Source organism: Pseudomonas sp. UYEF17 (genome assembly GCF_040546125.1).
GTDB lineage: Bacteria > Pseudomonadota > Gammaproteobacteria > Pseudomonadales > Pseudomonadaceae > Aquipseudomonas > Aquipseudomonas putida_Z.
The window spans coordinates 115,343-170,985 of sequence record NZ_JBEPNE010000011.1; the positions used below are offsets into that span (position 1 = coordinate 115,343).

The 55,643-nt window shown below is 62.6% G+C and carries 42 protein-coding genes and 3 pseudogenes (1 of these 45 cut by a window edge); 19 read left to right on the plus strand and 26 right to left on the minus strand.

Features of this window, described 5'->3' with window-relative positions; genetic code table 11:
* The 4 genes from ABIB24_RS17355 to ABIB24_RS17370 form a co-directional block, all read left to right on the plus strand.
* On the plus strand, positions 1-1,769 hold the 3' portion of the coding sequence (locus ABIB24_RS17355; RefSeq protein WP_354316943.1) for a TonB-dependent siderophore receptor. It extends 667 nt beyond the left edge of the window; only the last 1,769 of its 2,436 coding nucleotides appear in the window; the start codon falls outside the window, past its left edge; the stop codon is at positions 1,767-1,769.
* Positions 1,770-1,898: 129 nt separating this feature from the next.
* The gene (locus ABIB24_RS17360) at positions 1,899-3,011 is read left to right on the plus strand and encodes a PepSY-associated TM helix domain-containing protein (RefSeq protein ID WP_137162816.1); all 1,113 of its coding nucleotides are present in this window, start codon (positions 1,899-1,901) and stop codon (positions 3,009-3,011) included.
* Positions 3,008-3,193, plus strand: coding sequence for a hypothetical protein (locus ABIB24_RS17365; protein WP_354316944.1), 186 nt, complete (start codon positions 3,008-3,010; stop codon positions 3,191-3,193). The genes ABIB24_RS17360 and ABIB24_RS17365 overlap by 4 nt, the downstream gene beginning before the upstream one ends.
* A gap of 66 nt (positions 3,194-3,259) precedes the next feature.
* Complete coding sequence (locus tag ABIB24_RS17370; RefSeq protein ID WP_354316945.1) at positions 3,260-6,079, plus strand: dermonecrotic toxin domain-containing protein; 2,820 nt, start codon at positions 3,260-3,262, stop codon at positions 6,077-6,079.
* Here ABIB24_RS17370 and ABIB24_RS17375 read toward each other — a convergent pair.
* The 8 genes from ABIB24_RS17375 to glnE form a co-directional block, all read right to left on the minus strand.
* Positions 6,040-7,482 (minus strand): lipopolysaccharide kinase InaA family protein, encoded by a 1,443-nt coding sequence (locus ABIB24_RS17375; RefSeq protein WP_274078777.1) that lies wholly within the window; start codon positions 7,480-7,482, stop codon positions 6,040-6,042. The two genes, ABIB24_RS17370 and ABIB24_RS17375, sit on opposite strands and share 40 nt — an antisense overlap.
* The gene (locus ABIB24_RS17380; protein ID WP_085600038.1) at positions 7,482-8,234 is read right to left on the minus strand and encodes a lipopolysaccharide kinase InaA family protein; all 753 of its coding nucleotides are present in this window, start codon (positions 8,232-8,234) and stop codon (positions 7,482-7,484) included. The genes ABIB24_RS17375 and ABIB24_RS17380 overlap by 1 nt, the downstream gene beginning before the upstream one ends.
* The gene (locus tag ABIB24_RS17385; protein ID WP_025337412.1) at positions 8,231-8,965 is read right to left on the minus strand and encodes a lipopolysaccharide kinase InaA family protein; all 735 of its coding nucleotides are present in this window, start codon (positions 8,963-8,965) and stop codon (positions 8,231-8,233) included. The genes ABIB24_RS17380 and ABIB24_RS17385 overlap by 4 nt, the downstream gene beginning before the upstream one ends.
* Positions 8,965-9,771, minus strand: a complete 807-nt coding sequence (rfaP, locus tag ABIB24_RS17390) for a lipopolysaccharide core heptose(I) kinase RfaP (RefSeq protein WP_137162814.1) — start codon at positions 9,769-9,771, stop codon at positions 8,965-8,967. The genes ABIB24_RS17385 and rfaP overlap by 1 nt, the downstream gene beginning before the upstream one ends.
* Complete coding sequence (locus tag ABIB24_RS17395) at positions 9,768-10,892, minus strand: glycosyltransferase family 4 protein (RefSeq protein WP_013970538.1); 1,125 nt, start codon at positions 10,890-10,892, stop codon at positions 9,768-9,770. The genes rfaP and ABIB24_RS17395 overlap by 4 nt, the downstream gene beginning before the upstream one ends.
* On the minus strand, positions 10,892-11,950 hold the full coding sequence (gene waaC / locus ABIB24_RS17400; RefSeq protein WP_286919484.1) for a lipopolysaccharide heptosyltransferase I: 1,059 nt from the start codon (positions 11,948-11,950) through the stop codon (positions 10,892-10,894). Before waaC ends, ABIB24_RS17395 begins: the two co-directional genes overlap by 1 nt.
* Positions 11,951-13,000: a lipopolysaccharide heptosyltransferase II gene (waaF, locus tag ABIB24_RS17405; protein ID WP_013970536.1), complete on the minus strand. Its 1,050-nt coding sequence runs from the start codon at positions 12,998-13,000 to the stop codon at positions 11,951-11,953.
* 224 nt (positions 13,001-13,224) lie between these two features.
* Positions 13,225-16,158, minus strand: a complete 2,934-nt coding sequence (gene glnE, locus ABIB24_RS17410; protein ID WP_085664112.1) for a bifunctional [glutamate--ammonia ligase]-adenylyl-L-tyrosine phosphorylase/[glutamate--ammonia-ligase] adenylyltransferase — start codon at positions 16,156-16,158, stop codon at positions 13,225-13,227.
* A 383-nt stretch (positions 16,159-16,541) separates the two neighbouring features.
* Between glnE and aceE the strand changes: the two genes are divergently transcribed.
* From aceE to ABIB24_RS17435, 5 genes are all read left to right on the plus strand, one after another.
* Entirely contained in the window at positions 16,542-19,187 is a 2,646-nt protein-coding gene (gene aceE, locus ABIB24_RS17415; protein ID WP_046614465.1) for a pyruvate dehydrogenase (acetyl-transferring), homodimeric type, read from the plus strand.
* A gap of 13 nt (positions 19,188-19,200) precedes the next feature.
* On the plus strand, positions 19,201-20,844 hold the full coding sequence (gene aceF, locus ABIB24_RS17420) for a dihydrolipoyllysine-residue acetyltransferase (RefSeq protein ID WP_046614466.1): 1,644 nt from the start codon (positions 19,201-19,203) through the stop codon (positions 20,842-20,844).
* Between the two features lie 341 nt (positions 20,845-21,185).
* Entirely contained in the window at positions 21,186-23,876 is a 2,691-nt protein-coding gene (locus tag ABIB24_RS17425; protein WP_025337406.1) for a putative bifunctional diguanylate cyclase/phosphodiesterase, read from the plus strand.
* 168 nt (positions 23,877-24,044) lie between these two features.
* Entirely contained in the window at positions 24,045-24,713 is a 669-nt protein-coding gene (gene msrA, locus ABIB24_RS17430) for a peptide-methionine (S)-S-oxide reductase MsrA (protein WP_003255654.1), read from the plus strand.
* 3 nt (positions 24,714-24,716) lie between these two features.
* Positions 24,717-25,340, plus strand: a complete 624-nt coding sequence (locus ABIB24_RS17435) for a glutathione S-transferase (RefSeq protein WP_015268674.1) — start codon at positions 24,717-24,719, stop codon at positions 25,338-25,340.
* A 149-nt stretch (positions 25,341-25,489) separates the two neighbouring features.
* On the opposite strand, the gene creD is transcribed toward ABIB24_RS17435, so the two are convergent.
* The 4 genes from creD to rloA2 form a co-directional block, all read right to left on the minus strand.
* The gene (creD, locus tag ABIB24_RS17440; RefSeq protein WP_354316946.1) at positions 25,490-26,818 is read right to left on the minus strand and encodes a cell envelope integrity protein CreD; all 1,329 of its coding nucleotides are present in this window, start codon (positions 26,816-26,818) and stop codon (positions 25,490-25,492) included.
* 190 nt (positions 26,819-27,008) lie between these two features.
* Complete coding sequence (creC, locus tag ABIB24_RS17445; RefSeq protein ID WP_013970529.1) at positions 27,009-28,445, minus strand: two-component system sensor histidine kinase CreC; 1,437 nt, start codon at positions 28,443-28,445, stop codon at positions 27,009-27,011.
* Positions 28,445-29,125 (minus strand): two-component system response regulator CreB, encoded by a 681-nt coding sequence (gene creB / locus ABIB24_RS17450; protein WP_137162810.1) that lies wholly within the window; start codon positions 29,123-29,125, stop codon positions 28,445-28,447. The genes creC and creB overlap by 1 nt, the downstream gene beginning before the upstream one ends.
* A 184-nt stretch (positions 29,126-29,309) precedes the next feature.
* The gene (gene rloA2 / locus ABIB24_RS17455; RefSeq protein WP_015268670.1) at positions 29,310-29,810 is read right to left on the minus strand and encodes a retropepsin-like aspartic peptidase RloA2; all 501 of its coding nucleotides are present in this window, start codon (positions 29,808-29,810) and stop codon (positions 29,310-29,312) included.
* A 182-nt stretch (positions 29,811-29,992) separates the two neighbouring features.
* Here rloA2 and yihG point away from each other — a divergent pair, with 182 nt between their 5' ends.
* From yihG to ABIB24_RS17470, 3 genes are all read left to right on the plus strand, one after another.
* Positions 29,993-30,880, plus strand: coding sequence for a 1-acylglycerol-3-phosphate O-acyltransferase, YihG family (yihG, locus tag ABIB24_RS17460; RefSeq protein WP_025337401.1), 888 nt, complete (start codon positions 29,993-29,995; stop codon positions 30,878-30,880).
* Between the two features lie 245 nt (positions 30,881-31,125).
* Entirely contained in the window at positions 31,126-32,475 is a 1,350-nt protein-coding gene (locus ABIB24_RS17465) for an APC family permease (RefSeq protein ID WP_137162809.1), read from the plus strand.
* A 250-nt stretch (positions 32,476-32,725) separates the two neighbouring features.
* Positions 32,726-33,574 (plus strand): RHS repeat-associated core domain-containing protein, encoded by an 849-nt coding sequence (locus ABIB24_RS17470; RefSeq protein WP_354316947.1) that lies wholly within the window; start codon positions 32,726-32,728, stop codon positions 33,572-33,574.
* Between the two features lie 160 nt (positions 33,575-33,734).
* Here ABIB24_RS17470 and ABIB24_RS17475 read toward each other — a convergent pair whose 3' ends face one another.
* Positions 33,735-34,316 carry a DUF2780 domain-containing protein gene (locus tag ABIB24_RS17475; RefSeq protein ID WP_137162807.1) on the minus strand — a complete coding sequence of 194 codons (582 nt, stop codon included), beginning with the start codon at positions 34,314-34,316 and terminating at the stop codon, positions 33,735-33,737.
* 203 nt (positions 34,317-34,519) lie between these two features.
* Here ABIB24_RS17475 and ABIB24_RS17480 point away from each other — a divergent pair, with 203 nt between their 5' ends.
* Together ABIB24_RS17480 and ABIB24_RS17485 are read left to right on the plus strand one after the other, a co-directional pair.
* Positions 34,520-35,449, plus strand: coding sequence for an RHS repeat-associated core domain-containing protein (locus ABIB24_RS17480; protein WP_354316948.1), 930 nt, complete (start codon positions 34,520-34,522; stop codon positions 35,447-35,449).
* Positions 35,449-35,694 (plus strand): annotated as a pseudogene (locus ABIB24_RS17485) (DUF3077 domain-containing protein); the annotation flags it as partial. The gene ABIB24_RS17480 and the pseudogene ABIB24_RS17485, both read left to right, overlap by 1 nt.
* A gap of 274 nt (positions 35,695-35,968) precedes the next feature.
* Here the strand turns inward: ABIB24_RS17485 and fdhA are convergent.
* Positions 35,969-37,168: a formaldehyde dehydrogenase, glutathione-independent gene (fdhA, locus tag ABIB24_RS17490; protein WP_003255673.1), complete on the minus strand. Its 1,200-nt coding sequence runs from the start codon at positions 37,166-37,168 to the stop codon at positions 35,969-35,971.
* Between the two features lie 270 nt (positions 37,169-37,438).
* Between fdhA and ABIB24_RS17495 the strand changes: the two genes are divergently transcribed.
* Positions 37,439-37,771 carry a hypothetical protein gene (locus ABIB24_RS17495; RefSeq protein WP_137162805.1) on the plus strand — a complete coding sequence of 111 codons (333 nt, stop codon included), beginning with the start codon at positions 37,439-37,441 and terminating at the stop codon, positions 37,769-37,771.
* Between the two features lie 6 nt (positions 37,772-37,777).
* Here ABIB24_RS17495 and purU read toward each other — a convergent pair whose 3' ends face one another.
* The 6 genes from purU to ABIB24_RS17525 form a co-directional block, all read right to left on the minus strand.
* Positions 37,778-38,635, minus strand: a complete 858-nt coding sequence (purU, locus tag ABIB24_RS17500) for a formyltetrahydrofolate deformylase (RefSeq protein ID WP_075044363.1) — start codon at positions 38,633-38,635, stop codon at positions 37,778-37,780.
* Positions 38,636-38,647: 12 nt separating this feature from the next.
* On the minus strand, positions 38,648-39,280 hold the full coding sequence (locus tag ABIB24_RS17505) for a sarcosine oxidase subunit gamma (protein ID WP_025337396.1): 633 nt from the start codon (positions 39,278-39,280) through the stop codon (positions 38,648-38,650).
* 182 nt (positions 39,281-39,462) lie between these two features.
* A complete protein-coding gene (locus ABIB24_RS17510) occupies positions 39,463-42,480 on the minus strand; it encodes a sarcosine oxidase subunit alpha (RefSeq protein ID WP_025337395.1) in 3,018 nt (1,005 codons plus the stop codon).
* Positions 42,477-42,812: a sarcosine oxidase subunit delta gene (locus ABIB24_RS17515; protein WP_013970519.1), complete on the minus strand. Its 336-nt coding sequence runs from the start codon at positions 42,810-42,812 to the stop codon at positions 42,477-42,479. Before ABIB24_RS17515 ends, ABIB24_RS17510 begins: the two co-directional genes overlap by 4 nt.
* Positions 42,813-42,826: 14 nt before the next feature.
* On the minus strand, positions 42,827-44,077 hold the full coding sequence (locus ABIB24_RS17520; protein ID WP_003255680.1) for a sarcosine oxidase subunit beta family protein: 1,251 nt from the start codon (positions 44,075-44,077) through the stop codon (positions 42,827-42,829).
* Positions 44,078-44,092: 15 nt separating this feature from the next.
* Positions 44,093-45,346: a serine hydroxymethyltransferase gene (locus ABIB24_RS17525; RefSeq protein ID WP_025337394.1), complete on the minus strand. Its 1,254-nt coding sequence runs from the start codon at positions 45,344-45,346 to the stop codon at positions 44,093-44,095.
* A gap of 337 nt (positions 45,347-45,683) precedes the next feature.
* Here ABIB24_RS17525 and ABIB24_RS17530 point away from each other — a divergent pair, with 337 nt between their 5' ends.
* A complete protein-coding gene (locus tag ABIB24_RS17530; protein ID WP_025337393.1) occupies positions 45,684-46,724 on the plus strand; it encodes a threonine aldolase family protein in 1,041 nt (346 codons plus the stop codon).
* A 153-nt stretch (positions 46,725-46,877) separates the two neighbouring features.
* On the opposite strand, the gene ABIB24_RS26875 is transcribed toward ABIB24_RS17530, so the two are convergent.
* The 4 genes and pseudogenes from ABIB24_RS26875 to ABIB24_RS17545 all read right to left on the minus strand — a co-directional run bounded on the left by ABIB24_RS26875 (position 46,878) and on the right by ABIB24_RS17545 (position 49,524).
* A complete protein-coding gene (locus tag ABIB24_RS26875; protein WP_371915766.1) occupies positions 46,878-47,615 on the minus strand; it encodes a methyl-accepting chemotaxis protein in 738 nt (245 codons plus the stop codon).
* 126 nt (positions 47,616-47,741) lie between these two features.
* Positions 47,742-48,899: pseudogene (locus tag ABIB24_RS26880) on the minus strand (HAMP domain-containing protein); the annotation flags it as partial.
* A 95-nt stretch (positions 48,900-48,994) separates the two neighbouring features.
* Positions 48,995-49,297 (minus strand): cell division protein ZapA, encoded by a 303-nt coding sequence (locus ABIB24_RS17540; protein ID WP_025337391.1) that lies wholly within the window; start codon positions 49,295-49,297, stop codon positions 48,995-48,997.
* Positions 49,294-49,524 carry a hypothetical protein gene (locus ABIB24_RS17545; RefSeq protein WP_085618417.1) on the minus strand — a complete coding sequence of 77 codons (231 nt, stop codon included), beginning with the start codon at positions 49,522-49,524 and terminating at the stop codon, positions 49,294-49,296. Before ABIB24_RS17545 ends, ABIB24_RS17540 begins: the two co-directional genes overlap by 4 nt.
* 290 nt (positions 49,525-49,814) lie before the next feature.
* Here ABIB24_RS17545 and ABIB24_RS26885 point away from each other — a divergent pair.
* Positions 49,815-50,570 (plus strand): annotated as a pseudogene (locus ABIB24_RS26885) (MCP four helix bundle domain-containing protein); the annotation flags it as partial.
* Positions 50,562-51,425, plus strand: coding sequence for a methyl-accepting chemotaxis protein (locus tag ABIB24_RS26890; protein ID WP_406669825.1), 864 nt, complete (start codon positions 50,562-50,564; stop codon positions 51,423-51,425). The pseudogene ABIB24_RS26885 and the gene ABIB24_RS26890, both read left to right, overlap by 9 nt.
* A 123-nt stretch (positions 51,426-51,548) precedes the next feature.
* Here ABIB24_RS26890 and gbcB read toward each other — a convergent pair whose 3' ends face one another.
* Positions 51,549-52,649 carry a glycine betaine monooxygenase reductase subunit gene (gene gbcB, locus ABIB24_RS17555; RefSeq protein WP_015268654.1) on the minus strand — a complete coding sequence of 367 codons (1,101 nt, stop codon included), beginning with the start codon at positions 52,647-52,649 and terminating at the stop codon, positions 51,549-51,551.
* A 295-nt stretch (positions 52,650-52,944) separates the two neighbouring features.
* On the opposite strand from gbcB, the gene gbca reads away from it, so the two are divergent.
* Positions 52,945-54,237, plus strand: coding sequence for a glycine betaine monooxygenase oxygenase subunit (gene gbca, locus ABIB24_RS17560; protein WP_137162803.1), 1,293 nt, complete (start codon positions 52,945-52,947; stop codon positions 54,235-54,237).
* A 79-nt stretch (positions 54,238-54,316) separates the two neighbouring features.
* Here gbca and ABIB24_RS17565 read toward each other — a convergent pair whose 3' ends face one another.
* On the minus strand, positions 54,317-55,150 hold the full coding sequence (locus ABIB24_RS17565) for an RHS repeat-associated core domain-containing protein (protein WP_137162802.1): 834 nt from the start codon (positions 55,148-55,150) through the stop codon (positions 54,317-54,319).
* Between the last annotated feature and the right edge of the window lie 493 nt (positions 55,151-55,643).

Genomic DNA, 55,643 nt, shown 5'->3' on the forward strand with positions numbered 1-55,643 from the left:
CCACCCCCAAGATCGAACCCTGGAACCTGGAGCGCATCGCCGTGCTGCGCGGCCCGGCTTCTTCGATCTACGGCCAGACTCCACCAGGCGGCCTGCTGGACATGACCAGCCGTCGGCCGCAATTGGAAAGCAGCCACGAAGTCGAAGCCCAGGTTGGCAGCAACAACCACAAGCAGATCAACTTCGACAGCACCGGCAAGCTCGACGATGCAGGCCAGTTCCTGTATCGAGTGAGCGGCACCGTGCGTGACAGCGGTGCGCCGGTAGACCACATCCCGGACAAGCGCTACAACATCGCGCCCAGCCTGACCTGGAACATCAACGACGATACCAAGCTGACTTTCATCAGCCAGTACACCCGCGATGACACCGGCATCACCGGCCAGTTCCTGCCACTGCAAGGCACCAAGCTGGATAGCCCCGCAGGCAAGATTTCGCACCACAAAAACCTGGGCGACCCGGATTGGGAGTCTTACGACCGCACCTACTACCACCTGGGCTATGCGTTCGAGACCCGCCTGAACGATACCTGGCAATTCCGTCAGAACCTGCGCTACGCGCGTAACGAACTGGACTTCAAGGGCATTACCGCCGGTGGCTCGATCTGGCCAGCCGGCCCGGACGAAGCTGTCAGCGCCGATGGCACCGTGCAACGCACCGCCGGTATCGTCGAGGAGGACATCTCCCAGTTCGCCCTGGACAACAACTTCCAGGCCGACTTCCAGACCGGTCAGGTTGCCCATACCCTGCTGCTGGGTCTCGACCACCAGCGCTCGGACAGCAATGCCCGCTGGCGCTGGGGCTCGGCTGGTGTGCCACCGAGCAATATCCACAACCCAATCTACGGTCAGGATTTCTCGAACGTTCAGTACTTCGACATGTACGACTACGACCAGAAAACCCAGCAGACCGGCCTGTATATCCAGGATCAGATGGCTCTGGACAACTGGCGCCTGACCCTTGGTGGCCGTGAGGACTGGGTGCACACCGGCACCACCTTCCACAACAAAGGCGACGCCACCAACACCCAACGCGACAAGAAATTCAGTGGTAACGCAGCACTCAGCTATGTATTCGATAACGGCCTGACGCCTTACATCTCCTATGCCGAGTCGTTCCAGGCCGCCACCGGCTCCACCGTCAACAGCACCGATGCCTTCAAACCGACCGAAGGCAAGCAATACGAACTGGGCATCAAGTACCAGCCTCCAGGCAGCAATAGCCTGTTCACCGCTGCTGTGTTCGACCTGACGCAGGAGAACATGTCGGTGACCGAGGGTGGTGTAACCCGCCAGGTTGGCGAAGTGCGTGTCAAAGGCCTGGAGCTGGAGGCTACCTCGGATGTGACCGAGAACCTCAAACTGGTGGGCTCGTACACCTACAACGACAGCGAAATCATCAAAGGCACCAGTGACGAGAAAGGCAAGCGCATGGCGCAGGTGCCGCGCAACCAGGCCACTGCCTGGGCTGACTACACCTGGCACAGCGGACCACTGGATGGGTTTGGGGTCGGCGTTGGTGTGCGCTACGTGGGCGACACCTACGGTAATACCACTAACACCGATTGGGGCCATGTGGGGTCCTACACCGTCTACGACGCATCGGTGCACTACGACCTGGGCCGCCTGAACAGCACTCTCAAGGGAGTGACCGTGGCCGTGGATGCGAAGAACCTGTTCAACAAGGACTACTTGTCTACCTGTGACGGGTACTACTGCTACTACGGCGACGAGCGCAACGTGGTGGCCAGTGTCAATTACAAGTTCTGAGTGAGCCGGGCCATTCGCAGCACAAGGCTGCTCCTACAAAGGCCAACTCGGTCCCTGTAGGAGCAGCCTTGCGCTGCGAAAGGGCTGCGCAGCAGCCCCAGCTTCCAACAGGCAAAAATCGGTACCGTGATGAAAAGCCCAACCATCCGCCGCTGGTCGGTGATCCACACCTGGAGCAGCCTGGTCTGCACCCTGTTCCTGCTGTTGCTGGCAGTCACCGGCCTGCCGCTGATCTTCCACCACGAACTCGAACACCTGCTCGGCGACGCCCCCGAACTGCGGGAAATGCCAGCCGATACACCACACCTCGACCTGCAGCAGTTGGTGATCAAGGCCGAGCAGCACCGCCCCGGCGAGGTCATGCAGTACTTCGGCTACGACGAGGACGAAGCCAATGGCGTAGTGGCCATAACCGCCGCCACCGCCGGCACCGAACCCAATTCGTCGCACACCTTCATGCTCGACGCTCGCACCGGTGAAGCCGTGGCCATGCCGGCTGCCAACGGCGGCTTCATGATGACCATGCTGCGCCTGCACGTGGACATGTTCGCCGGCCTGCCCGGCAAGCTGCTGCTGGCCTTCATGGGCATACTGTTCGTAGTGGCGATCATCTCCGGCACCGTACTCTATGCACCGTTCATGCGCCGCCTGGACTTCGGCACGGTGCGCCACGGCAAATCCCGTCGCCTGCGCTGGCTCGACCTGCACAACCTGATCGGCGTGGTCACCTTGGCCTGGGCTCTGACGGTAGGCGTGACCGGTGTCATCAGCGCGCTGTCGGACCTGGTCATCGCCGCCTGGCGCAACGACAGCCTGGCCGCCATGGTTGCCCCGTACCGTGATGCCCCACCGCTCACCGAACGCGCCCCGGCCACCCACCTGCTGACCATCGCCGAACAGGCCGCCCCCGGCATGCGCCCGGACTTCATCGCCTTCCCGGGCACACGCTTTTCCAGTGAGCACCACTATGCGGTGTTCATGAAGGGCGCCACGCACCTGACCTCGCACCTGCTCACGCCCGTGCTGATCGATGCGCGAACACTGGCGGTGACCGCCGTCGGCGAACGCCCCTGGTACATGAATGCCATGGGCCTGTCGCAACCACTGCACTTCGGCGACTACGGCGGCCGGCCAATGCAAATCCTGTGGGCGCTACTCGATGTGCTGACCATCATCGTCCTCGGCAGCGGCTTGTACCTGTGGTGGGGCAAACAACGCACGAAGCGGGAGGCGCGGGCATGAGCCACAAGTCACAGCCGACCTGGCGCATCTTCATCTGGCCGATGGTCGTGGTCTTGCTCACTGCCGTGGGGCTGTTTGCCGCCTTGCTGGGAGACGGGGTCTGGGACAGCCTGGCCTGGCTCGGCCTGGGGGTGTCGGCGGCTCTCGGCCTGCAAGGTTTCTACCCTCGTCCACGGCAGTAACCGGGTAATACCCGCACCCTCTTTTGCCGCGACATGGTTGGCTCCCATTTTCCAAGGAGCCATACCATGACACCTTTGCAGCGCCTCGAAGCGCTCGATCAACAACTCATCGCCCTTGAGCAAGGCAAACCCGAACTGGCGGGCGAAACGGAACCGGCCGCCATGCGTCAGCGTTTTTTTGGTGACCTGGCAGCGTTCTGGAACGACCCTGTCGGAGCAGGCCACAGCCGCGTCCGGCAACTGCGCGAACTGCGCCATGAGCAACTTCTGGCCGAACTGGAACTGCGCCTCGCCGACCAGACCCTGGACTACAGCCACATCAGCCTGCTGCGCACCTCCCTGGAGCTGCCGCTACCCTGGCAGCGCAACCACCTGCCAGACACCCACCGGGCCCAGGTTTATCGGCCGGTATTCAACCGTTCAAGCCCCCATGGCCGGTTGCCGTTACCCGGCGTGCTGGTATTGGTGGCAGACGCACCGGAAGGGATCGTTGCCGAGCCTGCAACAGCCACAGGCCAGGCACTGCTGTGCAGCGTTTCTCATGGCGTTGAAGGCTTCGCCAACCTGGCCGAACTGCATAGGGAGCTGTGCGAGCGCCTGGACGACCCCATGCAAAGCCAGCCAATGCTGCAATTGCTACCCCGCCTGCAGGACCAGCAACTGGTCCGATGTGCCGACCGGCTGCGCTACGAGTGGTTTACCGGCGACCTGGTCGAACAACAGGCCACTGACGTGGTCGACGCGCAGCATCAACGGCTTACCATCGCCTGGCACGCCGCCTGGGCGCTTGACCAGCACCCGGATCTGCCGGCACTGAAAAGCACCCTTGCCAAACAGCAGTCACTGACCGATCTCATGGGCAGCCAATATGCGTTGTCCACCCGTTATGCGCTGCTGCTGGAAAAACACCTGCCCGCCTGGCTGCGCCAGAGCTCCACGCAAAGCCTGACGCACATCATGCAAACGATCCAGGAGCTCGCCGGGGCCATCACCCAGGCTGCTGCACCCGGCCTTTTGACCCTGGAGGCGTTCGGCAATCGCCACCACCTGCTGGCATGGGTGCGCGAACGCCTTGGCAAGGCGCTGCGGCGCGAATTCTCCATCGACTTGCCTGCCGAAAAAGTCTGCATAACCGTCACGCTTGCACACCGCACCGGCCCGCTGATCAACCCGCTGGCCCCTTCGGGTTACGTGGCCGTTGCCAACCGTCGCCATGTCGGTGGCACCATCGAGCTAGTAACCACCACCTACCGCCTGGACGAGCTGGCCCTGCTGAACATCGGCTGGTTCGACGTCGATTACTGGCTGACTGCCCGAATACACCACGAAGACGGTTCCACGCTGGAATCGATATCCGCCGAAGGGGTAAAGCGCCTGGTGCGCGAGCTTGACGCAGGCAGTGGCTACATCCGCTACCTGCGAACCCACCTGCTGGAGTCTCCCGGTGCGCGCTGGCGCATGCAATGCCACGGCAACATGAACCGCGCCCGCATGCGCGCCGAGGCGGCCAAGGCCCGCTATGCCAGGCACTTTCTGAACGATACCCACGAGCGAGGCTATCGCTGGGTCAAAGCCGTCACCGACCACCCCGACAACAATTGGCGCCCTACCATCGACGAGCATCGTATCGCGGTGCGCCAGCTGATCATCGACGGGCACACGCTGCAAGGGGTACTGCTGATCAATGCCGAGAGCGACAACCAGCCGTCGCTTGTGCTGTATACACCGGACGCTCCCGACCGGCGCGCATGGCGTGAATACCCCGATACCCGGGCGCTGCTCAGAACCCTTCGCAGCACGCCGTCCTTGCGAAAGTACCTGATCCAGCGCGCGCCTCTGGCTGATGGCAAGCGGCTCGACAAATTGGTGCGCAAGGGCCGCCTCGGGCCATATGTGCAAAGGCCAATGATCAACGGCAACCTCTTCGATGCCCTTTACAAGGCTCAGGTCCACGCCATGATCGCCGAGGCCGATACCAACAGCCGCAGCAACCGCGAGCTGCTCGGCGAGTACGGGCTGTCGACGCTGCGCCTGGTTCTCGACATGATCAGCCTCGTGCTACCGGCCCCGACAATGTCAGCCCTGGCCTTCGGCCGTATGTCGATTTCGCTGTGGGACGGCTTCGAAGCCCTGGAAAAAGAGGATTACGCAGCAACCTTCCACCACGCCATGGCCGCTTTGAGCCACAGCGCCGACGGGTTGTCCAGTTTCGCTGGCTCGCCCCTCATGCGCAGGGCGATGCGCGGCCTGCCACCGCAACCCCCGCGCCCACTGCCGAAAACCCACGAAGCGGCCGTGGACGTGAGCAAGCTGCGCTACCGGATCGACGGGGTTCATGGCGAGGAAGTGTACGAACAGATCAACAGCGTGCCAGGCCCGGACCGTTACTTCGTCAAGGACAGCCAGGGGCGGTTGTACAACGTCCACTTCGACGGCTATCGCTGGAGGGTGCTCGACCCCAGACAGCCGGATGCCTACGCGCAGCTGCCGATCAAACGGCTGCGCAATGGCAATTGGGTGGTCGATTCCATCGTGCTTTGGCATGACGGGTTGCCTGACGTAGCCCAGCTGTTGGAAGAGGTACGTCTGCAACCGCCGCTCGAGGGCGAACCGGTGGCAGGGGAAGCCGACCTGCACGACGCCGGGGGGCAACTCTATCTGCAGCTGGGTGACCAGCAGTTGCCGGTTCGTCGGCACCTGCTTGCCGGGCATTACCATCTGCTGCTGCCCGAGAAGGCACTGGGCGCAGTCCACGCCTGGGCAGTACTGCGCCAACAGGGCGGCCAATGGCGTATTCGCGTGCGCCAGCCAGGCCGCAGCAGCGACTGGCTGGCACTGCCGGCGGATTACTCGGCCAGCTTGGGCAGCAGCCGGTCCAGCCGCTGATGCAAGGCACTGCCACTCGGCCAGTTGCGCAGCAGCCGCGCCCGATCACGGGCGTAGGCCGGGGCAAAGCTGAGCTGGGTGGCGTGCTGGCACATGGCGTCGAGGTCGATCAGCGACCACTGGCCGTTGTGCCAGAACAGGTTGTGGCCCTTGAAGTCGCCGTGGCTGATACGCTCGCGAATCAGTTGCTGCATCACATGCACCAGGGCATCCACCTGCTCCTCGGGCGCATCGCCGTTATCCACGTAGGGCGCGAAGCATTCGGCCAGGTCCGGGCCATCGATATACTCGGTGACCAGGTAGGCACGGCTTCGCAGCCCCATCACCCGCTGCTCCAGCACCGCGAGTGGACGCGACGTGGCAATGTCGAGGAATTCCAGGCGGTGGCCTTCGATCCAGGAATGCCAGGCCCGGCTCGGGCGCCAGAAGCGCTTGAACCAGTGCGCGGTGTTCTTGATGTTGTAGCGTTTGAGCACCAGCGTGCGCCCGCCAACCTCGATGCGCGCCACACTGGCCGCACCACCGGTCTTGTACAGGTGGCCCTGGTCAATCAACGCGTCGGCCTGCTCCAGCACCGGCAACATGGCTTCGACCTCGTCGCGGCGGACTGCCCGCAAGCCCGAAAGGCTGCGCTCGACACTGAACAGGCTGCATTCACGACCAGCCTTTTCCAGGTAATCCTTCTGGCGCCAGCTGCGCACCTTGTCCACCTGCTTCTGCAAGGCTTCCAGCGGCAGCGCATGCTCGGCGTTGGCCAGCAGGTAGTGCACCAGCAGTTCTTCGATGAACGGCTCCAGGCGCTTGGGTAGCTGGGCGAAGAACACCCCCAGGTTTTCCAGCACACGTGGGCGCGACAGCTGCTGACCAGGCGTTTCGGCCTTGATGCCGGCGCCGTCGATCAGGTACAGCTTGCCGCCGTGGCGCAGCAGGTTGTCCAGGTGCAGGTCTTCCTGCCACAGGCCCCGGGCGTGCATGTGCGCCACTGCGGTGAGCGCCTCGCCCAGCACCAGGTGCTGCTCGTCGGCCAATACCGGCAAGCTCTCCACTGCCGCCCAGGCATCGGCCAGGCTTTCGGCGCCGTCGAGGAATTCGAACAGCAGCCAGCCGCCCTCGCCTTCCTTGAGGCCGTCGGCCAGCAGCTTCGGCGTGGTCAGGCCCTGCTCGGCCAGCAGCTTCACGCCCTGCAGTTCGCGCTGGAAATGCCGTGCAGCGTTACCACCGACCAGCAGCTTGGCCAGCACCGGGGTACCGCGCCACACGCCGGCGCCCACATAGCGCTGGCCCGGCAGCACGCGCAGCAGGCTGAGCAATTGCAGGTCGGCCGTGCCGGCGGCATCGGCCAGGGTGATGCTCAGGGGCAACGAGGGGCTGCGCCCGGCCTCTTTCAATTCAGACAAACGCATCAGCGGGCCTCTTTTTCACGACGGCGTTGCGTCAGGCGTTGCAGCCAGGTATCGACCAGCGTGCCATCGGCAGGCTGCGCCAGGTAGCTGGCCAGCAAGGTACGTACATCACGCTCGCTCCAGACCGGGGCACGACGCAGCAGCGGCTCCAGGTCCTTGAGACGGTCACGCATACCGAACAGCAGGGGGCGGGTCTTCTCCAGGTCGATCAGTTGCGCGTCCCAGCCTTCGCGGCGCTGGCGCAGGAAGATGTGCTTGGGGTAGAAGCAGCCATGCACCTGGCCGGCGCTGTGCAGGGTGCGCGCCAACTGGCCGCAGGCCTGCAGGACGCCATTGCGTTCAGCATCGCTCAGTTGTGGCCACCGGGCCAGCAGGCTGTCGAGGTCGGCCCATTCGTCCAGGGCGCGAGTCATCAGGATCGCCCGGTGCGTGCCGCCTTTCTTGCGCTCGCCATAGAACACCGCCTGCAAGGCCGGAATCTGCAGCTTCTGGTAACGGCTGATGTTGCGGAATTCGCGGGCGAAGGTCGGCTCGCCGAATGGCCGGTGCAGGGTACGGGTCAGGTAGTCGCTCTGGCGCTTGAGGTAGTAGCCCTTGCCTTCGAGCTCCAGGCGGAACACGCTGCTCCAGCCACCGCGGCCGGTGTTCGGTTCGTCCACGGCATCCAGTTGCAGCGCCCACAGCGCCTCGAAGTCGTCCAGGCCATGGCGTTTGAGCAGCGCGAGGTCCGCGCTGGCCAGGTAATCGGTCATTCCCTTCCCTCGAAAAAGCTCACCACCTGGCGAATGCGCTTCTTGTCACGCACATTCAGCCGGTCGCGGCCACGGTATTGCAGGTAGAAACGCAGGCGCTGGGTTGCCGACAGGTGGTATTTGGCCACTTTGTCCAGGCACGCCAGGTCCTTGATCATCCGGTGCCGCCACATGAAGCCGCGCCAGAAATCGCCGGTGGGGCAGTCGATGAAGAATAGCGTGCCCTGGTCGTCGACCAGCAGGTTGCGCCATTTCAGGTCGTTGTGGGCGAAGTGGTGCTGGTGCATGACCCGGGTGTGGCGCGCCAGCTGGCTGCTGACATGCCCGACCCAGGCGCGATCGGCCAGGCGTGCATCGTTGCGCTCGGCCAGCGCCGACAGGTCTTCGGTGCGCGGCAGTTCGCGGGTGATCATGGCCCCCCGGCCAAAGGCCAGGCCATTGCGCTCCAGGCCCCAGGCCACCACTTCGGCAGTGGGGATGCCCCACTTGTCGAACTGCTTGAGGTTCTGCCATTCGGCCTTGATCCGCGGTCGGCCCAGGTAACGGCGCATGTGCTTGCCGGCCCCGGTGTAGCGCTTGACGTAGTAATTGACCCCGTCACGCTCGATACGCACCACCTCGCTGATCGGGTCGCGGGTCAGGCGCTCGCCTTGCAGGGCAAATACCGCTTCCAGGCTGCCGAAGTCCGCCGCCAGGTGTTCGTAGCCTGGCGCCAGTGTCCACCCCGCCATCAGAGTGCATCCCCATAACGTTGCTTGCGGTCGTAGAGTTTCTGCGCCTTGCGCTCCAGCCAGGCGAGCAGCGCGGCTTCATCCTTCAGGACCTGCCGCAGCGGGCGCTGGAAGTAACCGCGCAGGAAGCGCAGCTTGTCGCGCTGGGTCAGGCCGATGTCCAGCGCCGAGAAGTACAGCGCGGCCAGGTCCTTGTCACGCCAGCGGCGGCTGGTTTTCGCCCGGGTCTGCGCGCGGTGCAGGTCGATCACCGACAGTTTGAAGTCATCCGCCGTCACCGGGCGGTCGGTGTGCAGCAGGAAGTGGCAGATGTAGCAGTCGCGGTGGTTGACCCCCGCGCGGTGCATGCCGCCGGTCATCTTCGCCACTTCGGCGATCAGCGCGCGCTTCAGGCGCGGCTCGGGCGGCTGCCTGACCCAGTCGATGCTGAAGTCTTCCAGGCTGATGGTCGGCGCCAGTTCTTCGGTGATGATGAACGAGTGCTGCGCGGCCGGGTTGCTGCCACGCTCGCCATAGGCGACGGCAGTCATGGTCGGCACGCCAACCTGGTGCAGGCGCTGGATGGCCTGCCATTCCTGGCCGGCGCCAAGCACCGGCAGCTTGGCGGTAAGCAGGTTCTTGAAGATCTCGCCCCAGCCGATGCCGCGGTGGATCTTGACGAAGAAGCCCTCGCCAGCGACCTCGGTGCGCAGCGTGCGGCGCCCTTCCAGTTCGCGATAGACCTCGCCTTGCAGCGCCTCCACGGCATCGAAGGCATCACGCCCGGCCCACAGGCGCTTGAACGGTTCGGCCAGTATCAGCTTCATGCGGACTCCTGCCCCAGGATCACGTCGGCGGCATGCTGCGGCATGCTGTACAGATCGGCGGTTTCAGCAAACGCCAGGCCGTTGCGCGACCAGCTGGCGCGGGCCTGTTGGTCTTCGAGCATGCGCTGCAGATAACCATTGAGCTGTTCCTGCTCGAACGGCTCGTCCAGCACCAGGCCGCTGTCGGCCTCGGCAATGTAGTGGGCGTAGCCGCACACCTTGGAGACCAGCACCGGCAGGCCGGCCACCAGCGCCTCGAGCAGCACCGTGCCGGTGTTCTCGTTGTACGCCGGGTGGATCAGCAGGTCGGCGCCCAGCAGGAAACGCGGGATGTCACTGCGGCCCTTGAGGAACTGCACCTGCTCACCCAGGCCCAAGGTAGCGCTTTGCAGCTGGAATACCTTGGGGTCATCCTGGCCGATCACCATCAGCCTGGTGCGCTTGCGCAGGGCCGACGGCAGTGCGGCCAGGGCCTTGAGGCTGCGGTCAACGCCCTTGGTCTTGAAGCCCGAACCGATCTGCACCAGCAGCAGGTCGTCATCGCCCAGGTTGAATTCCTTGCGGAACTCGGCGCGGATTTCGCCGGCATTGGCCGGCGCGCGGCGGTCCTGGGAAATGCCCGGCGGCAGCAGGTGGAAACGCTCTACCGGGGTGCCGTAGTGCTTGATGAACAGCGGCTGCTGCACTTCGGAAATCATCAGCACTTCGGTATGGGCGTCCTTGGCGAACACCGCACGTTCGTACTCGGCAAAGTGCCGGTAGCGGCCCCAGCGGCGGTACAGGCCGCCACGCAGGGTCTGCGCCTTGTCCTCGAAGCAGCCGTCGGCGGCGTAGTACACGTCCAGCCCTGGCATCTTGTTGAAACCGATCAGGCGGTCGACCGGGCGCTTGGCCAGGTCGGCGGCCATCCAGGCGCTGAGCTTCTCGTTGCGGCGGTGGTTGAAAATCGCCTTCACCGGCGCCACCAGCACTTCGAAGCCCGGCGGAATGTCACCCTCCCAGATCAACGTGTACACACGGATCTGGTGGCCCCGCTTCTGGCATTCCAGGGCAATGCGCATGAAGTCGCGCTGCAGCCCGCCGAAGGGGAAATATTTGTAAAGCACGAAAGCCAGTTGCATCAACGGACATCCTCAGCCAGCAGCAACGCGCTCAAGCGGCTCGCCACATGCTCGGGATTCAGGCGAGTGAAGCACAATGGCCACTCGCGTTTCAGATCGAACCGGCGCAGGTCGTCGGCGCTCGGTTTGTAGGTGCACTTCTTCTGCAGGCAGGGCGCGCAGGGCCAGTCACTGGCCTGGTGAATCTGGGTCCGTCCGTAGGCGCCGGTCAGGCCCGGATTGGTCGGGCCGAACAGCGAAATGGTGGGCACATCGAGTGCCGCCGCCAGGTGGCCGAGGCCGGTATCGACCGCCACGCAGGCTTTTGCCGCCGCCAGCACGCGTGCGACGCCGGCAAGGTTCAATTTGGGGAGCACCTGGCAGTTGTTCAAGCCCTGGGCGATGCGCTCGGCCCGCGCCTTCTCGGCCGGGTTGCCCCACGGCAGGCGCACTTCCAGCTTGCGCCGGCCCATGCGCTCGGCCAGTTCGCGCCAGTAGGCTTCGGGCCAGTGCTTGGTCGCCCAGGTGGTGCCATGCAGGAACACTACATAGGGGGCGGCCGGCGGCAGTTGCAGGCGCTCGAGGTCGAGGCCGTAGTTGCCGATGCCTTCCGGCAGGTCGTAGGCCAGGGCCATGGCGAACAGCTGGCGCACCCGCTCCACCGCGTGCTGGCCGGTGGCAACCGACAGGCGCCGGTCATAGAAGCGGCTGGCCCAGCCTTCGCGGGCCGAGTAGCGGTCCAGGCCAGCCACCGGCGCCTTCACGTAGCGGGTCAGCCAGGCCGATTTGACCAGGCCCTGGGCGTCGATCACCAGGTCGTACTTGCGCTCGCGTACGCGTTGCTTGAACGCCTTCCACTCGCCGCTCTTGATGGTTTGCCAGACGTTCTTGCGCCAGCGGCGAATGGCCACCGGGATCACCTGGTCGACCGCCGGGTGCCAGCTGGGGATTTCGGCGAAGCCTTCTTCCACCACCCAGTCGAAGCGGATGCCCGGGATGGCGTGGGCGGCATCGGTAAGCGCCGGCAAGGTGTGGATCACATCACCCAGCGACGAAGTCTTGATGATCAGTACCCGCACTTAGTCGACCTCGGCCACGGTATCGATCAGGTCCGGCCCGGTCAGGCTGTGCAGGGCAGCGATGACTTTGCCCGGTTCCAGCAAGCGCAGGCAGTTGTAGTGGCCGAAGCGGCAGGTGCGGTCGAAGCAGGGGCTGCACTCGATGCCGGTGCGCACCACTTCCACGTGCTCGGCCAGCGGCGGGGTGAAGCCTGGCGAGGTCGAGCCGTACACCGCCACCAGCGGGCGGTTCAGCGCGGCGGCCACGTGCATCAGGCCCGAGTCGTTGGACACCACGGCATGGGCGCAGGACATCAGGTCGATAGCCTCGGCCAGCGAGGTTTCGCCGGCCAGGTTGGACGATTCTTCACGCAAGCCCGGGATCAGCCGGTCGCGAATCTGCTCACCAACCGGGTGATCGTTCTTCGAGCCGAACAGCCACACCTGCCAGCCCTGGCGGATCATCGCATCGGCCACGGTGGCGTAGTGCTCGGCCGGCCAGCGCTTGGCCTCGCCGAACTCGGCACCGGGGCACAGCGCCAGCACCGGGCGGTCCAGCTCCAGGCCGAACTTGGCCAGGGCGGCGTCGCGGCTTTGCGCTTCGATCTGCAGGCTGGGGCGCGGGTACGGCTGCGGCAGCTCGGCGCCGGGCGCATAGGCCAGGGCCATGAAGCGCTCGATCATCAGCGGGTAGCGGGCCTTGTCCAGCTTGCGCACGTCGTTGAGCAGGCCGAAGCGCATTTCGCCACGCCAGCCGGTGCGCTTGGGGATACCGGCAAAGAACGGCACCAGCGCCGACTTGAGCGAGTTGGGCAGCAGGATGGCCTGGTCGTACTGGCCGGCCAGGGACTTGCCGATGCGTCGCCGCGTGGCCAGTTCCAGTGCGCCGTGGCCGAGCGGGAAGCTCAGGGCCTGACGGACCTCGGGCATGCGTTCGAGGATCGGCCGGCTCCACTCGGGGGCCAGCACATCGATCACGCAGTCGGGGTGCTGCTGTTTCAGGCACTGGAACAGGGTCTGCGCCATCACCATGTCGCCGACCCAGCTGGGGCCAATGATCAGTATTCTCATGCTTAGTCCAGAAACGCTCGGGGAGGCTACAGGCTGCGGTACAGCCTGGCCTCCCCTCTTTATATTCAGGCTATGTGGCGGACAGTGTACCACCGGTGGTGAGGCATGAGCCTTTGGGGCTGCTTTGCAGCCCATCGCGACACAAGGCCGCTCCTACAAGGGAATGCGATCTCCTGTAGGAGCGGCCTTGTGTCGCGATGGGCCGCAAGGCGGCCCCAGCAATCTCAAGTCAAACCCAATTCACCCCAGATCCGCCGCACCTCACGGCGTTCATCGGCAAACTGCGCCGCATCGATAACCCCGGCCTGCTTCTGCAGGGCCTGGCGGTGCGAGGCCGAGCGGAACGCCTTGTACACTTCACGCAACAGCACCGCGTCACTGGCCGGCATCAAACCCGCCTGCTCCAGCTCTTCCAGAATGCGGATGTTATCGGTCCATCGGAGTATGGCCGGGTGGTCGTGGGACCAGGCCAAAGCGGCGTATTGCACCATAAATTCGATATCGACGATACCGCCGGCATCCTGCTTGATATCGAACGGCACACCGGCCTCGAAGGCGTTGGCCGCGGTACCGGCTGCGGTGGCCTTGGTGCCGAGGTTGTCGCGCATCTTGGCGCGCATTTCGCTCACTTCGCTGCGCAGTTTTTCCAGGTCGCGGGCCTGGCCCAGCACCTTGGCGCGCACGCCTTCGAACGCCGTGCCCACCTGCTTGCAGCCCACCAGCACCCGGGCCCGCACCAGGGCCTGATGCTCCCAGGTCCAGGCCTCGTTCTGCTGGTAGCGCTCGAACGCTCCCAGCGAACTCACCAGCAGGCCCGAGGCCCCCGACGGGCGCAGGCGCATGTCCACGTCATACAGCTGGCCCGAGTTGGTCTGAGTGGTCAGCAGGTGAATGATGCGCTGGCCCAGGCGGGTGAAGAACTGCGCACTGTCGATCGGCTTGGCGCCGTCGGTTTCCGCCTGCGGGTCGCCGTCATGGATGAATACCAGGTCCAGGTCCGAACCGTGGCCCAGTTCCAGGCCACCTACCTTGCCGTAGCCGATGATGATGAAGCCCGGGTCGCACAGGCTGCCGTCGCTGCGCTTGGGCTGGCCGTGGCGGGCCACTGTCTGGCGCCAGGCCAGGGCCAGTACCTGGTCGAGAATGGCCTCGGCCAGCCAGGTCAGGTAGTCGCTGACTTTCATCAGCGGCAGGTTGCCGCTGATTTCCGAGGCGGCCACGCGCAGGCTGTGGGCCAGCTTGAAGTGGCGCAGCGCCTCCATTTGCTGTTCCAGGTCGTCCTCGGGGATGCGCGTCAGGCGCTCGCGCAGTTCGCTGGCCAGCTCCGGCGCCAGTGGCGGGCTGAACAGGCGGCCTTCATTGAGCAGTTCGTCGAGCAGCAGCGGATAGCGGGCAATCTGCTCGGCAATCCACGGGCTGGCGGCACACAGGGTCAGCAGGCGGCGCAAGGCGCCGGGGTTTTCGGTGAGCAGTACCAGGTAGGCAGAACGGCGTGCCACCGCCTCGACCAGCGGCAGCACGCGCTCGAGCACCAGGTCGGGGTTGTCATGTTCCACAGCCTGGGCCAGCAACCGCGGGATAAAGGCGTCCAGGCGCTCACGGCCAATCCGCTGCATCGAACGCAGCTGCGGGCTGGAGCGCAGCGCGGCCAGGCGCCGCAGGGCTTCTGCGGGCTGCTGGAAACCGGCCTCCTGTAGCTGACGGCCAGCGGCATCTTCATCCTGCGCCTGCTCCCACAGCGGCGACCATTCGCCACCCACCACCAGCTCGCCCTCGCCGTCTTCATCATCCGGGTCGGCGATCACCTGGCGGAAGTGCCAGTCAATGCGGCCACGCCAGTGCGTCAGCTGGTCATGGAAGCTTTGCCAGTCGGCATAACCGAGCATGTAGGCCACCCGCGCCTTATCGGTCTCGCTGTCCGGCAGCATCTGCGTCTGGCGGTCGGCGATGGCCTGGATGGCGTGTTCGGTATAGCGCAGGAACTCATAACCCTCGCGCAACTCGGCGACCACGGCTGGCGGCAGGTAGCCCTGGCCCTCGAGGGTGGCCAGCACTTTCAGCAGCGGCCGCTGTTGCAGGCTGAGGTCGCGCCCGCCGTGGATCAGCTGGAAGGCCTGGGCGATGAATTCCACCTCGCGAATGCCACCGGCACCCAGCTTGATGTTGTCGGCCATGCCCTTGCGCCGCACTTCCTGCTGGATCAGCTGCTTCATGGTGCGCAGCGCTTCGATCGCGGAAAAGTCCAGGTAGCGCCGGTACACGAACGGCCGCAGCATCTCCTGCAGCTGCGCGCCGGCCGCCTGGTCGCCGGCCACCACCCGCGCCTTGATCATCGCGTAGCGTTCCCAGTCACGGCCCTGGTCCTGGTAGTACTGTTCAAGGGCATTGAAGCTGAGCACCAGCGCGCCGGCAGAGCCATACGGGCGCAGGCGCATGTCGACGCGGAACACGAAACCGTCGACGGTGACCGGGTCCAGCGCCTTGATCAGGCGCTGGCCCAGGCGGGTGAAGAACTCCTGGTTGTCCAGCGAGCGCTTCACCCCTTCGGTTTCGCCGCCTTCGGGGAAGGCGAAGATCAGGTCGATGTCCGACGACAGGTTCAGCTCCACCGCGCCCAGCTTGCCCATGCCCAGCACCACCATGTGCTGCGGCTGGCCGCTGCGGTTGCCGACAGGCGTGCCGAACTGCTGGCAGTGGCGCGGGTACAGCCATTGGTAGGCTTCATCGATGGCGGCGTCGGCCAGGTCGGACAGGTCGCGGCAGGTTTCGCCCAGCGCGGCCTGGCGGGTGATGTCGCGCCAGATGATGCGCAGCTGTTGGCGGTTGCGCTCGCGGCGCAGGTTGCGCGCCAGCTCGTCCTCGCTCTGCGCCGCCTGGGCGGCTGCAGCGATGTGCCCGCGCAGTTCACCCGCGGCGTAACGCCGATCCAGCTCGCCACTGGCCAGCAGACCGAACAGCATGGCCGGCTCGCGCCGGACCAGGCCGAGCACGAAGTCGCTGGCGGCGGCTACCTGGTCGAACTGTTGCCGGTGCAGCGGGCTCCAGGCCTGGAGGTCGAGTTCCGGGTGGGCAGCCACCGCATCGCTGATGAATTGCTGGTTGCGCGCGACCAGCGGCTGCAGGGTAGCGGGCAGATCGGACGGCAAAGGTAGGCGCATGGTCTATCCTTGATCGGCGTGAAATAGAGGGGAAGAAGCGGCCAAGGGGAAGCCGGACCACGGTTGGACTGTCGTACAAAAGTTGGAAATAGCTGAAAGAAACGAAAAATTGGCAACAAACATCAAGAGTTACCCGTTCGCGACACAATGCCAACCAACATGAACGTTTTTCCTCACAAGCCAGCATGCGACGAAACGTCGCACAAATGTAGTTTTACTACTACTCGTGTCGTGTAAAAGCATGAAATGCGAAAGCAAATGTAGTAAAACTACACGGCGCCGGAGGACACCCCGGTAATCCAAGAATTCACGACGTCTGCCCATAAGGCCAGTCGCAATCTCAGGCAATCGATTCTGGTTGCCTTTCCGCCCTGGAGCAAGCCATGCAAGACCTCGATCCAATCGAAACCCAGGAATGGCTGGATGCCCTGGAGTCGGTCCTCGACAAAGAAGGCGAAGACCGCGCTCATTACCTGATGACCCGTATGGGCGAGCTGGCCACCCGTAGTGGCTCCCAGCTGCCGTATGCGATCACCACGCCATACCGCAACACCATCCCTGTCACCCACGAAGCACGCATGCCTGGCGACCTGTTCATGGAACGCCGCATTCGCTCGATGGTACGTTGGAACGCCCTGGCCATGGTCATGCGTACCAACCTGAAAGACTCGGACCTGGGCGGACACATCTCCAGCTTCGCCTCCAGCGCCACCCTGTACGACATCGGCTTCAACTACTTCTTCCAGGCCCCGACCGAAGAACACGGCGGCGACCTGATCTTCTTCCAGGGCCACGCTTCGCCAGGCGTCTACGCCCGTGCGTTCATGGAAGGCCGCATCAGCGAAGACCAGATGAACAACTTCCGTCAGGAAGTGGACGGCAACGGCCTGTCTTCGTACCCGCACCCATGGTTGATGCCTGATTTCTGGCAGTTCCCGACCGTTTCGATGGGTCTGGGCCCGATCCAGGCCATCTACCAGGCACGTTTCATGAAGTACCTGGAAGCCCGCGGCTTCATCCCGGCCGGCAAGCAGAAGGTCTGGTGCTTCATGGGCGACGGCGAGTGCGACGAGCCGGAATCCCTGGGTGCAATCGCCCTGGCCGGCCGCGAGAAGCTGGACAACCTGATCTTCGTCATCAACTGCAACCTGCAGCGCCTCGACGGCCCGGTTCGCGGCAACGGCAAGATCATCCAGGAACTCGAAGGCGTGTTCCGTGGCGGTGGCTGGAACGTCAACAAGGTCGTCTGGGGCCGTTTCTGGGACCCACTGTTCGCCAAGGACACCAACGGTGCCCTGCAGCGCCGCATGGACGAAGTCATCGACGGCGAGTACCAGAACTACAAAGCCAAAGACGGCGCGTACGTTCGTGAGAACTTCTTCAACACCCCAGAGCTCAAGGCCATGGTCGAAGACCTGTCCGACGAAGAGATCTGGAAGCTCAACCGTGGCGGCCACGACCCGTACAAGGTCTACGCGGCGTACCACCAGGCGGTCAACCACAAGGACCAGCCTACCGTCATCCTGGCCAAGACCATCAAGGGTTACGGTACCGGTGCCGGCGAAGCCAAGAACACCGCGCACAACACCAAGAAGGTCGACGTCGACAGCCTGCGTCACTTCCGTGACCGCTTCGACATCCCGGTCAAGGATGCCGACCTGGAGAACCTGCCGTTCTTCAAGCCGGAAGAAGGTTCTGCCGAAGCCAAGTACCTGGCCGAGCGCCGTGCTGCCCTGGGCGGTTTCGTGCCACAGCGCCGCGCCAAGAGCTTCAGCGTACCGACCCCGCCACTGGAAACGCTGAAAGCGATCCTGGACGGCTCGGGCGACCGCGAAATCTCCACCACCATGGCCTTCGTGCGTATTCTGGCGCAGCTGGTCAAGGACAAGGAAATCGGCCAGCGCATCGTCCCGATCATCCCGGACGAAGCCCGTACCTTCGGTATGGAAGGCATGTTCCGCCAGCTGGGCATCTACTCGTCGGTCGGCCAGCTCTACGAGCCAGTCGATAAAGACCAGGTGATGTTCTACCGCGAAGACAAGAAGGGCCAGATCCTCGAGGAAGGCATCAACGAAGCCGGCGCCATGTCGTCGTTCATCGCTGCCGGTACCTCGTACAGCTGCCACAACCAGCCGATGCTGCCGTTCTACATCTTCTACTCGATGTTCGGCTTCCAGCGTATTGGCGACCTGGCCTGGGCCGCTGGCGACAGCCGCACCCGTGGCTTCCTGATCGGCGGTACCGCCGGCCGTACCACCCTGAACGGTGAAGGCCTGCAGCACGAAGACGGTCACAGCCACATGATGGCGGGCACCATCCCGAACTGCCGCACCTACGATCCGACCTACGGCTACGAGCTGGCGGTGATCATCCAGGACGGCATGAAGAAGATGACCGAAGAGCAACAGGACATCTTCTACTACATCACCGTGATGAACGAATCCTACCAGCAGCCAGCCATGCCGGCCGGTGTCGAGGAAGGCATCATCAAGGGCATGTACCTGCTGGAAGAAGACACCCGCGAAGCCGCGCACCACGTACAGCTGATGGGCTCCGGCACCATCCTGCGCGAAGTCCGCGAAGCAGCGAAGATCCTGCGTGAAGAGTTCAACGTCGGTGCCGACGTGTGGAGCGTCACCAGCTTCAACGAACTGCGTCGCGACGGCCTGGCCGTGGAACGCGCCAACCGCCTGAAGCCTGGCCAGAAGCCACAGCAGACCTACGTCGAGCAGTGCCTGAACGGTCGCAAGGGCCCGGTCATCGCCTCCACCGACTACATGAAGCTGTTCGCCGAGCAGATTCGCCAGTGGGTACCGAGCAAAGAGTTCAAGGTCCTGGGTACCGACGGTTACGGTCGCAGCGACAGCCGCAAGAAGCTGCGTCACTTCTTCGAAGTCGACCGCCACTTCGTGGTGCTGGCTGCCCTGGAAGCCCTGGCTGACCGCGGCGAGATCGAACCAAAGGTTGTTGCAGACGCTATCGTCAAGTTCGGTATCGACCCGGACAAGCGCAACCCACTGGACTGCTGAGGAGTATTTTTAAGTGAGCGAACTCATTCGCGTACCTGACATCGGCAGCGGTGAAGGTGAAATCATCGAGCTGTTCGTCAAGGTCGGTGATCGTATCGAGGCTGACCAGAGCCTGCTGACCCTGGAGTCCGACAAGGCCTCCATGGAGATCCCGGCCCCGAAAGCCGGCGTCATCAAGGAACTGAAGGTCAAGCTGGGCGACCGCCTGAAAGAAGGCGACGAGCTGCTGGTCCTGGAAGCCGAGGGCGCCGCTGCTGCGGCCCCTGAGGCCCCGGCCGCAGCCCCGGCCCAGGCTGCTGCGCCGGCTCCGGCCGCCGAAGCCGCCCCTGCCCCTGCTCCGGCAGCAGCCCCGGCTGCCGCCAGCGTGCAGGACATCCACGTGCCGGACATCGGTTCGTCGGGCAAGGCCAAGATCATCGAAGTGCTGGTCAAGGTCGGCGACACCGTCGAAGCCGACCAGTCGCTGATTACCCTGGAGTCCGACAAGGCCTCCATGGAAATCCCGTCGCCGGCTGCCGGCGTGGTCGAAGAAGTACTGTGCAAGCTGGAAGACGAAGTCGGCACTGGCGACCTGATCTTCAAGCTGAAAGTCGCGGGCGCTGCCCCGGCTGCAGCTCCGGCACCTGCCGCCGCTGCTGCCCCGGCCAAGGCTGAGGCGGCTCCGGCCGCCGCACCTGCCGCTGCTGCCCCGGCTGCTGCCCCTGCACCGGTTGCTACCGCACCGGCTGCCGGCAGCAACGCCAAGGTTCACGCAGGCCCGGCGGTTCGTCAGCTGGCCCGTGAATTCGGCGTCGACCTGGGTGCGGTTGCCGCGACCGGTCCGCACGGCCGCATCCTGAAAGAAGACGTGCAGGTCTACGTCAAGGCGATGATGCAGAAGGCCAAGGAAGCACCGGCAGCCGCTGGCGCAACCGGTGGCGCCGGCATCCCGCCGATCCCTGCCGTGGACTTCAGCAAGTTCGGTGAAGTGGAAGAAGTGGCCCTGACCCGCCTGATGCAGGTCGGTGCTGCCAACCTGCACCGCAGCTGGCTGAACGTGCCGCACGTGACCCAGTTCGACTCCGCCGACATCACCGAGCTGGAAGCCTTCCGCGTTGCGCAGAAGGCCGTGGCCGAGAAGGCTGGCGTGAAGCTGACCGTGCTGCCACTGCTGCTCAAGGCCTGCGCCTTCCTGCTCAAGGAACTGCCGGACTTCAACAGCTCGCTGGCGCCAAGCGGCAAGGCCATCATCCGCAAGAAGTACGTGCACATCGGCTTTGCCGTGGACACTCCGGACGGCCTGCTGGTCCCTGTGATCAAGAACGTCGACCAGAAGAGCCTGCTGCAACTGGCTGCCGAAGCGGCTGCGCTGGCCGAAAAAGCCCGCACCAAGAAGCTGTCGGCCGACGAGATGCAAGGCGCCTGCTTCACCATCTCCAGCCTCGGCCACATTGGCGGCACCGGCTTCACGCCGATCGTCAACGCGCCGGAAGTGGCTATCCTGGGCGTCTCCAAGGCGACCATGCAGCCGGTATGGGATGGCAAGGCCTTCCAGCCGAAGCTGATGCTGCCGCTGTCGCTGTCCTACGATCACCGTGTGATCAACGGTGCTGCCGCCGCGCGCTTCACCAAGCGCCTGGGCGACGTGCTGGGCGATATCCGCACCATGCTGCTGTAAGGCAGCCCACTGCCCCTCCCCGCGAGGGGCAGTACCCTTTTCGAGCTGCCACGCTCGTACCTCAACCCCGTCGATTGGCGGGGCTTTTTTTTGCCTTGAGAAAGCCGGTAGGGCTTTGCCCTCCTATCGCGACACAATACCGCTCCCACAAGGTACCGCGATCGCCTGCGATGGGCCGCAAACCAGCCCCGGAAATATCAGCCAGACTACAGATTCCCACCCGCCAGCCGATAACCCGTACACAGCATCACGCATGGCTGCTTGCCAGCCCCCGGGACATGATGCAACCTTGCCAGACCTGCCGCCCCCAAGGCCGCGTTTCCTCTTCAAGCGAGTCTTCGATGAAAAGCCAACCCGATGCCGCCAGCCGTGTGGCGGCCGAGGTCGTCACGCAGTTACCCGTGCCCTCGCGGCTCGGCATGCTGCGTTTCGAAAGGCTCAACGAAGCCAGCTGGACCATGCTCTACCTCGACCCGGCCTGCGAGCGCCAGTTCGGCCTGCACGCCGGCGACCTGTGCGCCCTGGTAGACGCACCCTATGCCAGCCTGATGGAACCCGAAGCCCGCTACCGGCTGCACGACGAGATCCAGCTGCAACTGGCCCAGCGCGGCTACTACCGCGTGCGCTACACCTTGCACACGCCAACTGCATCGCTACGCCTGCTGGAGGCTGGGGAAGCCTACAAGCAGCACAACCGCCACCTGTTGCGCGGCTACCTGAGCGTGCTCGACGACCTGGCTGAAGATACCGGCGAGGCCGGTGCCAGCGACCTGGAATCGCGCAACAACCGCCTGCAACTGGCCCTGCAACTGAACCAGCGCGCGCAGCAGGAACAACTCGAGCATCTGGACCGGGTACGCGGCCAGCAGGACCTGATCCTGCGCCTGGCCCGCCAGCGCTACAGCGCCGGGAACTCGCTGCGGGAAGCCGCCCAGCTGATTACCCAGAGCGCCTGCGAGATCTACAAGGTGGACTGCGCCAGCATCTGGCACCTGGAAGACCAGCGTCTGGAGCCGATCATAGCCTGGTACCGGGACGCGCAAGAGCACCGCCAGCCCGAAGCCATCGATGCCAGCCACTTCCCCGATTATCTCGACGCGCTGCACGCCAGCCGCGCCATCGACGCCCACAATGCCGGCCACGACCCGCGCACCCGCGCCCTGGCGCAAAGCATGTGCCCGGAAAACAAGGCCATGCTCGATGCCAGCATCCGTGTCGATGGCCAGGTAGTCGGCGTGCTGTGCCTGGAACAGACCGGCCAGACACGAGCCTGGCAGTCGGACGAAATCGCTTTTGCCGGCGAACTGGCCGACCAGTTCGCCCAGGTCATCACCAACCACAACCGGCGCACCGCCGCCAGCGCCCTGCACCTGTTCCAGCGTGCGGTCGAGCAGAGCGCCAACGCATTCCTGCTGGTCAACCGCGACGGTGTGGTGGAGTACGTCAACCCCAGCTTTACCGCCATCACCCAGTACAGCACCGAGGAAGTGCAAGGCCGCCACCTGGGCGAGCTGCCGGCGCTGGAGAACCTGAGCGAGCTGCTGTTCGACTCGCCGTCGAGCCTGGCCATGGGCAACAGCTGGCAGGGCGAGTTCAAGAGCCGGCGCAAGAACCTCGAGCCCTACTGGGGCCAGCTGTCGATTTCCAAGGTATACGGCGACAACCGTGAGCTGACCCACTACATCGGCATCTACGAAGACGTCACCCAGACCAAGCTGGCCCAGCAGCGCATCGAGCGCCTGGCCTACACCGACAACCTGACCAACCTGGGCAACCGCCCGGCGTTCATCCGCAGCCTGGACGAGCGCTTTGCCCGCGATGGCGAGTACTCGATGTGCCTGCTGCTGGTGGACATCGACAACTTCAAGCGCATCAACGACAGCCTCGGCCACCAGACCGGCGACAAGCTGCTGATCAGCCTGGCCCGGCGCCTGCGCAACAGCCTGCACACCGGCGGTATCCTGGCGCGCTTTGCCAGTAACGAGTTCGCCGTGCTGCTGGATGACACCAGCCTGGAAGATGGCCAGGGCGTCGCCCAGCAACTGCTGCGCACCCTCGACAAGCCGATGTTCGTCGACAACCAGCTGATCAACGTCACCGCCTCGGTGGGCCTGGCCTGCGCGCCACTGCATGGCGCCGACCCGGCCAGCCTGATGAAGAACGCCGGCCTGGCGCTGCACAAGGCCAAGGCCAACGGCAAGCACCAGGTGCAGGTGTTTACCGAAGTGCTCAATGCCGAAGCCAGCTACAAGCTGTTCGTCGAGAACAACCTGCGTCGCGCCCTGACCCAGAACGAGCTGGAGGTGTTCTACCAGCCCAAGCTGTGCCTGCGCAGCGGCCGCCTGCTGGGGCTGGAAGCACTGCTGCGCTGGAACCACCCCGAACGCGGCATGATCCGCCCGGACCAGTTCATCAGCGTGGCGGAAGAAACCGGCCTGATCATCCCCATCGGCAAATGGGTGGTGCGCCAGTCGTGCCGCATGAGCCAGCAACTGCGCGAGGCCGGCATGGGCAACCTGCATGTGGCCATCAACCTGTCGCCCAAGCAGTTCTCCGACCCGGACCTGGTGGCGTCGATCAGCACCATCCTCGAGGAAGAGGCCCTGCCCCCGCACTTGCTGGAGCTGGAGCTGACCGAAGGCCTGCTGCTGGAGGCCACCGAAGACACCCACCGCCAGCTGGATGAGCTGAAGGCACTGGGCCTGACCCTGGCCATGGACGATTTCGGCACCGGTTATTCGTCGCTGAGCTACCTGAAGAAGTTTCCGATCGACATCCTCAAGATCGACCGCAGCTTCATCAACGAGATCCCGGACAACCAAGACGACATGGAGATCACCTCGGCGGTGGTGGCCATGGCTCACAACCTCAAGCTGAAGGTGGTGGCCGAGGGTATCGAGACGCCGGAGCAGCTGGCGTTCCTGCGCCGGCACCGCTGCGACGTGGGCCAGGGCTACCTATTCGACCGGCCGATTCCGGGGCGCGAGCTGGCTGAACGGCTGAAGCGCTATCCGCGTGGTCCGGTGGCCTGACAGCCGCGCAAACCTCGGGCACTATAGAGCCCATTCGGGCCCTATCGCCGGCAAGCCAGCTCCCACAGGGACCGCTCATATCTCAAAATCTGTGATATCCCTGTGGGAGCTGGCTTGCCGGCGATGGCCCCACCACCTATCCAACTGAATAAACACAGAGGAACGGCCATGGTCCTGCGTTCGGAAATCCTGGTGAACAAAAACGTCATGCCAACCGCGGAACAGGCCCTGCCTGGCCGCGAAACGCCAATGAGCCTGCCCGAGTTCCACTACGTGTTCAAAGACACGCCGCTGCTCGGCCCTTTCTTCGAAGGCGCCATCGACTTCGCCATCTTCGGCCTGGGTTGCTTCTGGGGCGCCGAGCGTCGCTTCTGGCAGCGTGAAGGTGTGGTCAGCACAGTGGTCGGCTACGCCGGCGGCTTCACTCCCCACCCCACCTACGAAGAAGTCTGCTCGGGCCTGACCGGCCACACCGAAGTGGTGCTGGTGGTGTTCGACAAGGACAAGGTCAGCTACCGCGAGCTGCTGGCAATGTTCTGGGAGCTGCACAACCCGACCCAGGGCATGCGCCAGGGCAACGACATCGGCACCCAGTACCGCTCGGCCATCTACTGCACCAGCCCTGAACAGCTGGAACAGGCCAAGGCCAGCCGCGACGCCTTCCAGGCCGAACTGAGCAAGGCCGGCTTCGGCGAGATCACCACCGAAATCGACCAGGCACCGACCGTGTACTTCGCCGAGGCCTACCACCAGCAGTATCTGGCCAAGAACCCGGACGGCTACTGCGGTATCGGCGGTACCGGCGTGTGCCTGCCACCGAGCCTGCAGGGTAACTGAAGCATGAGCACGATGACTCTGTTCCACTCGCCGTTGTCGCCTTTCGTGCGCAAGGTCATGGTGGTGTTGCACGAGACTGGCCAACTTGAGCGCGTGCAGCTGCAGCCGGTGAACATCAGCCCGGTCAGCGGCGACCCACAGCTCAACCAGGACAACCCGATCGGCAAGATCCCGGCCCTGCGCCTGGAAGACGGCACCGTGCTGCATGACAGCCGGGTGATCTGCGAGTACCTCGACCTGCAGCACGTCGGCCTGCCGCTGCTGCCGCGCGAAGGCTCGGCGCGCTGGCGGCGCATGACACTGGTGTCGCAGGCCGATGCCATCATGGATGCGGCGGTGTCGAGCCGCTATGAGAGCTTCCTGCGCCCTGAAGACAAGCGCTGGGATGGTTGGCTGCAGGCACAGGGCGACAAGATCCGCCGTAGCCTGGCCAATCTGGAGCAGGAGCATTTGCCCGAGTTGATGTCCGGGTTCGACCTGGCAGCGATCGGCGTGGCCTGTGCGCTGGGGTATCTGGATTTGCGCCAGCCAGAGTTTGGCTGGCGTGAACACCAGCCTGGATTGGCGGCGTGGTATGCCGAGGTGGCCAAGCGGCCGTCGATGGTGGCAACAGCACCGGCAGCCTGACAGGCCCATTCGCAGCACAAGGCTGCTCCTACAGGCACTCGTGCTCCCCTGTAGGAGCAGCCTTGTGCTGCGAATGCCTCACCTCGGTATCACAGGAAACAGCTGCCCGATCCTGAGGGCCAGCCACCGCCCGATCTCTCTGTCCTCCCTCATGCCGCCCTCCCCACCCGGGCCCAATCCAGCCGCCGGGTCAGCACCATGAATACCCCCAGCAGGCCGAAGCACAGCAACGAGCCCATCAACAGCGCATAGTCCTCGGCACTCAGCAGCCCGTAGAGCAGCGCATACAACGCCGCCAACCCCACCGCAAAGCCCACTCCACGCCCCAGGCTGCGTAACACATGGCTCAGGTAGAAGCCGATCAGCAGCACACATGCCGAAGCTGACAGCCCATACGCCAAACCAAAGCCGATGTGCTCGGACAACGACAGCAACAGCAGGTAGAAGAACGCCAGCGCCACCCCCACCAGGATGTACTGCACCGGGTGCACGCTGAGGTTCTTCAGCACTTCGAACAGGAAGAAGCCGGCGAAGGTCAGGGCGATGAACAGCAAGGCGTACTTGATTGCCCGCTCGCTCTTCAGGTACTGGTCCACCGGGTCGACGAAGCTGACACCGAAGCTGCGCTCGCTGAAGTCCGCACACTGCCCGGCGGTGGCGCACTGACGCAGGGCGTCTTCGAGGTTGGTGGCAAAGAACGAGGTCTGCCAGTGGGCAGTGAAGCCCTGGGCGTCGATGTCGCGACGACTGGGCAGGTAGTTGCCGACGAAGCTCGGGTGCGGCCAGTTGGCGCGCAGGTCCACGGCACTGGTGCGGCCCACCGGCACTACGTGCAACTGGCCGGTGCCTTGCAGTGCGAGATCGAAACCGTAGCTGAATTCACGCGCCTGCAAGCCGTCCAGCCCCGGCAGGCTGGCGTGCACGCCACCACGCATCCAGTCGAGCCGGGTGCCGGCTTCGAACGGCACTTTCTGCTCGCCCATGCTCAGCTCCAGGCCGTTCTCGATGCCGCGGATATCGCTGATGCCTACTACCAGGAACGGCTTGTCGAAGCGGTAGTCGTCGAAGTCCTTTTCGATACCCCAACGTTCCGGGAGCTTGAAGCGGCCACTGATACGGCCCTTGGCGTGGAACAGCCGGGCCTGGTAGATGCCACGGGCGCGCAGTTCGGTGTCCACGCCCAGGTTGGCGTCGAAGGTTTCCGGCAGGAAGTACAGGTGGCCGGCAATGGTGCTGGTCTCCTGGGTGCGCTCGCCGTCCTTTTCGATCCAGCGGCGCTGGTACTTGCGGTAGGGCACCACCAGCAGCGGGCCGCTGAGTTGCTGGTCGAAGCTGGCGCTCTGGGCGATATCGCGCAGCACATTGTCGCGCAGGGCCTGGCGTTCACCGATCAGGCCGCTGATCAGCAGTAGCGGGACGAGCAGCAGCAAGATCAATACGGCGATCATGCCGAGTTTGAAACCGAGGGTCTTGTTCATGGGGCCTCCTGTGGCAGTGGGCGCAGTGTCTGCGCCTTGCGTGGAGGCTTCGGGGAGATGGTGTGGAGATTGTGTGTTTTTGGGGCCGCTTTGCGGCCCATCGCGACACAAGGCCGCTCCTACAGGAGGACGCGCGCTCTTGTAGGAGCGGCCTTGTGTCGCGATGGGCTGCACAGCAGCCCCGGCAATGTCAGCTGATACGCCGCACCGGCAGCCACAACCTCACCCGCACCCCTCCATCGACGTTATCCACTGCCAACGCCCCGCCATGCAGCTGCATCACCTCGGCCACAAAATTAAGCCCCAACCCGGTGCTCTTGCGTCCGCTCCCCGGCCGCGGCAGCGAGTAGAACCGCTCGCTCACCCGCCCAATGGCATAGGCCGGTATCGCCTGCCCCTGGTTGAACACACTCAGCGCCACCCGTTCGCCATCGCGCTCCAGGTCGAACAACAGCGCGCCTCCCTCCGGGGTGAAGTCCAACGCGTTGTCGAGCAGGTTGGCCAGCGCCTGGCGCATCAGGAATGGGTCACACAACAAGCGCAAACCAGCCGGCACCCGCTGGCGCACCTGCAAATCGGCACCTTCGATACGCGCCGCATGGGCCAACAGCAACTCGTCCACCAACGCCGCCAGCGCCACCTGCTGCTCATCCTCCAGCGCCTGCATCTGCTCGACCCGGGCCAGGTTGAGCAGGCGTTCGATCATCTGCTGCAAACGCTCGCTCTCGCGCTCGATGTTGCCGGCAAAGCGCGCCCGCTGGTCAGCCGGCATATCATCGCCCTGCAACAGCTCGGACGCACCACGAATGGCCGCCAGCGGGCTTTTCAGCTCGTGTGTCAGGGTATGCACATACCGCTCGACATAGGCCTTGCCCTCCAGTTGCGTGCGCATGCGCTCGACCGCCTGGGCCAGGTGCGCCAGTTCGCCACCCTTGTAGTGCGGCAGGGCGGCGCGCTCGCCCTCGCTGACCGCCTGGGCGTAGCGGGCCAGCCGGCGCAGCGAACGCGCCAACCACCACGACAACGCGGCACCGATCAGCAGGCCCAAGCCAATCAGCCCAAGGCCCAGGGTCAGCAAGCGCCGTTCGGAGCGGTCGATGTACGGTTGCAGCGAGCTGTTGGGCTTGGCCACGGTGACCACGCCGATGATCTTGCCATCGTCGATTATCGGCGCGCCCACGTGCATCACCGAGGTGCTTTCATCGTCGGGGTCGCTGCGGGTGGAGCGGGCGCCGTACTGGCCACGCAAGGTCAGGTACACGTCATTCCACTTCGAGTAGTCCTTGCCCAGGTCCTCGCCACTGGAGTCCAGCAGCACGGTGCCCTTGGCATCGGTGACATAGATGCGGTGGCTGACCTGGTTCTTGGCCAGGCCCCAGATCTGCGCACCCGGGCTGCGCGAGCCATAGGCCTTGAGCACTTCGGGCAAGCGGCTCTGGTTCAGGGTGCCGGCCTTGACGTCATCGTGCAGGATCTCGGCCAGCAGGTTCGCGGTGTCTACCAGCGTTTCTTCAGAGGACTGGCGCACCACCGGACGAATCTGTTCGCGCACCGTGTTGAGCAGAAAGTAGCCCGCCAGCCCGACGAACAGGAAGTACACCAGGAAGATCCGGATGCCCAGGCGCATCAGGCATGGTCCGGGCTGTAGCTGTAGCCGAGGCCACGGTGGGTCTGGATCGGTTCGGCATCGCTGGCCACCTGGCGCAGCTTGGCGCGCAGGCTCTTGATATGGCTGTCGATGTTGCGCTCGTAGCCGACGTCAGAGGCCACGCCCACGGCGTCCAGCAGCTGTTCGCGGCTGAATACCCGGTACGGTTGCTCGAGCAGGCATTGCAGCAGGCGGAATTCGTGACGGGTAAGGGGGAGTGGCTGGCCGCGGTAGGTAATCTGCATGCGCAAGGTGTCGAGCTGGAACAGCGTGGCCTCGACAGCGGGCTCGACCCTGGGGCCCATGCGCTTGAGAATCGCCCGTACCCGCGCCGCCACTTCACGCGGGCTGAAGGGTTTGACCACATAGTCGTCTGCGCCGATTTCCAGGCCCACCACCCGGTCGATTTCGCCATCGCGGGCGCTGAGGAACATTACCGGTACTTCGCTGAAGCGGCGCAGCTGGCGGCAGGTTTCGAAGCCACTGATATCAGGCAGGCCGATATCGAGGATGACCAAGTCGGCCGGGCGCTGGCGCTGCTGGTCGAGGGCGGCGCCGCCCAGGGTTACCCATTCGGTGCTATGGCCGTCGGCCTGCAGGGCGTAGACCAGGGTGTCGGCGATGGCAGCTTCGTCTTCGACGATGAGGATGTGGGGCATGGCGTCCGGGCCTGTGCAGATATCTATGGCGACGCACTATTGTGTAGGAGCGGCCTTGTGTCGCGAAAGGGCCGCAGAGCGGCCCCGACAATGTCTGCATCAACGCTGGAATCGTGGGGCCGCTTTGCGGCCCGATCGCGACACAAGGCCGCTCCTACAATGGAGGGACCAATGCGGTTTCGAATCAGCAGCCTGGCTTGCCAGCGGTGAACTTCTTGGCCGGGTTGACCGCCGCCTTGAACTCGCGCAAAGCCTTGGAGCCCACCAGCAGCGGGTAGTTGAAGCTGCTGCGGTCCACCAGGTTGACCTCGACGGTGCGCTTCACATCCCCCAGGCACAGCTCCAGGTCGACCACCGGGCGCTTGGAGATTTCCGGCGCATCGCCTTCCTCCTCTTCATCGGCACGGCCCTTGATCTTGCTGATGCGCGAGACCTTGTGCTCGTACACCTTGCCGTCCGAGTCCTTGGTGGCCAGGCGGAAGCGTACCCACTCGTCGCCATCACGGGTGAACAGCTCGATGTCCTTGGCCGACAGCGACGCGGTGAAGGCACCGGTATCCATCTTGGCTTTCAGGGTTTCGCCCAGTTCGGGCAGGGCTATGTTCTCGTAACGGCCATAGATTGTGGGCTCGGCGGCCATGACCGGCAGCGCCAACAATGACAACAGGGCAAGCAGAGGTTTCACAGGCAAGCTTCCTTGAGGAGGGTCAGTGCTTAGACTGCACTGGCAGGATAGGTTCGCTGTCACAAGCCTAACCAACATAATGTGAAACATTTGTCCTCGCCGCAGGGCACTGGAAATTTGGCGTAGGCCACTGCCCTGCTTATCATTGCCAACCGTTTATCTCCCACAACAAGAGTCTCTTTATGCGTCGCCTGCTGACCGGCATCCTCACTACCACCCTGCTGCTGCTCAACACCCTGGTGTTGATCTGCCCGCTGCTGGTCTTCGCCCTGCTCAAACTGGTGCTGCCGGGGCGTGGGCGTGACTATGCCTCATGGGCGGTGATGTGGGTGGCCGAGACCTGGTCGGAGATCGACAAGGCTATCTTTGCCCTGTGCATTCCTACCCAGTGGGATATCCGTGGCGTCGAGAACCTGCGCAAGGACACTTCGTACCTGGCCGTCAGCAACCACCAGACCTGGGTCGATATTCCGGCGCTGATCGAGAGCCTCAACCGCCGTACACCATTCTTCAAGTTCTTCCTGAAGAAGGAGCTGATCTGGGTACCACTGCTGGGCCTGGCCTGGTGGGGGCTGGATTACCCGTTCATGAAGCGCTACAGCAAGGCCTTCCTGGAGAAGCACCCCGAGCTGAAAGGCAAGGACCTGGAAATCACCAAGGCTGCCTGTGAACTGTTCAAGCGCCAGCCGGTGACCGTGGTGAACTACCTGGAAGGCACACGCTTCACCGAAGCCAAGCGTCAGCAGCAGCAATCGCCGTATCGCTACCTGCTCAAGCCCAAGGCTGGTGGCGTGGCGTTCGTGCTGGCGGCATTGGGCGAGCAACTGGATGCCTTGCTGGATGTGACCATCGTCTACCCCGGCAACAAGGCGCCGGGTTTCTGGGATTTGCTCAATGGCAGCATCAGCCGGGTGATTATCGACATTCGTGTGCGTGAACTGGACCCGATGCTGTGGGCGGGGGATTACGAGAATGATGCTGAGTTCAGGCAGACCGTGCAGGCCTGGGTGAACCAGTTGTGGGTGGAGAAGGACTTGCGGATCGAGCAGCTGCGGGTGGAGATGGGCTGAGATTTCCATTGCCTGACCAGGCCTCTTCGCGGGTAAACCCGCTCCCACAGGTACTGCGCAGAACTCAAGACCTGTGAGCCCCCTGTGGGAGCGGGTTTACCCGCGAAGAGGCCGGAACAGGCATTACAAATATCCGATTAAAAACCTGGCTAATAATCAGCATTAGGATTACTTCTTTGTCACACCCCACCTAAGTGGATAAAAATCGACCAAAGCACAACTACAAAAAAGCTCTGGATCGAACGATGGCCAACCCACCCAGCTCTACCCCCGTCCAGCTCCGCCGTGTCCTCGGCCTGCCCGCCCTGGTGTTCTTCGGCCTGGTGTACATGGTCCCGCTGACCATCTTCACCACTTACGGCATCGTCACCGAACTTACTGGTGGCCGCACGGCCGGCGCCTATATCGTCACCCTGGTGGCCATGCTGTTCACCGCCACCTCCTACAGCTTCATGGTCAAACGCTTCCCGGTTGCGGGCTCGGCGTACTCCTATACCAACATGGCCTTCGGCCCGAACGTAGGCTTCCTGGCCGGCTGGTCGCTGCTGCTCGACTACCTGTTCCTGCCGATGATCAATTACCTGCTGATCGGCCTGTTCCTCAACATCGCCTTCCCGGCCATCCCAGCATGGTCGATCGCGCTGGCATCTATTGCCCTGGTCACGGTGCTCAATGTGGTCGGCATTCACTCTGTGGCCAAGACCAGCAACCTGATCGTCGGTGCACAGATCGTCTTCATCGTGGTGTTCGTCGCCCTGTCCTGCCAGTCCCTGGCTGGCCAGCCGCTCGACCTGCTTTCGCCACTGCTGGGCGACGGTTCGCAGCCGGGCTTCGGCGCGCTGATGGCTGGTGCGGCGGTGCTGTGCCTGTCGTTCCTCGGCTTTGACGCTGTCTCGACCTTGGCCGAAGAATGCCGCGATGCCCGCCGCGATGTGCCACGGGCAATCATCCTCACCACCCTGTTCGCCGGCGTGCTGTTCACCGTGCTGGCCTATGTCAGCCAACTGGTACTGCCGGGCACCACCTTTGCCAATGCCGATGCGGCGGCCAACGAGGTGATGCTCAAGGCGGGCGGGCAGTTCCTGGCCAACTTCTTCACTGCGGCCTATGTGGCCGGCAGCCTGGGCTCGGCGCTGGCCTCGCAGGCGGCTGTGTCGCGCATTCTGTTCACCATGGGCCGTGACAAGGTGCTGCCGCAGCGAACGTTCGGCTACCTGTCACCGCGCTTTGGCACGCCGGTGTTCGCCATTCTGCTGGTTTCGGCGTTCTCGTTGCTGGCGTTGGTGATCGACCTGGCGACCCTTGCCTCGCTGATCAGCTTTGGTGCGCTGGTGGCGTTTTCGGCGGTGAACCTGGCAGTGGTGAAGACTCACCTGATGGACGATGGTGCACAGCGTAACCTCAAGGGGCTGCTGTGCTATGGCGTGGTGCCGTTGGTGGGGTTGGCGCTGACCTTGTGGCTGTGGACCAGCCTGACGGCACTGACTTTGGTGATTGGCCTGTGCTGGTTTGCCCTGGGCCTGGCGTACCTGGCGGTACTGACCGCCGGCTTCCGTCGCCCGGTGCGCCTGGTGGACTTCAGCGAAGCTGCCTGATCTGCTGGCCTGACGCAAATCTGCTTTTTTGGAGCAGGCATGGCGTGGCGCCGAACTGCTCGGCAAGGGCCGCGCAGCGGCGCCTCCAGTCCGCCGCTGTCGGGTGACTGCAGCAGCAAACACACATTGCTACGCCAAGCTTGTAGACATCGCACTTGCCCATGCATACCTAACATTTTTGCCAGTTGCGGCCCCCCTGCGTCCAGCTAATACTCATGATGAAAACTCAAATCAATGATGAGTACTGGCCATGAGTGAAAGTAAAAAAATCTTCTACATGAACGGGCTTCCACTAAATATAAAAAGCAAAAATGCCACCCAAACGTTGTTTCGATCGCACATCACCCCGTTGGCAGAGTGGCAAGACGAGCCTGATTCGACAACAAAGCTTTACTCGACAGATGACTCAGCGAGTATATTGCAAACATCTGCCAGCCCTGAGCAAACTATCGTTTATACCCCATACGGGCACAGACCTGATGCTTCAGCGATGCCGCTATTAGGGTTCAATGGTGAACTGCTGAATACTGCAATAGGTTTTTATTTATTGGGGATTGGCTATCATCGCTCTTACAGCCCCGCTCACATGAGATTCTCTTGCCCTGATTCCATGAGCCCTTTTGGCGGTGGCGGAATAAATGCGTACGCCTACTGCAGCAACGACCCCATAAACAAAATCGACCCTTCAGGCCATGTTAACCTTCGGAAAGCGATTGGAAACTTCTTCGGCCGCAAGGAAAAACTTACTCAGCAAGTCAATATCTATAATACTGAAACTGAAGCCAGAGCAAACGCAATAGGCAGATTGAAATTCCCAGACCAGCCTAAAACTTCCCAAGACTACCATTTGACCTCCATTAAAATGGAAAAAAATATGGAGAAACTTCCCCAAGTACCAACCCTCAGCGGCGAGGCAGAAAAATATAGAGACAAGCATTTCAAGGGCGAAAGCCCTATCATTGCAGGGGTCTTGAGCGAGCTAGCAGAAGAAGCACAAAAAAACTTAATGCTTTCCGCATGCAGCAAAGAGAATTTGAAAAAAAAGGCGAGGAATGGCGTTCTGCGGCTAGAATCAAAGCGCACGAAGAACAAAGATTAAAAGAGGAGAAAGCCCGGGAAATGCGCGACCAGATTAGACGTGAAAGAAGGGAAAATGGCGTTCGTCATTCGTAACAGCGTTGGATAGAAAACCCCTTCGCTAAAACATAGCCGCTACGTACCTGAAGCCCCTCTACGCGAGGGGGCTCGTTTCGCTTGGATCAGACCGACGGCTGAGCCAACGGCGCCGGCACTGGCGTAGTCCACAAACTCCCCAGGTTCTGCAACAACGCCCCGGCAATCCCCTGCTGCCCCAGGTACTGCAGCAGCAACGGCGCAAACTGTCCGATCATCCCGGTATCCATGCCCAGCGCCTTGAACGCATTGTCCAGGTCGCTGCGGTTCTCCACATTGCCACCCAGCGCATTGCTCAACGCCGACGGGTTCTCGCTGTTCTTGCCCAGCAAATCACCCAACCCACTTAAACCACCCAGCGCGCTGGCCCCGGCCAGCAAGTCCAGCCCCGGTACTGCCTTGGTCAGCTGGCCATAGTCTTCGCTGCTGAGGTTGTTACGCGCCAACCCCAACATCGCCCCCGCCCCGCCCACGGCTTGCTCGGGGGTGATGTTCAATTGGCTACCCAGGGTATTGAGCAAATTGGCTTGCGCTGCGGGCGCCTGCACCTGGCCTTGCGGTTGCTGGTTCTGCATGGCGGACACGGCGTTGGCGGCATCGCTGAGGTTGAAGGCGAACACCGGGCTTGCGGCCAGGGTCATCAGGGTTGCCAGGGTGAATGCTTTCATCGGGAGGGACCTCGTTGGCCGGGATGGCCTGGGACACGGGGCATTTGACTGATAATTCATTGCTTTGTTCCGAGCCGGTCATCAGGGCGCGAGCGAATAAAGCTGCTTTGATGGACACCTATCATTTTTGCCAGTAGCGACACGTAACAAACCGATTAATACTGCCACCATCGATTCAGATTTCATCAGCTAAAAATATGAGTATGCCCAGAATGGAAGTAAACAGACGTTCAGCATTCCTCTACCAAAACAGTAAGCTAGCGACCATAATTTCAGGAGCGCACTCCAGAACAGTTCTCCGTGCAGGCGAGCAGCTTCTTGCGGAAAGAAAGTCTGACAATGCACCTCGTACAGGCCTGCTGGTAACAGACGCTGCAGGTTCGGTTCTGCAAGCGTATGGCTGGGGTGGGCCGCACGCTGCTTACACAGCATACGGCCATTGTGGAAACTTGCCCGAACTTAAAACATCTCTAGGATTTAACGGCGAGCTGCATAACGCCTTTGTAAACGGCTATTTGCTTGGCAATGGACATAGGCTTTATGGGACGAGCAGATTCTACTCACCTGACTCCTATAGCCCCTTCGGAAAAGGTGGAATTAATACCTACGCTTACTGCGAAGGAGACCCAATAAACTTTCATGACCCTAGCGGCATGTTCATTATGCGTTTCTTCAGATGGGTCGGAAATCTTTTTTCCCGCAGTGCTCCCACGCAGAATGTATCTGTCGTAGAACGGGGCCGCGAGGAACCTGCCCCTCCATATACCAAAGAAGCTGCACCACCTTCTTACCAGGTCGCTAAAAGTAGAAGCCATGTCACGTCAAATCAAAAACTTAAAACACTTAACAGAAAACTCAATGATAAATATGAAGACTTAGCTTTTATCGAGGCCGAAATACTTCCCAATCCTGCAATCATGAAACGCAAACAAAAAGACATCGATAGACTAACCAAAAAAATAGAAAAAAAACGAATCATTATTGAAAAAGCAGAAACCGACCTGGCTTTTTTAGAACACAACTCATTAGCCAGCACGCCGACTAGAAGGCATAGCATTTCTACAATCCGCCCCAGCCAAACTCAAGAAAACGCTCTTTCTATCAGAAGAAACTCTGTTGATGGGCATAACTAATTTTTGGGCGGCCATCTGCACCAACCCAGATTACTGCCCTGATACTCCTGTACAAGACCCACGCGCTATTTTGTATCGCGCCCGGTATTCCTTGCCAGTATGCCCGTGACCACGCCTCGGAACTGATGGGCTATGTGCGGGACATGACCATTGACGGGCTGATGGAAAACAAGCCGCAGTTGCTTTGGGCGTCACATTACCTGAGCGCGTTGGCCAAGGCACTGATGGATGATGCTGAGTTGGGGAATGATGCGCTGAGTTTTGGGTTGCCTGGGCTGGCCTATTCGTGGGCACGCCCGCTCCCACAGTGCGCGCCGTCAATCTCCCTGGCTGGCTCGGCTCCTGGTAGGAGCAGCCTTGTGCTGCGAAGACGCCATTGATGCCAGAGATGAGCTTTCGGCTTGCCGGCCCTTTCGCAGCGCAAGGCTGCTCCTACAGGGCTCAGTGCTGGCTTTGAAGTCAATGACACAGCCATGAAAAAGCCCCTCAATGCGAGGGGCTCTTGTCAAACAACAGCTGTTACGCCGCCCCCCACATCTTGTGCGGGTCGATCACGAACTTCTTCGGCACACCCGCATCAAACTCGCCATACCCTTCCGGCGCTTGGTCCAGGTTGATCACCTGCACACCCACCACTTCAGCGATGTTGATACGGTCCCACATGATCGCCTGCATCAGCTGGCGGTTGTACTTCATGGTCGGGGTCTGGCCGGTGTGGAAGCTGTGCGACTTGGCCCAGCCCAGGCCAAAGCGGATGCTCAGCGCGCCGATCTTGGCGGCAGCATCCACCGCACCCGGGTCTTCGGTCACGTACAGGCCCGGGATACCGATGTTGCCGGCAACGCGGGTAACCTGCATCAGCGAGTTCAGCACGGTGGCCGGCGCTTCATGCTTGGCACCTTCGTGACCATGGCCGCGGGCTTCGAAGCCAACGGCGTCAACGGCGCAGTCCACTTCCGGCTCACCGAGAATGTCGACGATCTGCTCGTGCAGCGGGGTGTCCTTGGACAGGTCGACCACTTCGAAGCCTTGGGACTTGGCGTGAGCCAGGCGGGCTGGGTTGAGGTCGCCGACGATGACGCAGGCAGCGCCCAGCAGGCGTGCCGAGGCAGCGGCAGCCAGACCGACCGGGCCGGCGCCAGCAACGTAGACGGTGCTGCCTGGGCCTACACCGGCAGTCACGGCACCGTGGTAGCCGGTCGGCAGGATGTCGGACAGGCAGGTCAGGTCACGGATTTTCTCCATGGCCTTGTCGCGCTCGGGCAGTTTCAGCAGGTTGAAGTCGGCGTACGGCACCAGCACGTACTCGGCCTGGCCGCCGGTCCAGTCGCCCATGTCGACGTAACCGTAGGCACCGCCAGCGCGGGCAGGGTTGACGGTGAGGCAGACACCGGTGTGCATTTCCTTGCAGGAGCGGCAGCGGCCACAGGCGACGTTGAATGGCACCGAGACCAGGTCGCCAATCTGCATGCGCTCGACGTCACGGCCCTTCTCGACGATTTCACCAGTGATTTCGTGGCCCAGGACCAGGCCGACCTGGGCAGTGGTGCGGCCGCGGACCATGTGCTGGTCGGAGCCGCAGATGTTGGTGGAGACCACCTTCAGGATCACGCCGTGCTCGATCTTCTTGCCGCGCGGGTCCTGCATTTTCGGGTAGTCGATCTTCTGCACCTCGACCTTGCCGGCGCCGAGATATACCACTCCACGATTGCCAGACATGCTCTTACCTCGCTTGATTTTTATTTATGCAGCGGTGGTTGAACGCGCCGCCATCCGTGGGCGGCATGTGTTACTGGAATGCAGGGAATTGTGGGCCTGATGGGGCCGGATGCGCTGACTGGAAACGACAGGCAAATGCCTCTGAACGGCAATCGGCCAGGTGGTGGTCGCGCGTATGCACAGGACGATGAATATCTACCGCAATACGTCGGCGAACGAGTGTTTCGATAGGGATGCAGTAACCCATCGTTATCAAACTGGAGAACCACCATGACGGATACTGAACGCCCCGAGGACGCCTTTTGGCCATACTGGGTCGAGGCTGCCAGGCAGCAGGGCTTCGAACCAGACATCGAAGCAGCATTGTTCGGTAAACAGCGGTACTTTCTGGACGCCGATAAGATCTTCTATTACGCGGCTTATGGACCAGGCTACGACTTCGACGAAGAAGCCGAAGACATGGATCTTCACGAGTTCAAAGCAGGCTGGGTGGACCGCGACGGCGATCCAATCCCAGGTAACAAACTGGGTGCGGACATGCGCCAGAGGTTCGTTACAGCCATCCGCGAAACCCTGAAAGCCCATGCCCGCGATAAAAGCTAGACGCGGTCAGAGCACCACAGTCCTGTTCGCATTGAGGAACACTCGTCGCTCGATGTGATACCCCACCGCCCGCGCCAAGGTCAGGCACTCGATGTCGCGCCCTTTGGCAATCAGGTCTTCGGGGTAATGGCTGTGGTCGACCACCTCCACGCCCTGGGCGATGATCGGGCCTTCGTCCAGGTCGTTGTTGATGTAGTGCGCCGTAGCGCCAACCATCTTTACGCCCTTGTTGTACGCCTGGTGGTAAGGCTTGGCGCCTTTGAACCCTGGCAGCAACGAGTGGTGAATGTTGATCGCCCAGCCATCCAGGCGCCGGCACAGCTCTGGCGAAAGCACCTGCATGTAGCGCGCAAGAATCACTAGCTCGGCGCCGGTTTCCTCGATCACCTGAAGTACCTTGCGCTCTTGCCCAGGCTTGTCCTTGGGGTCGAGGGCGAAGTGGTAGTAAGGGATCTTGTGCCAGTGCGCCAGGGGTTCGAGATCAGGGTGGTTGGACACCACCGCGACCACGTCCATGGCCAGCTGACCGATACGCTGGCGATACAGCAGGTCGTTAAGGCAGTGGTCGGCCTTGGACACCATGATCACCACCTTGGGGCGGTGATTCGGTGCGGTCAGCTCGAAGGTCATGCCGAACGCCTCGCTGCGCTCGGCAAGGCCGGCGCGGAAGCCGGCTTCATCGAAATCGTCCGGCTGACGGAACTCCACGCGAATGAAGAAACGCCCAGACTGCCGGTCATCGAAGGAGTGGTGCTCCGTCACGTAGCAGCGCTGCTCGAAGAGGTAACGCGTCACCACGTCGACGGTGCCGAGCATGCTCGGGCAGTCGGCGGTGAGAATCCAGGTATCCGGTGCCCGACTCATGTTCTGTTCTCCTTAAGCCTCGATGCTCAGGCCGTACTCGGCCGAAGCGTCCTGCAGCCACAGCCACCAGTAGTCGGCGAAGCTGCGGCGAATCACCAGCTCCCAGGTGTCTTCGGCGGTGCGGCGAATCACCAGTTGCGACTTGGCGAACACGGTGCCGACTGCCTTGCCCACCGGGAAGTTGTTCGGATGAACATCATAGCTGGTGGATTTCATCAGCACTTCGCGCACGTTCGGGCCGCGCAGTTCCAGCAGGCTCTGCCCGCCACTGACGTTGACTACCTGGATGTGCTGGCCTTCGAGGGCTGCGCGCAGTTTCTGCTCGACCGCCAGTTCCTGGCCACCAGGCACGATCAGCAGCCACTCGTCGGGGCCGACCCATTGCAGCGACATTTCGTTGTTGGCGACCACGGTCAGGGCCACTGGCAGCTCCAGGCCCAGGGCCTTGTGCACGCCGGCGGCGAATTCCGGGTTGTGGCCGTCGCCACGGATGGTCAGGTGGCCGAGGAACTTGCGTTCACGCAGGGTCACGCCTGCGTTCTTGCGGCCTTTGCCAACCAGGCTGGCCAGGTCGGCGTGGTGCAGTGGCGACTGGGCCTTGGCCTCGGCGCCGGGGTTTTGCTGGAAGACGTTGATAGCGCTCATTTCTTACCTGCCTTGAATTCTGTTGATCGCGAAGACCTGAGGTAGAACCTGTAGTCACAGACTGAGGAGACCCAGTGTGGGAGCGGGTTTACCCGCGAAGAGGGCGGTGAATCCACCATCGCATTCGCGGGTGAACCCGCTCCCACAGAGGTCGCATTCCAATCAGAGCTACCGGTGAAGCCTCAAACGTTCTGCCGCTCACCCTTCGGATCGAAGAACACCGAAGACACGATCTCCGCCTCGATCACGCTGCCATCCGCCTGCGGCGAGTAGACGCGCTCGCCCATGCGCTTGAGGCCGCCTTTGACCACACCCATGGCGAACGAGTAGCCCAGGGAGTTGGACGCGTAGCTGGAGGTGACGTGGCCAACCATATCCATCGGGATCGGCTGTTTCGGGTCGAACACCAGCTGGGCGCCTTCCGGCAGCCACTGGTTCGGGTCGACCGGCTTCAGGCCTACCAGTTGCTTGCGGTTGTCGCGCAGGCAGTCTTCGCGGTTCATGCCACGCAGGCCGATCCACGAGAACGGCTTGTTACGGCCCACGCACCAGCTCATGTTCAGGTCGTCCGGGTTCATCGAGCCATCGGTGTCCTGACCAACGATGATGAAGCCCTTCTCGGCACGCAGTACGTGCATGGTCTCGGTACCGTACGGGGTCAGGTTGTACTTCTTGCCTGCCTCGATGATCTGTTCCAGCACGCCCATGGCGTAGTTGGCCTGCACGTTGACTTCGTACGACAGCTCGCCGGTGAACGAGATACGGAACACCCGGGCCGGTACGCCGCCGACGTTGCCTTCCTTCCAGGTCATGAACGGGAAGGCTTCCTTGTCCATGTCGATGTCGGTCAGCTCGCTCAGCAGCTTGCGGCTGTTGGGGCCGGACAGGGTCATGGTGGCCCAGTGGTCGGTGACCGAGGTGAAGTACACCTTCAGTTCCGGCCATTCGGTCTGGTGGTACAGCTCCATCCACTGCAGCACGCGGGCGGCGCCGCCAGTGGTGGTGGTCATGATGAAGTGGTTGTCGCCGACGCAGGCGGTCACGCCGTCGTCGAAGACCATGCCGTCTTCCTTGCACATCAGGCCATAGCGGGCCTTGCCCACGTCGAGCTTGGTCCAGGCGTTGGTGTAGATGCGGTTGAGGAACTCACGCGCATCCGGGCCCTGGATGTCGATCTTGCCCAGGGTCGAGGCGTCCAGCAGGCCCACGCTGTCGCGCACGGCCTTGCACTCACGGGTCACGGCGGCGTGGATGTCTTCACCGGCTTTCGGGAAGTACCACGGGCGCTTCCACTGGCCGACGTCTTCGAACTCGGCGCCGTTCTTCACGTGCCAGGCATGCAGGGCGGTGAAGCGTACGGGCTCGAACAGGTGACCACAGTGACGGCCCGCTACTGCACCGAAGGTAACCGGCGTGTAGTTGGGGCGGAACATGGTGGTGCCCATTTCCGGGATGGTAATGCCGATCGAACGGGCGGCGATGGCCAGGCCGTTGATGTTGCCCAGTTTGCCCTGGTCGGTACCGAAGCCCAGCGCGGTGTAGCGTTTCACGTGCTCGACCGACTCGAAGCCTTCGCGGGTGGCCAGTTCGATGGCGGCCGCGGTGACGTCGTTCTGCTGGTCGACGAACTGCTTGGGTGCGCGGGCAGTGCCCTTGTCGTGCGGCACCTGGAACAGCGCCACGGTGGCCTCTTCCTTGCGCGCAACGGTTTTCGGCAGGCTGCCGACGGTGGCCTTGAAGCCCGCTTCGGTGGCTGCGCGAACGCCGCCTTCGAAGCCATCGGCAATCACGTCGCCCAGGGCGTAGACGCCGTTGATGCCACCCACGCATTCGCGTTTTTGCGGGGCATCGCCCGGCACGAAGCCGAGGATGTCTTCACGCCATACCGGGCGACCGCCCAGGTGCGAAGCCAGGTGCACGATCGGGCTGTAGCCGCCGGAGGTGGCGATCAGGTCGCACTCGAGGGTTTCGCCAGGGCTGGTGACCTTGTGTGCCTGCACATCGATGGCGGCCACGCGGGCGCCGGTGACGTGCTTGCTGCCCTTGGCCTCGATCACGGCGCTGGAGGTGAGGATGCGAATGCCTTTGGCACGTGCTTCTTCAACCAGCGAGCCACGCGGGTTGTGGCGGGCGTCGGCAATGGCGACCACTTGCAGGCCGGCGTCGTGCCAGTCCAGCGCGGCGCGGTAGGCGTGGTCGTTGTTGGTCGACAGCACCAGCTTGCGGCCCGGGGCCACGCCGTAGCGGCGTACGTAGGTGGACACGGCACCGGCCAGCATGTTGCCCGGCAGGTCGTTGTTGCCGTACACCAGCGGGCGCTCGTGGGCGCCGGCAGCCAGCACCACGCGCTTGGCGCGGACGCGGTGTACGCGGTGGCGTACCTGGCCGATCGGGGCGCGGTCGCCGAGGTGGTCGGTGAGGCGCTCGTGGATGGTCAGGAAGTTATGGTCGTGGTAGCCGTTGACCGTGGCACGTGGCAGCAAGGTCACTTCCGGCAGGCTTTCCAGCTCTTTCACCACGGCGCTGACCCAATCGGCAGCAGGCTTGCCGTCGAGGGTTTCGCGGGTGTCGAGCAGGCTGCCGCCGAACTCTTCCTGCTCGTCAGCCAGGATCACGCGGGCACCGCTGCGGGCTGCGGCCAGTGCAGCGGCCAGGCCGGCAGGGCCAGCGCCGACGATCAGCACGTCGCAGTGCTGGTTCATGTAGTCGTAGCTGTCCGGGTCGTTCTGCAGCGGCGCGCGGCCAAGGCCCGCGGCTTTGCGGATGTACTTCTCGTAAGTCATCCAGAACGATTTCGGGTACATGAAGGTTTTGTAGTAGAAGCCCGGCGGCATCATGCTGCCGCCCACCTTGCCCAGGATGCCCATGACGTCGTTGTTGACGTTCGGCCAGCCGTTGGTGCTGGTAGCTACAAGACCTGCGTACAGCGCCTGCTGGGTGGCACGCACGTTGGGGATCTGGGTGGCTTCGCTCGAGCCGATCTGCAGGATGGCGTTCGGCTCTTCGGTACCGGCGGCGATGATGCCGCGTGGGCGCGAATACTTGAAGCTGCGGCCGACGATGTCGACGCCGTTGGCCAGCAGTGCGGCGGCCAGGCTGTCACCGGCATAACCTTGGTAGGTCTTGCCGTTGAAAGTGAAGTTCAGGACCTTGCTGCGGTCGATACGGCCGCCGCTGGCGAGGCGATAGGTCTGGCTCATACTTTTTCCCCTTGGCCTTTGACGGTCGACGCGGCGCTGTTCTGCTTGCCGCTGGCGGTCACTTGCGGCTTCTCGCCAATCTTGTAGGTTTCCAGAATCTCGTAGGTCACGGTGTCGCGGGTGACGTTGAAATACTGGCGGCAGCCGGCAACGTGGTCCCACAGTTCGTGGTGAATACCGCGTGGGTTGTCACGGTAGAACATGTAGGTACCCCACTCCTCGTCGGAGCAGGCGTTAGGGTCCAGCGGGCGGGCGATGTGCGCCTGGCCAGAGGCGTGGAACTCTTCTTCGGAGCGCAGCTCGCCGCAGTGGGGACAGAAAATATGCAACATGACGGTGTCTCCGGTTAGTGGGCGACGGCGGCGGCGCCGTGTTCGTCGATCAGTGCGCCGTTGTAGAAACGGTCCATGGAGAACGGCGCGGCCAGTGGGTGCATTTCGCCCTTGGCCAGGCTCGCGGCGAAGACGTTGCCCGAACCCGGGGTCGCCTTGAAGCCGCCAGTACCCCAACCGCAGTTGAAGAACATGTTCTTGACCGGGGTCTTGGTGATGATCGGGCAAGCGTCCGGCGAGGTATCGACGATGCCGCCCCACTGGCGGTTCATGCGTACGCGCGAGAGGTTGGGGAACATCTCGACGATGGCCTGCAGGGTGTGCTCGATCACCGGGTACGAACCGCGCTGGCCGTAGCCGACCCAGCCGTCGATACCGGCACCGATCACCAGGTCGCCCTTGTCGGACTGGCTGATGTAGCCGTGCACGGCGTTGGACATGATCACGCTGTCGATGATCGGCTTGATCGGCTCGGATACCAGTGCTTGAAGCGGGTGCGATTCCAGCGGCAGGCGGAAGCCGGCCAGCTTGGCCATGTGCCCGGAGTTACCGGCGGTGACCACGCCGACGCGCTTGGCGCCGATGAAACCTTTGTTGGTTTCCACGCCAATGACCGCGCCGTTTTCCTTGCGGAAACCGATCACTTCGGTCTGCTGGATCAGGTCCACGCCCAAGGCGTCGGCGGCACGGGCGAAGCCCCAGGCCACGGCGTCGTGACGGGCCACGCCGCCACGGCGCTGCACGGTGGCACCAAGGATCGGGTAGCGGGTGTTCTTCGAGCAATCCAGGTACGGGATCTCGGCCGCGACCTGGGCGGTGTTGAGCAGCTCGCCATCCACGCCGTTCAGGCGGTTGGCGCTGACCCGGCGCTCGGAGTCACGCATGTCCTGCAGGGTGTGGCACAGGTTGTACACGCCGCGCTGGGAGAACATCACGTTGTAGTTGAGGTCCTGGGACAGGCCCTCCCACAGCTTCATGGCGTGCTCGTACAGGTGCGCCGATTCGTCCCACAGGTAGTTGGAACGCACGATGGTGGTGTTACGGGCGGTGTTGCCGCCGCCCAGGTAACCCTTCTCGATCACGGCAACGTTGGTGATGCCGTGTTCCTTGGCCAGGTAGTAGGCCGTGGCCAGGCCATGGCCGCCACCGCCGACGATAACCACGTCGTAGACCTTTTTAGGGGTTGGCGTGCGCCACATGCGCTGCCAGTTCTCGTGGTGGCTGAGGGAGTGCTTGAAAAGGCCGAAGCCCGAGTAACGTTGCATGGTGTGTGACTCCACTCAGCGGTAAACAGGGAAATCTGCGCACAGGGCCGCGACGTTCTTCGCCACATCGGCTTCGACGTCTGCGTCACCGAGGTTGTCGAGGATGTCGCAGATCCAGCCGGCCAGGGCCACGCACTGAGCGACCTTGAAGCCGCGGGTGGTGACGGCCGGGGTGCCGATACGCAGGCCCGAGGTGACGAATGGCGACTGCGGGTCATTCGGCACGGCGTTCTTGTTGACGGTGATGTGCGCGCGGCCCAGGGCGGCGTCGGCATCTTTGCCGGTGAGGCCCTGGCGGATCAGGCTGACCAGGAACAGGTGGTTGTCGGTGCCACCGGAAACCACGTCGTAGCCGCGGTCGATGAACACCTGGGCCATGGCCTGGGCGTTTTCGATCACTTGTTGCTGGTAGGCCTTGAATTCAGGCTCCAGTGCTTCCTTGAAGCACACGGCCTTGGCGGCGATAACGTGCATCAGCGGGCCGCCCTGGGCGCCAGGGAACACCGCGGCGTTCAGTTTTTTCTCGATCTCTTCGTTCGACTTGGCCAGGATCAGGCCGCCACGTGGGCCGCGCAGGGTCTTGTGGGTGGTGGTGGTAACCACATCGGCGAACGGGATCGGGTTCGGGTACAGGCCAGCGGCAACCAGGCCGGCTACGTGGGCCATGTCGACGAACAGCAGCGCACCGACCTTGTCGGCGATGGCGCGGAAGCGTGGGAAGTCGAGGGTCTTGGAGTAGGCCGAGAAGCCGGCAACGATCATTTTCGGCTTGTGCTCGACAGCCAGGCGCTCGACTTCGTCGTAGTCGATCAGGCCGGTGTTGGTGTCGATGCCGTATTGCACAGCGTTGTACAGCTTGCCCGAGGACGACACCTTGGCGCCGTGGGTCAGGTGGCCGCCGTGGGCCAGGCTCATGCCGAGGATGGTGTCACCAGCCTGCAGCAGGGCCAGGTAGACGGCACCGTTGGCCGAGGAGCCGGAGTGCGGCTGGACGTTGGCGTAGTCGGCACCGAACAGCTGCTTGGCGCGCTCGATGGCCAGGGCCTCTACCTTGTCCACGTGCTCGCAGCCACCGTAGTAGCGCTTGCCCGGGTAGCCTTCGGCGTACTTGTTGGTCAGGCCGCTGCCTTGGGCCTGCATCACGCGCTTGGAGGTGTAGTTTTCCGAGGCGATCAGCTCGATGTGGTCTTCCTGGCGCTGTTCTTCGGCATTCATCGCCGCCAGCAGTGCATCGTCGTAACCCTGGATCTGGTCTTGCTTGCTGAACATCGTGTATCTCCCGGCAGCGATCATTTTTTGTCGTGGGGCACTGTGGCCCTTTGTGGCGATGTTATGACTGGCCGGGGCGGGTCAGATGCCTGCGCACGCCTTGCAATGGCGCGTTTACGACATTCGTTGCGGTGTTGGCTTCTTCGCGGGCACGCCCGCTCCCACAGGGATCTGCACAGGCCCATGGTTCCTGGCCTGCGCGGTCCTTGTGGGAGCGGGCGTGCCCGCGAAGAGGCCGGCACAGACAACACAGCCATCAGCCCATGCACAGCTTGTATAGGCAACTGCTGAATCGATGGTTTAGAGTGCTGTTCTGCGTCGTTCACAGGACAGTGTCATGACAGATAAGAGCCAACAATTCGCCAGCGACAACTATTCCGGCATCTGCCCCGAAGCCTGGGCAGCGATGGAAAAGGCCAACCATGGCCACGACCGCGCCTATGGCGACGACCAGTGGACCGAACGCGCCGCGGAATACTTCCGCAAGCTGTTCGAAACCGACTGCGAGGTGTTCTTCGCCTTCAACGGCACCGCCGCCAACTCCCTGGCCCTGGCCTCGCTGTGCCAGAGCTACCACAGCGTGATCTGCTCCGAGACCGCCCACGTCGAAACCGACGAGTGCGGTGCGCCGGAGTTCTTCTCCAACGGCTCCAAGCTGCTGACCGCGCCCAGCGTCAACGGCAAGCTGACACCGCAGTCGATTCGCGAAGTGGCGCTGAAGCGCCAGGACATCCACTACCCCAAGCCACGGGTGGTGACCATTACCCAGGCCACCGAGGTGGGCACCGTCTATCGACCCGACGAGCTGAAAGCGATCAGCGCCACCTGCAAGGAGCTGGGGCTGAACCTGCACATGGACGGCGCTCGCTTCAGCAATGCCTGTTCGTTCCTGGGCTGCAGCCCGGCAGAGCTGACCTGGAAGGCCGGCGTCGATGTGCTGTGCTTTGGCGGCACCAAGAACGGCATGGCGGTGGGCGAGGCGATCCTGTTCTTCAACCGCCAACTGGCCGAGGACTTCGACTACCGCTGCAAGCAGGCCGGGCAACTGGCTTCGAAGATGCGCTTCCTGTCGGCGCCTTGGGTGGGCCTGCTGGAAGATGGCGCCTGGCTGCGCCATGGCGCGCATGCCAACCATTGCGCGCAGTTGCTCGCCTCGCTGGTGAGTGACTTGCCGGGGGTGGAGCTGATGTTCCCGGTTGAAGCCAACGGGGTGTTCCTGCAGATGCCGGAGCACGCGATCGAAGCACTGCGCGGCAGGGGGTGGCGGTTCTATACCTTCATTGGCAGTGGCGGGGCGCGGTTCATGTGCTCGTGGGATACCGAGGAAGAGCGGGTGCGCGAGCTGGCGGCGGATATCCGCGCCATCATCGGCGCCTGACAGGCCGCATTCGCGGGTAAACCCGCTCCCACAGGGATCGCGCAGGTTTCAAGGCCTGTGGTGAGCCTGTGAGAGCTACAGGTACAGCACTGCCCTCAAGAGCAATGATGAACCTGTGGGAGCGGGTTCACCCGCGAAGAAGCCAACACGGATCTAAAGCCTGAACCCACCCATCTGCCGCGCCAGGTCATCCGCCAACCCACGCAACGCCTGGCATTCCTCGCGGCACCCCTGCACCTCCGCCGCGGTCTCCCGCGCCAGGTCGGAAATCCCCTGCACCGTACGGTTGATCTCCTCGGTCACCGCCGACTGCTCTTCGGTCGCAGTAGCCACCTGATGGTTCATGTCGCTGATGTGCTCCACCTGGTCAGTGATCGCCCCCAATGACGCCCCGGTGCGCTGGCTCGACTCCACCCCGCTACCCGTCGCCTGCTGCCCCGCCTGCATCGAACTCACCGCCGACCCCGCGCCCTGCTTCAAGCGCTGGATCATCTGCTGCACTTCGTCGGTGGACAGCTGCGTGCGCCGGGCCAAAGTACGCACCTCATCGGCCACCACGGCAAACCCACGGCCCATCTCCCCTGCCCTGGCCGCTTCGATGGCGGCATTCAGCGCCAGCAGGTTGGTTTGCTCGGAAATGCTACGAATAACCGCCAGAACTTCGTCGATCGAGGCCACTTCATCGGCCAGCTGGCTGACTGCATCTGCCGCCTTGCCGATATCACCCGACATCCCCTCGATACCACGGATCGAGCGTTGCACCACTTCACGCGCCTGCAGGGCTTCGTCCCTCGCCGACTGCGAGGCCTGGGCCGCATCGCCGGCATTGCGAGCAATGTCCTGCACGGTCAAACCCATTTCGTGCACGGCGGTAGCGACCATTTCGGTCATTTCCTGCTGGCGCCCGGAACGCTCGGCGGTGTTGTCCACCACCTGTGTCACCTGCTCGACCGCTAGGTGCAGCCGCTCGGAAGTGTGCAATACCTCGCCGATCAACCGGCGCTGGCTGTCGAGGAAGCGGTTGAAGCCACGCGCCAGGTCGCCCAGTTCGTCCTGGCGTGAATCGTCCAGCCGGTGGCTGAGGTCGCCCGCGCCACTGCCAATCTGCACCAGCGCCGCTGTGACGCGGCGGATCGGCCGCACCAGGCCACGCGCCAGCAGCACCACCAGCAGCAGCGATACCAGGGCCACGGCACCACCGATCAGGCTGGTCAGCCATACCGCCTGGTGCATTGGCGCGTAGATTTCCTCCTCCGGCACCTCGGCCACCAGGGTCCAGTTGAGGTCGCGCAGGGGCAGGCCGAGCGCCAGGTAGCTTTCGCCGTCACGGCTGAAGCGGCTGCTGCGCAGGCCTTCGCCGCCGGTCATCAGCGCCTTGGCGGCATCCGCGCCGAGCTGTTCGGTGAGCTGGCGTTTGCCGCTGAAGGCAGCGTCCGGATGAACCTGGATCAGGCCATCGTTACGCACCAGGAACACCTTGCCGTGCTCGCCAAATTTGAAGTCATGAATCAGCTTCGACAGTTCGGTCATGCGCAGGCCCATGCCAGCCACACCGACCAGTTGGCCGTTCTTTTCCACGCGATAGTCGATGAACAGCGCGAGCTCGCCGGTGGCACCGTCGATGTCGATGTTGATCAGGCGTTCGGCGCCGCTGTCGATGTAGCCGTAGAACCATTTGTCCTTGGGGTTGCTGCGGCTGAGGGTACGGTCCAGTCCATTCTCGTTGTAGTAGTGACCGGTTTCGGTCGAGACGAACAAGGTGGTGAAGGCCTGGTTGCGCTGCTTGGCGGCGGTCAGGTATTCGATGAATGGAGCGGCCTGGGCGGGGTCTTCACCGGCGGCAAGCCAGTCGCGCAGCAGGGTGTTGCCGGCAATATCCGCCGCCGCCACCAGCGGCTGGCCGAGCATGCGCTCAATGTCGTTGCGGATGGCCTCGATGCTGGCGGGCAGCGCGGTATCAACCAGGTAGCGTTCGGTGAGGCGGTTTAGCGCCACCGTGAAAATGATGACCACCACCAGGATGCTCGCCAGCAGGGCGGCACCCATGCTGGTGATCAACTGCCACTGGATGCTCTTGCGCCAGATACGCATGTCTCTACTCCCCGCATAATTATTGTTTTGCGGAAAGTGTATACACTTGCGTATCCAGTTAATCCAGTGATCTGAAGCAATCATATGCCCTGTGGGAGCGGGTTTACCCGCGAATGCGATGCTGAATGCACTGACGCATTCGCAGGTGAACCCGCTCCCACAGAGGTCGATGCAAGGCCTTATTGTTCGGCTATGGTCCGCACGATGGCGTCCACCGTGGCGTCGATCTGCGCCTGGGTACGCTCCAGCGTCTTGCGGTGCTCATCCTGCTGCTCGATCTGCCGCGAACACAGGTTCAGCGCGGCCAGCACCAGCAGCTTGTCGCCGATCAGGGTCGGGTACTGACGCTTGGTCTGGGCCAGGGCGGTGTTGAGCATCTGCACCGCCTGGGCCAGGGTCGCCTCCTGGCCTTCAGGCGCCTTGATCGAATAGTCGTTGCCGAGGATCGACACGACATTGATCGGCTGCGCTCGCAGTGTCATGCGCCTACGACGCCGGCGTTGGCGCGCTCGAGCAGGGCCTGCAGGCGTGCGGCGGTGCTGCCGTTCTTCTCTTCCTGCTCCATCAGCGACAGCTGCAGGGTTTCGTTCTCTTCCTTGGCCTGGGCCAGTTCCTGGCCGAGGACGGTGTTCTGCTCGGTGAGTTGAGCGTTCTTCTGCATCAGGTCGCTGACCAGTTGCTCGATTTGGTTCAGGGAAGCTTCCAGCATGGGTCTATCTCAGGTTGTTGCGAGGGGCGCACACGATAAAGAAAAGTACGGCCCATCGCCATTAAATATCGGATTCACAAGGTGTCTAACCCGCAGATTGACAGAGGAACCACCCCCTTGTTCCGACATGGGTCAACCGCCGGTCAGGAAAAGGTTAGCAACCTCACAATTTTCGCCAACAGCACTCAAGACTGAGCAGTCACAACCGATAGCCCGGCAAGTCATGTTCTGTCGCACTTTGCGCACCCTTTTCCCTTTGCCTGGATCGTCCCTTCATGTCTCTACGTAATATGAACATCGCCCCGCGCGCGCTGCTCGGCTTCGCGCTCATCGGCCTGCTGATGCTTGGCCTCGGCATCTTCTCCCTCATCCAGATGGGCAACATCCGCCAGGCTGGCGTCGTCATCGAACAGGTCAGCGTGCCCAGCATCAAGATCCTCGACGAACTCACCGCCCTGAACCTGCGCATGCGCACCCTCTCCTACCGCCTGCTGCTCAACCGCGAGCCGGCGACCCAGCGCGAGACCCTGAGCCTGCTGGACGAGCGCAACAGCCAGATCGACCGTGCACGCCAGGCCTACCTGCCGTTGATCGGCGCCGCCGACGAACAGGCTGCGTTCGACCAGTACGGCCAGTTGCTCACCCAGTACCGCCAGCTTGAGTCACGCATGCGCAGCCTGAGCCAGGCCGACCGCGTCGACGAACTGCGCGACCTGCTCAACCGCGACCTGCTGGCCAACTCCGAACAGATCAACAAGGTCATGGACACCCTGGTGCGCATCAACACGGACCAGACCCGCGCCACCAATGAGAAGGCCGCCAACCAGTACGACGCTGCCTTCGCCCTGGTGATCGGCCTGCTGGTCGCCGCCACCGTGCTGACTTTCGTCTGCGCCTTGCTGCTGACCCGCAGTATCGTCAAGCCGATCGAAGAAGCCCTCAAAAGCGCCGAACAGGTCGCCGACGGTGACCTGACCCACGTCATCCGCGCCGAAGGCACCGACGAAGCCGCCCGCCTGCTGCGTGCCATGGCCCGCATGCAGGACAAGCTGCGCGATACGCTGCAACAGATCGCCGGCTCCGCCACCCAGCTGGCCTCGGCGGCCGAAGAGTTGAATGCCGTCACCGACGAAAGTGCCCGTGGCCTGCAGCAGCAGAACAACGAGATCGAGCAGGCTGCCACTGCGGTAACTGAAATGACCAGCGCCGTGGAAGAAGTGGCGCGCAATGCCGTGAGCACCTCGGAAGCGTCCAGTGAAGCCAGCCGCTCCACCGGTGATGGACGTGACCTGGTGATGGAGACCGTGGGTGCCATCGAGCGCATGAGTGGCGATGTGCAGGCCACTGCCAAACTGATCACTCACCTGGCCGAACAGTCACGCGATATCGGCAAGGTGCTGGACGTGATCCGTGGCCTGGCCGACCAGACCAACCTGCTGGCGCTGAACGCCGCGATCGAGGCGGCACGTGCCGGTGAGGCGGGCCGTGGCTTTGCCGTGGTGGCGGATGAGGTGCGGGCGCTGGCTCATCGTACCCAGCAGTCGACCAGCGAGATCGAGCGGATGATCGGCAGTATCCAGGGCGGTACGGAAGAAGCGGTGGAATCGATGCGCACCAGCACCGAGCGTGCCGAATCCACGTTGAACATTGCCCGTGGCGCAGGCATGGCGCTGGACACCATCGCCGGGGCGGTGGCGCAGATCAACGAGCGTAACCTGGTGATTGCCAGCGCGGCGGAAGAGCAGGCGCAGGTGGCGCGTGAAGTGGATCGTAACCTGGTGAACATCAATGACCTGTCGGTGCAGAGTGCTACCGGGGCGCATCAGACCAGTGCGGCGAGTGCGGAGTTGTCGCGGTTGGCCGTGGATCTGAATGGGTTGGTGGCGCGGTTCCGTACTTGAAAAAACTGGGGCCGCTTTGCGGCCCATCGCGACACAAGGCCGCTCCTACAGGAAGTACGCAATCCCCTGTAGGAGCGGCCTTGTGTCGCGATGGGCTGCAAAGCAGCCCCCTGCAATTTCAGATCAGTAATCGATCCGCACATCCCCTTTCGGCACGCTGCAGCACGACAGGATGTAGCCCTCGGCTTCGTCCTCTTCGGTAATGCCGCCGTTGTGTTCCATCTCCACTTCGCCGCCCAGCTTGAGCACCTTGCAGGTGCCGCAAATGCCCATGCCGCAGGCTTTCGGGATCATCAGGCCAACCTTGGCCGCCGCCGCGTGCACGGTCTCGCCCGGGGCGATGCGGATGCTCTTCTCGCTGCCGATGAACTCCACCAGGTTGAGATCGGCCGCATCCAGTTCCGGCGCGTCGGCAGCCTGCTCGGCATGCTCCACCGCATCGGCCTTGGCCTCGGGCGGCGTCGCGCCGAACGATTCCTCGTGATAGTTCTTCATGTCGAAGCCGACCGCTTCGAGCATGCGCTTGACCGCAGTCATGTATGGCGTCGGGCCGCAGCAGAACACCACGCGGTCCATGTAGTCCGGCGCGATCAGCTCCATCAGGCGCTGGTTGAGGTAACCGCGATAACCCGCCCACGGCTCACCCAGGCCATGCTTTTCACAAATGATGTGCAGGCTGAAATTGGGGATGCGCGAGGCCATCTGCTCCAGCTCGCGGTGGTAGATGATGTCCTTCGGCGAACGGGCGCTGTGCACGAACACCATGTCGACATTGCCGTTGGTGTCGTAGAACCAGCGCGCCATCGACATGACCGGGGTGATCCCGACACCGCCCGAAAGGTAAAGCACCTTCTGCGCCGGGAAATCGATAGCGTTGAACAGCCCCACCGGGCCGTGCACCGGCAGCTCGGCGCCTTCGTGCATGGTGTCGTGGAGGAAGTTGGACACCAGGCCGCCCGGTACACGCTTGACGGTGATCGAGAAGCTGTAGGGCACCGACGGTGAACTGGAGATGGTGTAGGAACGCATCACCGGCTTGCCTTCGATCTCCAGCTCCAGGGTGACGAACTGCCCCGGCTTGAAGAAGAACATGATCGGCTGATCGGCCATGAAGCAGAACGTGCGCACGTCCCAGGTCTCCTGGATGACCTTGACGCAGCGCACGATGTGACGGCCGTTGGCCCAGGTCTGGGTAGTGACCGGATTGAGGAAGGTATCGGACATGTTCATCTCCAGCAGCCGACTATTGGCCTTTTTATGGCTTGGATAATGCGCAAGCTGAAGACGACGTACATTCCTGCCAGCGACATCGGCGTGCTTATCGCGACCAGCCCCGCGCTGCAAGGGCTGGCGCGTCGTAATTCAAATCGGCCATGTCGCCCATGGATACGGTTCATGACGCCTTCGGACGCACACTCCACGGCAAAACAACCAGCTGTTTCTTGATAAGCAGCCTTGCGGCACCACAACAACGATTAGCCACCTTTTGCCGGCCGCACACGGCCCCGAGGAATACACGATGGACGTCACCGCAACCCTGAGCCTGGGCGATCCACTGGAACCTGCACGCAAGGCCACCGCCGAGATGCTGCAGACCCGCGAGCGCACCTACTCGCTGCCCCAGCCTTTCTACACCGACGAGCGTCTGTTCCAGATCGACATGCAGGAGATCTTCCACAAGGAATGGCTGATCGCCGGCATGACCTGCGAGATCCCGGCCAAGGGCAACTACATCACCCTGCAGATCGGCAAGAACCCGATCATCGTGGTGCGTGGCGCCGAAGGTAAGGTGCACGCCTTCCACAACGTCTGCCGCCACCGCGGTTCGCGCCTGTGCGTCAGCGACAAGGGCAAGGTGGCCAAGCTGGTCTGCCCGTACCACCAGTGGACCTACGAGCTGGACGGCCGCCTGCTGTTCGCCGGTACCGAAATGGGTGCCGACTTCGACATGAACCAGTATGGCCTGAAGCCTGTGAACGTGAAGGTCGCCGGCGGCTACATCTTCATCAGCCTGGCGGAAAACCCGCCTGCCATCGACGAGTTCCTGGCCACCCTGGACCACTACATGGAACCGTACGACATGGAAAACACCAAGGTGGCGGTACAGACCACCTTGATGGAAAAGGCCAACTGGAAGCTGGTGCTGGAAAACAACCGCGAGTGCTACCACTGCAACGGTTCGCACCCGGAGCTGCTGCAAACCCTGCTGGAATGGGACGACACCAACGACCCGCGCGCCAGCCAGGAATTCAAGGACCACGTGGCCGCCTCCGCTGCCGCCTGGGAAGCCGAGAAGATCCCGTACCTGCACAAGAGCCATGGCCTGCGTAACCGCATCGTGCGCATGCCGCTGCTCAAGGGCACCGTGTCGATGACCATGGACGGCAAGCAGGCCTGCCAGAAGCTGATGGGCCGTATCAAGAACCCGGACCTGGGCTCGATGCGCATCCTGCACCTGCCGCACTCCTGGAACCACTGCATGGGCGACCACATGATCGTGTTCACCGTGTGGCCGATCAGCGCCCAGGAAACCATGGTCACTACCAAGTGGCTGGTGCACAAGGATGCCGTAGAGGGTGTGGACTACAACCCCGAGAACATGCGCAAGGTGTGGGACGCCACCAACGACCAGGACCGCCGCCTGGCCGAAGAGAACCAGCGTGGTATCAACTCCACTGCGTACCAGCCTGGGCCATACTCGAAGACCTACGAGTTTGGCGTGGTCAACTTCATTGACTGGTACAGCCAGCGCTTGCTGAACAACCTGGGGGCGGAGCCGGCGGCGTATCTGAAGGAAGTGCAGGCGCAATAAGTAATCAGTAACCTGACAGCGCTCTGCCTGCTTGCGAGGCAGAGTGCGTCAGGCAACCAGTTGTGTCTACGAATCAATGCTACACCTGAACACTGTGGGGTCGCGGGTTCGTCCTCCTTATCTTATTTGCAGCTGCTATCAACATAAGGCCTGCGTTATTCAGTGCATCTGGCAACATTGTGACATCCGCTAGAGTCTCTAAAAGTATCATAGGAGTCTCTGTCGGATATGCCTTCAGGTAGCCCAGCACCTCCGAGAGTCCATCGAAGTTTCCTGTCCAACCGCCCACAGTATTCGTATACACGGCCGTGATGCCGGCTATATCGCCTACCGTCTGCGCTCTAGGTACATCGCCTACGACAAAACTGTATACGTTACCCGTTACACCAGCGACGCCTGTAAAGAAGTGATGCATATTCGCGATTCTATCTTTATCACTCAGCTCCTTATGGCCCTGATAATTCTCGGGCCGTAGGATTTCCCCTCGCGTAATTTTCACATCGCGCCTGCGCCCCACAATATTACGAGCAGTGCGTATAACCGCTCCAAGCCCCGTGGTGGCGCTGGATACCGTAAAGCCAGCCCTAAGCCCAACGAAGTACCATTCCGCACCACCTGGGTCATGCCGATTCACGGGATCACCGCCACAATAGGCGTATCCATTGATGTCGCCCCTGGAGAATGGGCTTAGCGAGTCAGGCGAGATAAACCGCATCAGGACCGGGCTGTAGTAACGACGGCCGTTCCCCAGCGGGTAATTACCAGTCAATGGATCACGATATTGGCCGCAAAAAGCCAGACTTGGTGTCGGAGTAGATTTCGAGTCACCATAGGGTGAATACGCACGCGGTTCGGACGGTCTCCCCCACATCACTGACTGTTGCCGATCAGTGCTTAACAATAGCTTCGACATGGTTTATCCACAGTTCCCGGATCTTGTGGATACCTTAGCGATAGCGTGAAAATGTGGGTACTGGCAAAAATACTAGGCGGATTGATCATTATTTGATCAATCCCATGCAGGCCTTATGAAACCTTGCCTGTAGAGAATTCCGTACACCTTATCCACAAGGACACCAACAGAGATTGTGTGCAAAACTTCGCGCGACTGAAAGTGCTTGTGGATAACGCGAGAAAACCTCGATCCTTGCCACATCTGTAGAGCAGAAGCAGATCATGATCACTTTTTGCCCAAATCTTCGTAACGCTTGAATCCAGAGGCCTGCAGCGAAGCACAAACACTTTATCCACACCTTGACGAACAGATTTGGTGGGCAAAAGCACTCGCTCGGTTCTGAGTACGGAATGTGAGAGCAACTGTCTTGCTCAATTTCTAAAATCTAGCGCGTCACCTGTGGGAGCGGGCTTGTCCCGCGAACACGGGCGAAGCCCGTGCCATCCGGCGC

Coding starts and splice junctions, on each gene's coding strand:
- ABIB24_RS17360 (WP_137162816.1), top strand. CDS start 1,899: ATGAAAAGCCCAACCATCCGCCGCTGGTCGGTGATCCACACCTGGAGC.
- ABIB24_RS17365 (WP_354316944.1), top strand. CDS start 3,008: ATGAGCCACAAGTCACAGCCGACCTGGCGCATCTTCATCTGGCCGATG.
- ABIB24_RS17370 (WP_354316945.1), top strand. CDS start 3,260: ATGACACCTTTGCAGCGCCTCGAAGCGCTCGATCAACAACTCATCGCC.
- ABIB24_RS17375 (WP_274078777.1), bottom strand. CDS start 7,482: ATGCGTTTGTCTGAATTGAAAGAGGCCGGGCGCAGCCCCTCGTTGCCC.
- ABIB24_RS17380 (WP_085600038.1), bottom strand. CDS start 8,234: ATGACCGATTACCTGGCCAGCGCGGACCTCGCGCTGCTCAAACGCCAT.
- ABIB24_RS17385 (WP_025337412.1), bottom strand. CDS start 8,965: ATGGCGGGGTGGACACTGGCGCCAGGCTACGAACACCTGGCGGCGGAC.
- rfaP (WP_137162814.1), bottom strand. CDS start 9,771: ATGAAGCTGATACTGGCCGAACCGTTCAAGCGCCTGTGGGCCGGGCGT.
- ABIB24_RS17395 (WP_013970538.1), bottom strand. CDS start 10,892: ATGCAACTGGCTTTCGTGCTTTACAAATATTTCCCCTTCGGCGGGCTG.
- waaF (WP_013970536.1), bottom strand. CDS start 13,000: ATGAGAATACTGATCATTGGCCCCAGCTGGGTCGGCGACATGGTGATG.
- glnE (WP_085664112.1), bottom strand. CDS start 16,158: ATGCGCCTACCTTTGCCGTCCGATCTGCCCGCTACCCTGCAGCCGCTG.
- aceE (WP_046614465.1), top strand. CDS start 16,542: ATGCAAGACCTCGATCCAATCGAAACCCAGGAATGGCTGGATGCCCTG.
- ABIB24_RS17425 (WP_025337406.1), top strand. CDS start 21,186: ATGAAAAGCCAACCCGATGCCGCCAGCCGTGTGGCGGCCGAGGTCGTC.
- msrA (WP_003255654.1), top strand. CDS start 24,045: ATGGTCCTGCGTTCGGAAATCCTGGTGAACAAAAACGTCATGCCAACC.
- ABIB24_RS17435 (WP_015268674.1), top strand. CDS start 24,717: ATGAGCACGATGACTCTGTTCCACTCGCCGTTGTCGCCTTTCGTGCGC.
- creD (WP_354316946.1), bottom strand. CDS start 26,818: ATGAACAAGACCCTCGGTTTCAAACTCGGCATGATCGCCGTATTGATC.
- creC (WP_013970529.1), bottom strand. CDS start 28,445: ATGCGCCTGGGCATCCGGATCTTCCTGGTGTACTTCCTGTTCGTCGGG.
- creB (WP_137162810.1), bottom strand. CDS start 29,125: ATGCCCCACATCCTCATCGTCGAAGACGAAGCTGCCATCGCCGACACC.
- yihG (WP_025337401.1), top strand. CDS start 29,993: ATGCGTCGCCTGCTGACCGGCATCCTCACTACCACCCTGCTGCTGCTC.
- ABIB24_RS17465 (WP_137162809.1), top strand. CDS start 31,126: ATGGCCAACCCACCCAGCTCTACCCCCGTCCAGCTCCGCCGTGTCCTC.
- ABIB24_RS17470 (WP_354316947.1), top strand. CDS start 32,726: ATGAGTGAAAGTAAAAAAATCTTCTACATGAACGGGCTTCCACTAAAT.
- ABIB24_RS17475 (WP_137162807.1), bottom strand. CDS start 34,316: ATGAAAGCATTCACCCTGGCAACCCTGATGACCCTGGCCGCAAGCCCG.
- ABIB24_RS17480 (WP_354316948.1), top strand. CDS start 34,520: ATGCCCAGAATGGAAGTAAACAGACGTTCAGCATTCCTCTACCAAAAC.
- fdhA (WP_003255673.1), bottom strand. CDS start 37,168: ATGTCTGGCAATCGTGGAGTGGTATATCTCGGCGCCGGCAAGGTCGAG.
- ABIB24_RS17495 (WP_137162805.1), top strand. CDS start 37,439: ATGACGGATACTGAACGCCCCGAGGACGCCTTTTGGCCATACTGGGTC.
- purU (WP_075044363.1), bottom strand. CDS start 38,635: ATGAGTCGGGCACCGGATACCTGGATTCTCACCGCCGACTGCCCGAGC.
- ABIB24_RS17505 (WP_025337396.1), bottom strand. CDS start 39,280: ATGAGCGCTATCAACGTCTTCCAGCAAAACCCCGGCGCCGAGGCCAAG.
- ABIB24_RS17510 (WP_025337395.1), bottom strand. CDS start 42,480: ATGAGCCAGACCTATCGCCTCGCCAGCGGCGGCCGTATCGACCGCAGC.
- ABIB24_RS17515 (WP_013970519.1), bottom strand. CDS start 42,812: ATGTTGCATATTTTCTGTCCCCACTGCGGCGAGCTGCGCTCCGAAGAA.
- ABIB24_RS17520 (WP_003255680.1), bottom strand. CDS start 44,077: ATGCAACGTTACTCGGGCTTCGGCCTTTTCAAGCACTCCCTCAGCCAC.
- ABIB24_RS17525 (WP_025337394.1), bottom strand. CDS start 45,346: ATGTTCAGCAAGCAAGACCAGATCCAGGGTTACGACGATGCACTGCTG.
- ABIB24_RS17530 (WP_025337393.1), top strand. CDS start 45,684: ATGACAGATAAGAGCCAACAATTCGCCAGCGACAACTATTCCGGCATC.
- ABIB24_RS26875 (WP_371915766.1), bottom strand. CDS start 47,615: ATGACCGAAATGGTCGCTACCGCCGTGCACGAAATGGGTTTGACCGTG.
- ABIB24_RS17540 (WP_025337391.1), bottom strand. CDS start 49,297: ATGACACTGCGAGCGCAGCCGATCAATGTCGTGTCGATCCTCGGCAAC.
- ABIB24_RS17545 (WP_085618417.1), bottom strand. CDS start 49,524: ATGCTGGAAGCTTCCCTGAACCAAATCGAGCAACTGGTCAGCGACCTG.
- ABIB24_RS26890 (WP_406669825.1), top strand. CDS start 50,562: ATGCAGGACAAGCTGCGCGATACGCTGCAACAGATCGCCGGCTCCGCC.
- gbcB (WP_015268654.1), bottom strand. CDS start 52,649: ATGTCCGATACCTTCCTCAATCCGGTCACTACCCAGACCTGGGCCAAC.
- gbca (WP_137162803.1), top strand. CDS start 52,945: ATGGACGTCACCGCAACCCTGAGCCTGGGCGATCCACTGGAACCTGCA.
- ABIB24_RS17565 (WP_137162802.1), bottom strand. CDS start 55,150: ATGTCGAAGCTATTGTTAAGCACTGATCGGCAACAGTCAGTGATGTGG.